Genomic DNA, 57671 nt, shown 5'->3' with positions numbered 1-57671 from the left:
CAAGACCAGCTCTTGGATCTGATGGCGGGCTCTAGCAAAGAGCTCCGGAGTCTTATCCGAAAGCGTTTACTTGATGCCGAAAAAGTGCTAACTGATGAAAGGTCTATCCCACTGCTAAGCGAGGCAACGGAATCTGAGGGCTTGCGATGCTTTATCGAAAGCTGTGCAGTTCCATGGTTTGCTCAAATACTTGATGATGCCTACAAATACCCCATGTCGACGCTGGGTAGAGCTAGGCAGCTGCTTAAAGAACATACTAAATTGCCCACGGGGAATACTGGGTCTTATCTGGAGACTTGGAAGACAGCAATAAAAAAAGAGATCCCTAAGGGTGTCAATGCCAGTGAGTTTCGTTTGATGCTTGCCAGGCTGGACCAACGTTCACAACGTAAGCATTCATCCATCGAGCAGGATCTCGTCAATCTACGCACTGAAATGCAGAGTGTCCTCTCCTCTTCACAGGAACTCGATGCTGCTGTTGATGCTATACGTGGGTTATACCTCGCTGGCATGGCTACGATGCGGTTGAGTGCTATGGCTGCTGAGATTATTCCAGAACAAAATATACTCTCGCTTCTTGCCAATAATCTGTCTGCAGATACGGACGAGCAAAAGGAGGGATATGTCCCTCATAAAAAAAAGCAAAACAGCTTATCCAAGTACAGGCACTACCTTACACCGAATTCGACCCTCTTAAAGGAGTACAACAATCTTTATTCTATGCTAGAGAATGTGGATGTAGCTAATTTCGACAAGTTGCGTGCGCATTTGAGCGAAGTTGACCCCCTTGGTTTATTGCAGTTCGTAGTCAACTATATGGAAGGGCTCTGGCACCTTCGGCATGGGCAAAATGAAATCGCCAAACAATACTTGCAGAAGGTTGTCGAAGAGGCTAATCATCGACAACTTGGCGAAATAGCTGCCTTCGCGGCAAGCCTCCTGATCGCGCAGCGACTCAGAGAATCTGCTCCTTTGAAGTTTGAGATGCTAAATCCCCTGATGCGTGTTCGCATTGACAACATTCCGCAGGTGACCGAGTTAATTCTAGTGGGTTTACCTACCCCCTTCTCTGATTGGTCGCCCCGCCCCGAGCCAAGCTTCTATGACTCTCACGTAATGGAGTGTGTGCGATTCTTCAACGATAGAATTGACGTAGTTGCTGCGGGCGCAATCTGCAATCCTCTGCAATACTTTGATAAAAGTTTGAGGGAGATGCTCAGCAAGTCACTTGAGTTTGGAGCTAGTCTGGCTAGGGCAAAACGGCAGCGCTCGGCCATTATCGGTACATCGATCAAGCCATATCAGGTACTCCGGAACCACTCGTACTACCGCTATGCGCTCTTCGGATCGAATTTAGCAAACCTGCCTGCTATGGATGACTATGCGAATTTAAAGCCTCGCGAACAGCGTTTTCTACTACGCTTTGTAGATCCTGAGCAGTACCAATTTGACCTACAGGCCCATAATCTATGCCCGCCACATGATAGTGGCGATTTAGGCTATGATGATTTCTATGCTGAGTTCCTTGGCCTCCCATCTAGCTTATCTCCGTCACAAGATAGTGTTCAGTTTGGCTACGACAAATTCTATGCCAAGTATCTTGGCAAAGAATGCCTCCGTGGTCTCATTGAGTTATCCAGAACCGAAGTAATCCCCCCCTCCAAATTTTCTATCCATGATCCTCGGCATTTATGTCTTGCTGCATTCCATGGATATATCATCTACCCGATCGACGAACACGAAATAGAGGCCTTTTTAGCGAACGATTCAATCTCCAAACGGATGGATGATTTCCGGGTGGCGGCAGCTAAATTCAACGCGGAACAGGAATTGTTAGCTCGGTACCGTAGCAGTTCTTCCACAATTGACATTGATGATGATGAGCCGTTCACGTTGGAGCAGTTCGAGCGCCGTGGCTTGGGAGATTCGGACATATCTAAAGCCGCACTCCAATATGAACGGGATCGCAAGTATTCCAAATTGGCTCGATTAGAACGCCTTAATCATTTTGCGCAAGAGTTTGGTTTCGCCAACATTGAGGAACTCAAGATCTTTCTCGATCGCTTGAACGATGAAGCGCAGGCGATTGGTTATGAGTCATACGCTACAATTTGCAACGCCACACGTTTTATGGATTACCTCGGCCGGAAGAACGTCGAGAAGGCAAACATGACCCCCGCGCTGGATGCGCTTCACCGTAATCGGGCGGTTCTCCAACAGCGGTCGGCCTTCATCATTGACCGTTTCTTAGCATGCCGCACCCTTGGCGTTCATGAGCCCTACTTCATAGACGTTAATGGCAAAGATGTGATGATCGAACTATTCGAAGGTCGCTTCGCAGGAACGGGTGAACGATGATGAGTTCTGCTATGGTTTTGCTGCTTGGTTTTTTTGTTCCGCCCGCGCTCTTGGCGGGTATGGGAGCGCTTGCCTTGTATTTCGTTAAGCGACACGAACTTCGGAAAGGCACATTGCCATCAGAATTTGACATCGACTTTCAGCGGCGAGTTGAACGACGTCGCTAAGTCGCCCAACTGAGGGGTGTCATTTGATCTGACCAAAATAACACTCATACTCAATGAAACTCTGGATTTTGAGCGATCTTCATATTGATATTTACCCATACGAAGCAGAAGTTGCTGATGCGGACTTGGTCATTCTTGCTGGCGATCTGGCCGAAGGCACCAGAGGGCTGAAGTGGCTGAAAGAAAATTTCAAATACATCCCAGTTCTGTACGTCCCTGGGAACCATGAATACTATGGGTCAAACTTAGCGACTATAGATTCAGAACTACAACAGCAGGCCAGACCACCGATTTATGTCTTACAACGCCAAAGTGTTGTAATCGGAGACGTCCGCTTTTTGGGGTGCACCCTCTGGACTGACTTTAGCTTGTTTGGTTTAGCTAAATGTGGAGCTGCAAAGCTGCTTGCACAACGAGCCATGGCAGATTTTCGCTATATTTCAAAGTCTACAGAATATGGAGTGCAGCTCTTCACTCCCAGTGATAGTGTGAAGGTGCACGAGTTAGATTATGCTTGGTTGCAGCAAGCACTAGCCGAACCGTTTGAAGGTAAAACAGTAGTAATCACGCATCATGCTCCTGCAGTAGGGAGCTTACACCCTCGATACCAGCACGACTTACTGTCTTCTGCATTTATCTCTGATCTCAGTGATTTAATGGGCTTATCCGTTCTGTGGGTTCATGGCCATACCCATCACAGCTTTGATTACATACTGAATGCGACTAGGATCGTATGCAATCCACGAGGGTATGCCTCTCACGAGGGAAGAGAAAACCCTCATTTCAACGATGCATTGGTGATCGAAATTTGAATCTAGCACTTAGTTCGCAACTACGATCCAAACCTCGAATGCAGTGAGACCAATCATGCCCCTTAAGGGCAATCCGAGTTGACTACTTGCCTTTCAGGCTTGCAGTTCGAGCAACTTAGCGAGCAAGCTCTGCTTGCCATCATCACTGAGCTTACTAATGGCCTTCAGCAAACTAGCTTCTAGTTCGGTCTCACAAAAGAAATACGCCACCGGCACTTCCAGCTCTTCAGCCATGCGTTTCATCGTGTCGTAATCTGGCGCATGCTTGCCTTTTTCGTACTGGTTCATTCGTGCGCTCGCACTGTTTTCATCCATACCCATCCTCACTCCCAGTTGCACTTGGGTTAAGCCTTTATTGAGTCTCGCTTCTTTGAGGCGAACTGGGAACGGCGATTGGATAGGCATTGCGAACGTCCGAGTTAGATGCAATACCTAAGATTTTCTTAGTTCCTTCACATAAGATATACTAAGGAATTCTTAGTTTTCAATGCCGTCATGAAAAATTTTTACCAAAACCACTTTAAAATCGAGACCTTGCAATACTTGCGCCGTGTTGGCAGTCTGACCAAAGCTGCGCGCCGCTTTGACGTTCACCCATCGACATTGGCCACGTGGCAGCGTATCGGGCTCGAAGAGTTTATGAAACGTGAACTGCAAAATACCAAAACGCTCGAACCACGAAAGTCCACACACGAGCTAGAACAGCGCATCCAGCGACTTGAGCAAGAGAATGCAGTGCTACGCCAAGCGGCTCGTTTGTTTTTTATGTGCTGACATCATGTGAATGTTAAATTTCATCCGCGTGTTATTTGGAAGCTTCACAATCCGCAAAATTTGAAAGCCACGCTCAAATGCGTGGCTTTTTTATGCAGTAACGGAAAAGAAACGATATTTGTTGACAAGGTTTGTTGGGAAGAATACTGTGCAGTATCGCTAAAGAAACGGCACAAGCATGCAACTGAAACACCTCGCCAACATCTCTGCTGGGCACCCCTTTCGGGGGAAGATTCCTGAGTCGCCAGGCTCTGGGATTGTAGCTGTGCAGATGAAAGATGCCTCGGCACTCGGCGGTGTGGCTTGGGCTGACTGTATTGAAACCGAGCCCACAGGCCGCCGTGATGATTGCCTGCAAGTTGGCGATATTCTGGTTGCCGCCCGTGGTAGCCGTAATTATGCGGTGTTGATTGATGACTCTCTCACCGCAACCGGTAAGCAGGCCATCGCTGCACCGCAGTTCTTCATTGTCCGCGCCACTGCCCCACAATTATTACCCGAATACCTGTGCTGGTTTCTCAATCAGCCGCCAAGTCAGCGCTATTTCGAGCTCAATGCTGAGGGTACCCTCACCAAAGCCATTAAACGCAATGCTTTGGAAGAGATACCCATTGCCATACCTGATCTAGCCCGCCAGCAGGCCATTATTGGCCTCGCCAATACCTTGCAGCAAGAGCTGCGCCTCATCGAACAACTGCGCCGAAATGGCGAGCACATGCTGGCCGCCATCGCGAATGAGCTAGCCGCCGACCTGCTCACCACGGCAACGCCCGCAATACAAACCATTAAAAATACGCCATCCAAGGAATAACCATGACCGACCAAATCAATCAGGACGACATCAACAAAGCGCTCTGGGCGGCCTGCGATACATTTCGCGGCACCATCAGCGCCGATACCTACAAAGACTTCGTGCTCACCATGCTGTTTCTGAAATACATTAGCGATGTATGGCAAGACCACTATGACGGGTATCAGGCCGAATACGGCGATGAGCCCGAGCTAATCGAAGAAATGCTGAAAAACGAGCGCTTCGTGCTGCCCCGCGAGGCCAGCTTCTACAAGCTGCACGAACGTCGCCACGAGCCGGGCAATGGCGAGCGCATTGATCAGGCGCTGCACGCGATTGAAGAAGCCAACGGCACCAAGCTCAAAGACGCGGGCAAAAGCGTGTTTCAGGACATCAGTTTCAACACCGACAAGCTGGGCGAAGAAAAGCAGAAAAACACCATCCTGCGCCACCTGCTGGAAGACTTTGCCAAGCCCGAACTCAACCTCAAGCCCAGCCGCGTCGGCACGCTCGACATCATCGGCAACGGCTATGAATTTTTGATCAAAAACTTCGCCGCCAGCGGTGGCCAGAAAGCCGGTGAATTCTATACCCCGCCCGAAGTTTCCGAGCTGATTGCCGAGCTGCTGGACCCGCAGCCGGGCGACAGCATTTGCGACCCAGCCTGCGGCTCGGCCTCGCTGTTGATGAAATGTGGCCGCAAAGTGGTCAGCAATCACGGCAGTAAAAACTATGCGCTGTACGGGCAGGAAGCCATCGGCTCGACCTGGTCGCTGGCCAAGATGAATATGTTTCTGCATGGCGAAGACAACCACAAAATCGAATGGGGCGACACCATCCGCAACCCCAAGCTGCTCGATAAAAACGGCGAGCTGATGCTGTTCGACATCGTCACCGCCAACCCGCCGTTTAGCCTGGAAAAATGGGGGCATGACGAAGCTGAAAACGACAAATACAGCCGCTTCCGCCGTGGCATTCCGCCCAAAACCAAGGGCGACTACGCCTTTATCCTGCACATGATCGAAACACTGAAACCCGGCAGCGGCCGCATGGGCGTGGTGGTGCCGCATGGCGTGCTGTTCCGTGGCAGCAGCGAAGGGGCAATTCGGCAAAAGCTAATTGAAGAAAACCTGCTCGACGCCGTCATCGGCCTACCGGAAAAACTCTTCTACGGCACCGGCATCCCAGCGGCGATCCTGATTTTCAGCAAGGAAAAATCCGACACCAACGTGCTGTTCATCGACGCCAGCCGCGAATGCAAAGCCGGTAAAAACCAAAACCAGCTGACAGACGACAACATCGCCAAGATCGTCAGCACCTACCGCGAAGGCGTGAACGTCGATAAATACGCCTATGTGGCGAGCTTTGACGAGATCAAAGACAACGACTTCAACCTGAACATCCCGCGCTACGTCGATACCTTTGAAGAAGAGGAAGAAATTGATCTGCTGGCAGTACGCGCCGAGCGCGAGCAGCTGAAAGTGAAGTTGAATGCGCTGGAAACCGAGATGGCGAAATATCTGCAGGAGCTGGGTTATGTTGCCTGAAACTTGGAAACTCAGTACGCTCGATGAAATTGCGAAAATTAGCTCTGGTGGTACACCTAGCAGGCAGACCCCTGAATATTGGGGCGGCGATGTACCTTGGGTCACAACGGCGGAGGTTCAATTTGGAACAATATTGGATACCGCAGAGAAAATTACCGTCGAGGGATTGAACAACTCATCCGCTAAATTATTTCCGGTCGATACCATTTTGATGGCGATGTATGGACAAGGAAAAACTCGCGGTCAAGTAGCAAAACTCGGCATCGAAGCATCCACAAATCAGGCGTGCGCTGCTATTTTGCTGAATGAAGGCCATCATGTTGAATACTATTTTCAGTTCTTAATGAGCCGATATGAGCACATTCGCGAAATGTCGAACAGTGGCGGTCAAGAAAATCTAAGTGGTGGGATTGTTAAATCAATTCAGGTTCCTGTTCCTCCTTTGCCTGAACAAAAGAAAATCGCCCAAATCCTCTCGACTTGGGATCAGGCCATCGCCACCACCGAGCGCCTACTCGACCTCGCCCGCCAGCAGAAAAAAGCCCTGATGCAACAGCTGCTCACCGGCAAAAAACGCTTTCCGGGGTTTGAGGGGGAGCGGAAAAAGTACACCCTCGGCGAGCTGGGGAATACGTTCAACGGTTTAACTGGCAAAACTAAAGACGATTTTGGTTTTGGGAAAAAATACATTCCATACATCAACATCTTTAAAAACAGCCGAATCGACGTGAGCGCGCTAGAACTTGTTGATGTGAAAGAAGGTGAGTCACAGTCGCTGTCTCAATATGGCGATATTTTCTTCACTACATCATCCGAAACGCCAGATGAAGTTGGCATGTCTTCGGTTCTGCTTGATCAGGTCGATGAGTTATACCTCAACTCATTTTGCTTTGGATATCGGCTATTTGGTTTTGATTCACTGTTGCCCGAATTCGCCCGTTATCTTCTTCGGAGTGAACATGTTCGCGGTGAAATTGCAGTTCTCGGTCAAGGGGCTACCCGCTACAACCTCTCGAAAAAGCAACTAATGAAACTGGAGCTTACGCTCCCGCCTGTTGATGAGCAGAAAAAAATAGCCTCGGTTCTTTCCGGTGCAGACCAAGAAATCGAAACCCTGCAATCCCAGCTCGACGGACTGAAACAGGAGAAAAAAGCCCTGATGCAGGAGCTGTTAACGGGTAAACGTAGAGTTTTGATCTAAGGGTGTGCTAACAATGAAATTAAGAATAAGTGAAATCACTTTGAGAAATTTTAAAGCATTTAAAAAAATCTCAATACATCCCAATCATGATTTCAATATAATTATTGGAGAAAATAGTACTGGAAAGTCTACTATTTTTGAAGCAATTCAACTCTGGGAAAAATGTTATAGAAATTATATTCTCTCTTCTCGAAAAGGATTTTATAAGTTAAGCCAATCAACGAGCAGGTATGTTAATTATCAAGATCTTGATTTTCTAAGAATCGCAAATGATGAAGATCTTTTTCATGACCCGAAAGATCCGGAGTTAGGTAAATGTGCCGAGCTAACCATAGCGCTGACTAATGATGCTGATGCACCTCAGACTTGGAGCCTAGGTTTTACAGTAACGTGCCCGACATCGATTGAAAATGCTTTTTATCGTGTTCAACCCATTGATTATGACCAATTTGTAGAGTTTGCTGCTTCATTTTGTCAGCCTGGCAAATTTCTTGACGAGGCTATATTCATATATCAAACGCGCCCAATTTCTGGGGTTTCTCAGTTTGAGCCATATTATAATGAAGCTCAAATTAAGAAGAAAATTAAAACGGGGCATTCTCATGAGGTGCTTCGAAATAAGATTATTTCAAAAAGGAACTCATTAGTCGACCTTGAGAGAAGATTATCTGAAATAATTGAAAAATCTGTAAAGTTTTCCATTCCGCCAGCTACTCGGCGCGAGAAAGATGAATTCATACAACTTGAAGTACGCATTGGTTCCGATGCTAAAGTATATGATTTACATCTACAAGGAAGTGGTTTCTTACAAATCGTGGAAATATTAGCCACCATTGAATATATTGACGCACCACTAAAAGTACTGTTGGTCGATGAACCGGACTCCCACATTCATTCCAAACTACAGAAAAATCTACTATCTCACCTGCGAAGAATTGATCACAATCAATTCTTTATTATCAGTCACAACGATCAATTCGTGACAAATGCAGGAAATGGTGAGATATTTTTCTTAAATGATGACGCTAAAACATCTGGTGAACTGAAACCTGTGGACTCTAGGAATTTTGATGTCATTAAAAAGGCATTAGGTGGAGTTATATTATCACTTGAGCGGTTGAATCAATCGGATAAGATTGTATTTATTGAAGGTGAGGATGATGCTGACTACCTTAACAATATCTTCGATAAAATAAAATGCATTGCCCACGTTAGCGGTTGTTTGTCAAAAGTTACATTTTTTCCTCTTAGAGGCAAAGATAATATTTTACAAAAAATCGAATACAACAAAAGGACATTATCAGCTTTACTGAGAGGGAAAAGACTGTATGCCATATTCGACAGAGACTTTTCTAATAACATTGTAGATGAGACCCTTAAACGGAATATCACTGGAAAAGGTTGCACTCCATACAGTCATGTTGGCTATTGCATAGAGTCTGTTGTATTTTCAGATACTGTGATTTTAAAAAAATATGTATGTACTTTGGTGCCGCACATTCCTCAGGCTACAATTAACTTGCGTATTGATGAATTGCTTGGCAATTTAGGGCGCGCAATTACAGATGTTAACGACCCTAAAAATATTGCTGTTCAGAGAAGATTTGATGGACAAAAAAATAACCGACCAGAGTTTGATGGGCTTAATTTTGCTGATGTTATGCGATCTTGGAACGATAATGGGGTATTCAGACCTGAGAGAGTAATGTCTAAACCAATAATTTGTGAGTTTATTCTTGATCTTGAAAACAAAATTGGCGTTTCATTGTTTTTGCGTACTTCAAATAATGAAGAAGAAATTAGTTCAAAGTTTTTTTTGAACTACATCAAATCAGTTCAAATGGCCGAAGATTTAATCCCTTCACTTGTTCAACTATTAGAAATGCTGGATGTGCGCATCATTCCGGGTGTTGAACAACCGCTTCAAGTGGAAAGGCAATGACTCAGCACACCCCAAAATTCCAGGAAGAATACAGCGCAAAAATTCCTGCGCTAACGCTACTGACCAATCTTGGCTGGACTTTCCTGCCACCCGAGCTGGCCTTGGCCAAACGCGGTGGCAAGCAGGATGAGGTGGTGTTGCGCGATGAGCTGCGCCAGGTTTTGCAAACTCGGCGTTTTCGCTTTGAGGGGCGTGAGCAGGCTTTGTCGGACAAGGCAGTGGACAAGCTAATCGCCGAAGTGTGTAGCCCGGCGCTGAATGAAGGCCTCGCGCTGGCCAATGAAAAACTCTACAACCATATGCTGTACGGCATTTCGGTGACCGAGTTTGTGGATGGCAAGAAAGCCAACCCGACCATTGCACTGATCGACTGGGAAACGCCAGAGAACAATAGCTTCCTGTTTACCGAGGAATACAGCGTAACGCGCACGGGCGGCATTGATAGCCGTCGCCCCGATATCGTGTGCTTTGTGAATGGCATTCCGCTGGTGGTGATCGAGGCCAAGCGCCCCGATGGTAATGCCAAAAAAGGCCCGACCATTTCAGAAGGAATATCTCAATCACTGCGGAACCAGCGCCACGATGAAATCCCGCGCCTGTTTGCCTATGCGCAGCTGATTTTATCTATCAATGGCACCGATGGCCGCTATGGTACTTGCGGCACGCCGGAGAAGTTTTTCGCTGCCTGGCGCGAAGAGGATATCTCTGATGCTGAGATGTATGCGATCAAGAATAAGACGCTGAGCCAGCTACAGGCAGATACCCTATTTAATCATCGTCCAGCCAAGGATTTGGCTTGGTTTCAATCGCTGCTCGCCGGTGGTGAGCTGGCGGTGACTGGGCAGGATAAATTGCTGATTAGCTTGCTCAAGCCTGCCCGCCTGATGGAAATGGTGCGGTATTTCACGCTGTACGATAAAAAGGTCGGCAAAATCGTCGCCCGCTATCAGCAGGTGTTTGGTATCAAGCGGCTAATCGCCCGCATCAATACCCGTCGCGCCGATGGAGGCCGCGAAGGCGGTGTGATCTGGCATACCACCGGCTCGGGCAAATCGTTCACGATGGTGTTTCTGAGCAAGGCGCTGATCCTGCATGATTCGCTCAAGCAATGCCGTATTGTGGTAGTGACCGACCGCGTTGACTTGGAAAGCCAGCTCTCCAAAACCTTTGCTTCTGGTGGCGAATTAGCGGGCAAGAAAGACAAAGAAGCCGCACTGGCCACCTCGGGCAAGCGGCTGGCCGAACAGATTAGCACCGGCACTGAGCGAATTATTTTCTCGCTGATTCACAAGTTCAATACTGCGACCAAGCTGCCAGAATGCGTGAACACCAGCCCCGACATCATCGTGCTTATCGATGAGGGCCACCGCAGCCAGGGTGGCGAGAGCAATATCCGCATGAAGCAGGCCATGCCCAATGCTGCCTTCGTGGCCTTTACTGGCACGCCGTTGCTGAAGGATGACAAAACCACCAGCAAATTCGGCCCGATTGTGCATGCCTACACCATGCAACGAGCCGTGGAGGACGAAGCCGTTACCCCGCTGCTGTACGAAGAGCGCATCCCCGATCTGGATATTAACGACCGAGCGATTGATGCAGGCTTCACCCGCATTACCACCAGCCTGACCGACGAGCAGAAAGCCGACCTGAAACGCAAATACGCCAAGCGCGGCGAGCTCTATCGCGCCGAAGATCGCATTCAGCTGATTGCCCGCGATATTGCCGAGCATTTTGATAAAAACATCACCGCAGGCCTGAAAGGCCAGCTGGCTTGCGATAGCAAAGCATCGGCCATCAAATACAAGAAATACCTCGATGAGGTTGGGCTATTTGAATCCGCCGTGGTCATCAGTGCACCGGATACCCGCGAGGGTAATTCGGAAGTGGATGAAGCGTCGATCCCCGAAGTAACACAATGGTGGAAAGACAATGTCGGCTCGCAAGACGAACAGGCCTACACCAAACAGGTGATCGAGCGTTTCGATAAAGATGAATCGCTGAAATTGCTGATTGTGGTGGATAAGCTGCTTACCGGCTTTGATGAACCGAAAAACACCGTGCTGTATATCGATAAGCCACTCAAAGAGCACAACCTGATTCAGGCCATTGCCCGCGTAAACCGGCTGCATCCTCTGAAAAAGTTCGGCTTGCTGATCGACTATCGCGGCATTCTGGCCGAGCTAGATACCACCATTGCCAAGTATCAGGACCTGGCCTCCCGCACTCAAGGCGGCTACGACATCAACGATATCGCTGGCCTCTACAACCCGATGAGTACCGAATACAAACGCCTGCCGCGCTTGTATAAGCAATTGTGGGCAATATTTGATGGCGTTAAAAACAAGAACGACATCGAACAACTGCGCCAGGTATTGATCCCGAAAACCGAAGAGCGCAACGGCGAACTGGTTGATATCAACCAGAAAGTGCGTGATGACTTTTACGAGGCGTTGAGCGAGTTTTCTGGCTGCCTGAAAGTTGCTCTGCAATCGGCTACTTTCTTTGAAGACACCAGTTTTAGCGATGCCGACCGTCAGCATTACAAAGAAACGGTGAAGCAGTTCTCCAGCTTGCGCCAACTGGTGAAGCAGGATTCAGGCGAAACCATCAACTACGACGACTATGCCGCGCAGGTGAAAAAACTGCTCGATAAGCATGTTGTCGGCGTTGAAGTGCGTGAGCCGGGTGGCACTTATGAAGTTGGTAAAATGGGCAGCAAACCCAAACTGGAAGACTGGTCGGAAGAGAAAACCCGCAACGAAACCGACATCATCAAAACCCGTGTGGCCAAGATGATTGAGCAGGAATTGCGTGATGACCCGTATGCGCAGGAGGCCTTCTCCAAGCTGCTGCGCGATGCGATTGCCGAGGCTGAAAAGCTATTCGATCACCCGCTCAAACAATACCTGCTGTTCCACGAATTTGAAGAGAAAGTGCAAAGTCGCCAGCTGGATGAATTGCCAGATGCTTTCAAAGGCAATCGCCATGCGCAAGCCTATTTCGGCATCTTTAAAAAGTCGCTGCCCGAGGTATTTGCCATCAGCGATCCACAGGTACTCGATAAATGGGTGGTACTGGCTTTTGATATCGACCAGCTGGTTGAGCAAGTCGTGGGCGAGCATTCGATCAATCCGCAAAACATCGAAGCCAACATCCGCAAGCAATTGCTGCCGCTCTTATTCAAAGAGTGCAAAGCCATTGGTGCAGGTATGGATCAGGCCAAGGCAATGGTGGAATGGGTGGTGCAGATTACCCGCGTTGGTTTGAATGCCGCTGGGGTGTAAGTTGAACGTCGCAATCAAACCAAAGCAAAAGCCGAGCAAAACTACGCTGTCGTTCAACTATTCCGACGAGCAGATTAGTTTTGAGCGGCTACCGCGCACAGAAGGCAATGGCAAAATCCTGATCAAAGTATTGCCAGATTGCCGTGTGCAAATCAGCGCACCTGAAACGGCCAGTGATGAGCAAGTGATTGCTGCTGCCAAACAACGTGCGCGCTGGATTTATCAGCAACTACGCGAGTTCCGATCCCGCCTAGAACACGTACGCCCACGGCAATACATCAGCGGCGAAAGCCACTACTACCTTGGCAAACAGTACGTCCTGAAAGTGATCGAAAACCCGACAGAAAAGCCATCAGTAAAACTATTGCGCGGAAAGATCGAAGTGACGGTACGGGAAAAGTCAGCAGAGAAAATCATCGCACTGCTTGCAGACTGGTACAAAGCGAGAGCGAAAGAAGTCTTTGCCCGTCGATTAGAGGCAATGCTAGAGCAAGCCCTATGGGTCAGCGAAAAGCCACCACTGCGCGTTCTGGTGATGCAAACTCAATGGGGAAGCTGCTCACCAGCAGGAAGATTGACGCTTAACCCTCACTTAGTTAAGGCACCAAGAGACTGTATTGATTACGTAATTCTGCACGAGCTATGTCACCTCGCTGAACACAACCACAGTGAACGCTTTTACCGACTAATGGGGCAGGTGATGCCGAATTGGGAAAAGATAAAAAGCCGATTGGATAGTTCGGCGAACATTTTGATATTTTAACTTCTTGCTAACTGCTGCTGTAATATCGTTTGCATGACAATAAAGGGTTGTTCGAAACTTGGAGCCCCCGTAAAGCAGGGGGATCTATTTACTGCTTTGGGTCGGTCTCGCCGCTCAATCCAATGCATAAATGCGAAGGCATGGGGCGCTGCATCAAATAAGAACGTATGGATAAATTCATAAGTGTCCCCAGTCTGTTCAAAACGCAATATCAAACACCTGTGAGAACCGCCGGATCATGCCCGGTGCGTCGTTGTCTGTAGAACCGAAAATACGTAAGAAGAACTCACGTAAATTGCCGACCTCGCCCAGTGGCTCGGTCCCTGCGGGCTGCCCGTTAAGTCGTACTTCAGCAATCACAGCTGGGGTACTGCTACCTATTCGCGTCCCCACCACCCAGCAGCCGTAGATCGCCGCAGCGCGCTCTGCCTCTCCTAAATACAGGACGGTTTTTTAGCTCCATCTGAATAGGGCGCAGCGCTCAGAAAACAACGAATCTTACGTTGCATACAATCCAGACATGATGAAATGCCTGAGAGCCAAAAAATACCGAATGTACTTGGGTTGGCATTGAGGCGAAATGAAAGATGATGTCAGGTTGAAGTGCCAGGCAGAGGATTTTTTTGCTTTGCTTTCTTGATGTTTTGGCGTCGGGTTTATGTCATGAGGCCCCTGCGCCTTTAGATTTCTCAACATAAGTGGCGTTTTTTTAAGAACAGTCTGCTTTTTGGTCAAGTACTGCGGATTCAGAAGACTTGTCGTTGATAAAACAGCTCCACGAATCGTTTCGAAGTGCAAAGGGTTTAACGGCCTAACTGCTGATGTGTGCGCAGTGTTAAAATGAGAAGAAATTACCCTATCCGCCATAGGCGATGTACTAAGAGAGAAGTTGCAATGAGTAAAGCCGCCGAGGCTCGTAAGAAGCTAATTCGAAGACATGTAGGGAAAGCGATAGCAGACTACGCAATGATCGAAGATGGCGACAAAGTGATGGCCTGCATTTCAGGGGGCAAAGATTCTTTTGTCATGCTAGATACGCTATTGCATTTACAGCGCGTAGCACCCGTCAAATTTGAAGTGGTCGCTGTCAACTTAGACCAGAAACAACCAGGTTTCCCTGAGCACGTATTACCTGAGTACTTTACCGAGAAAGGGATCGACTATTTCATTCTCGATAAAGATACATATTCAGTCGTGAAGGAAAAAGTGCCAGAAGGTAAAACTACCTGTGCTTTATGCTCACGACTTCGTCGAGGCACGCTTTATGGGTTTGCCGAAGAAATTGGAGCCACCAAGATCGCACTTGGGCATCATATGGATGACATTGTCGAGACCTTGTTCTTGAATATGTTCCACCAGGCCAAGCTAAAAGCTATGCCGCCCAAACTGCTGGCTGATGACAAACGTAATATTGTTATCCGTCCTTTGGCCTATTGTCGCGAGAAAGATATCGCTAAAGTGGCAGATGATCTGAACGTACCAATTATTCCTTGTAATCTTTGTGGGTCTCAAGAAAATCTACAAAGGAAAAAAATTAAGTCGATGATCGCTGAATGGGATACTACAAACCCAGGCTATATCGAGAACATATTTCATAGTCTTCAAAATGTCAGCCCATCTCAGCTTGCTGACACCAAGCTTTTTGATTTTGAAAAGCTGGCACTCGATCGTTCCGCCGAGAAGCAACAGCATGAGTACGGTGGTGTTGAAGTTTCTTCGTCATCATGTAGCAGCTCGCTTCCATTTGAGGGGCAACAGTCAAAAATTGTAAAGATTCATCATGTCAAGTTTGAGTCTCAGGAGGTCAAATGACCCTTAATTTGGCATATCAACCGCTTTCTTTTACATTTTTGACTGTTTTTGTTAAGGCTTTTTCCGATGTAAGGCTCTATTTAGCTGGTTTTCTTGCATCTGCCAAAAGGGTTTATTGCCTATACGGGAAGGACAGCTACACCATGCTGGATATTTTGCTCGGCCTGCAAAAATCGGCACCGATCAATTTTTCGATTGTGGCGGTGAATCTAGATCAGAAACAGCCCGGCTTTCCCGAGCATGTACTGCCTGAATATCTCAGCCAGCTGGGCGTGGAATACAAAATCGTTGAGGAAGACACCTATTCGATTGTGAAGCGGGTGATCGAGCCGGGCAAAACCACCTGTAGCCTGTGTTCACGCCTGCGCCGCGGCATTTTGTACCGCGTGGCCGACGAGCTGGGTGCGACCAAAATTGCCTTGGGTCACCACCGCGACGACATCTTGGCGACGCTGTTCCTGAATATGTTTTACGGTGGCAAGCTCAAAGGCATGCCACCAAAATTGGTGTCGGACGATGGCAAGCATATGGTGATCCGCCCGCTGGCCTATTGCAAAGAAAAAGACATCGAAAAATACGCCATCGCCAAAGAATTCCCGATTATTCCGTGCAACCTGTGCGGTAGTCAGCCGAATCTGCAGCGCCAAGTGGTGGGCGATATGTTGCGCGATTGGGATAAACGTTTTCCGGGCCGGCTGGAAAATATGTTCGCGGCCACCTGCAATGTGGTGCCTTCGCATCTGAACGACCCGAAAATCTACGATTTTGTGCACGCCAAAGCCGATGGCGTGGCGCGGGCTGATGGTGACAAAGCCTTTGATAAAGAAGAATTTGCCGATCCCGCACGGATTTCAATTCTGGCCAGCAAACCTGCGGCCAGCGCATGCGGGAGTGACGACTGATGCTGTTTCGCTCCAAACGGTTTTCCAAGGCCAATGATGATGACATCGTGATTGATGTGTCTGAAGAAGGCGGCGTGCGCAAACTGCATTTCGGTCAGGATGACACCCAGAGCGCCATGAAAATCAGCGCGCCCAATGAGTTGCTGCTGGCGTATTCGCGCTGCGTGTTTGCCAGCCTGCTGTTTGTGGAACCGCCCAAAGACATGTTGCTGATTGGCCTAGGTGGTGGTTCGATTGCCAAGTGGGTGCATGAATACCTGCCCAGCACGCACCTGACCTGCGTCGAGCTGCATCAGCAGGTGATCAATGTAGCGCGTAGCATGTTTTATCTGCCGCCCGATGATGAGCGCCTGAGTGTATTGGCCGCCGATGGCGCGGCTCATGTTTATGGCATGGCCGATGATTCGGTCGATTGCATTGTGATGGACGCGTATTCGTCCACTGGCATCGCCGCGCCGCTGGCGAATGCCGATTTTTTCCAGGCTTGCCGCGATAAGCTCACCGACAACGGCGTGCTGGCCGTGAATCTGTGGAGTATCGACCGCAAATTCGAGCAATATTGTGCCCAGATTGGCGAGCTTTTTGATGGCCGCCTGCTGTGCTTGCCCGCGCGGCAAAAGGGCAATGTGATTGCGTTTGCCTTTAAGCGTGGTCAAAACAGCCCACAGTGGGAGCGTTTGGCCGAACGGGCGAAAAAGCTGGAAAGTCAGTATGGGCTCGAATTTGGTGAGTTCGTCAGTGATCTGGCGCGGATGAATCCGCATAATGATCGCCGGCTGTTCATCTAGGCCGCCGCTTGCCCGCATGGCTAATAGCGCAAACGCAGGAAATGGTTTGCAAGATGGCCGGGATGTGAAAAAATTAAGGTAATCAACGAAATTCTGAAATAGGTAGTTTTATGCTCGACCGTGATGGCTATCGGCCAAACGTCGGCATCATCATCCTCAATCGCCAGAACCAAGTGTTTTGGGGAAAACGGGTGCGCGAGCACTCCTGGCAATTTCCGCAGGGCGGCATCAAGCAGGGGGAAACTCCTGAACAAGCCATGTATCGTGAACTGGCCGAAGAAGTTGGCCTGTTGCCCGAGCATGTCGAGATCGTCGGCCGCACGCGGGATTGGGTGAAATATGATGTGCCGACCAACTGGGTGCGCCGTGAGTGGCGTGGTACCTACAAAGGTCAAAAGCAAATCTGGTTTCTGCTGCGCTTGGTGGGCAGAGATTCGGATGTCTGCCTGCGCAAGACCGCACACCCCGAGTTTGATGCTTGGCGCTGGAATGAATACTGGTCACCGCTGGAGGCCGTGATTGATTTCAAGCGGGGGGTGTATGAAGCTGCGTTGGGGGAGCTGGCGCATTACATTGGCCAGACTCTGACGCCGCCCAATCTGGGTAGTCATATCAGCAATTAAACACAATAACGGGTGGCCACGGTCGCCCGTTTTTTCTGCCGGTCATTCATGGATTTAGTCGCCCGTCAGGTCAGCGAGGCTTTGTGGCGCTCGCTGGCCTTTTTCAATGTTTTCCGCTTGCTGACCATTATCGGCTTGTTGGCAGGGATGTTTTTCTTTGCCCGCACGCCGGTCAATGAGCTGGCCAATCCCGTTGATGCCGCCATGCTCTTGGGCGGCTACACCATTTTTGCCTTGTTGTTTACCGCCGGGATTGCCAAGCGCTGGCCCAGTTTTGATCTGCAGCTCTCTTGTCAGGTCACTGTCGATGTCCTGATTATTGTGAGCCTGATGCATCTGGGTGGCGGGGTAAAGAGCGGGCTGGGGATTTTGCTGCTGCCTTATCTCGCTGCCGCCGGCCTGATTGCGCGTGGGCGAATGACGCTGTTTCATGCCTCGGTCGCCAGTATTGCGTTGCTGCTCCAGATGTTGTGGGCCAATCTGACCCAAAGCGGTGAAGACTGGGCCTCAATGCCGACCGCGCTCTTGTGTGTGGCCTCCTTTGCCGTGGCGTGGCTGGCGTTTCGCTTATCGCGCTACGCCGAAGAAAATCGCGCCTTGGCTGAGCAGCGCAGCGTGGATTTGGCCAATCTCGCTCAGGTGAATGAGCGGATTTTGCAGGATGTATCCGATGGCGTGTTTGTGGTGGATGAGCATGAAACCATTCGCCAATATAACGAGCAGGCCGTGCGGCTCACCGGCTTGCGACCGGCGCTGGGCTCATCACTGGCGGCGGATGTGCCGGAGCTCGCCGGCCCCTTGCTGCGCTGGCGGGCCCAACCCGGGGTGTCGGCCGAGCTGGTACAAACAGCCGATGGCCGCAATACCTTGCGGGCGCGTTTTGTACCGCTGAACGAGGGCGGTAATGGCAGTGTGCTGATTTATCTGGAAGATATGGCCCGGCTGCGCCGCGAAGCCCAGCAGCTCAAACTCGCTGCCCTAGGGCGGCTCACCGCGAATTTGGCTCATGAAATCCGCAACCCGCTGGGCGCGATTACCCATGCTGCGCAGTTGATGCAGGAAGAGGCGGATAATCCGCTGTTGCAAAAACTGACCCGCATTATCAATGACAATAGCCAGCGGCTAGAGCGGATGGTGAAAGATGTGCTGGAGCTCAATCGCCGTGATCGGGTCAAGCGGCAAGATATCAAGCTCGCTGAATGGCTAGCCACCTTCAACGAAGAGTTCATCTTGCAAGAAGCCGGCGTGCAGGCTTTGCAGATTGAGTGCGAGCCGCAAGTGCTGGTGCGCTTTGATTCTGGGCACTTGCAGCAAGTACTCTGGAATCTGGCCCGCAATGGTTGGCGTTACTGTACGCAGCAGCCGGGTAGTCTAAAGTTGCTGGTAACTCGGCAGCATGAATTCTGGGTGCTGGATGTGCTTAATGATGGGCCACCGGTGCCACCAGATGCCCAGTCGCAATTATTTGAGCCTTTTTTTACTACCGAAAGTAAAGGCACGGGCTTGGGGCTGTATATTGCGCGCGAAATTTGCGCCGCGAATGGTGCCTTGCTTGAATATCTGTCGCCTCCGCAGGGGGGGGCGTGTTTCCGCATTGTCTTTGGATATACCGATGGCCAGAAAATCTAAAAGCTTGCCCCGTGTCTTGGTGGTGGATGATGAAGTTGATCTGGCAGATCTACTGGAACTCACGCTGCTGAAAATGGGGCTGGATGTCGTCAAAGCCAATGGCGTGCAAGTGGCCAAAGGGCTATTGGATAGCCAGCGCTTTGATCTGTGTCTTTCGGATATGCGCATGCAGGACGGCGAAGGGCTGGAGCTGGTGCAGCATATTCAAGCGCGCAAGCTCGATGTCCCCATTGCCATCCTCACCGCCTATGGCAGTACCAATAATGCGATTGCCGCCTTGAAGGCCGGCGCTTTTGATTATCTGGCCAAGCCGGTGGCGCTGGAGCAGCTGCGCACCCTAGTTAAATCAGCCTTAAAGCTTGATGCGCCAGAGCCCGCGGTGAGCTTGCCTAGTGGTGATAATCCACTGCTTGGGCAATCTCCAGCGATGCTGTATGTGCAAGGGCTGATTGAAAAGCTCGCCCGCAATCAGGCGCCAGTGTACATCACCGGTGAATCAGGCTCGGGGAAAGAGCGGGCGGCGCGGCTGATTCATGCCAAATCCAGCCGCAGCGAGCAGCCCTTTGTGGCCGTGAATTGTGGCGCGATTCCGGAAACTCTAATGGAAAGCGAGTTTTTCGGCTACCGCAAAGGCGCGTTTACCGGCGCCAACGAAGACCGGGCGGGGTTTTTTCAGGCCGCCCATGGCGGGACTTTATTTCTGGATGAAGTGGCCGATCTGCCGCTGGCGATGCAGGTAAAACTGTTACGCGCGATTCAGGAGCGCAAGGTGCGGCAGGTGGGCGGTGTGGCGGAAGTCGATGTCGATGTCCGGATTATCTCGGCCACCCACCAGAATTTAGCCAAATGCGTCGAGGCCGGTAAGTTTCGGCAGGATTTGTATTACCGTCTGAATGTGATTGAGCTCAAAATGCCGCCGCTGCGCGAAATGGGCGACGATATCTTGCTGATTGCGCGAGCGGTGCTGGCCAAGCTGGCCCAGCGGCACAATATGGATGCGCCGCAATTGCAGCCCGATGCCCTACAGGCGCTGCGCCGCTATGATTTTCCCGGTAATGTGCGCGAGCTGGAAAACCTGCTGGAGCGCGCGCTGGCGCTCAGCGATGGCGAGCACATTACCGCCGAAGATTTACATCTTTCTGATCCCGTTGCTACCGAGGCCGCCGCACAGGCCGCCGATCTGGGGGAAACCTATCCGCTGCAGGATTATCTGGATCGGGTGGAAAAAGCGGCGCTGCTGGCGGCGCTGGCGAAAACCAATTTCAACCGCACCCAGGCTGCCAAATTATTGGGGATTACATTTCGCAGCATGCGCTACCGGCTGGATCGGCTGGGCATTGCGCAGGAGTGTGATGAATAAGACGATGCGTACCACTTGTCTACTGCGATCAACCGCTGGCGGTAGTTTGTAAGACTGGTTACTTATCCTGCGCAATCAATGCGGTATGATCCGCGCCTTTTGTAAGCTTTTGCGCGGATTAGTCATGTTGAAGTCGGTACGGTGGTGGGTGTTGGGCGGGATGTTGTCGGTATGGATGAGCGGAGCATCGGCCGCGCCGACCCTGACCGTGGGCTTGATCGCCCATGGTGAGGCAGCCGAAGCGGTGGCGGCTTGGCAGCCAGTGCTGGATGACCTGGCCAAAGCCACCGGCCGGCCCGTGAAAGCGGTGGCCGCGAAAAACTACAGCGAAATTCTGGATGGCCTGAAGTCTGGGCAGATTCAAGTAGCGCGGCTCGGGAATAAAGTGGCGCTTGAAGCGGTTGAAACTGCGAATGTCGATGTATTTGGCCAACTGGTGCTGGCCGGTGGTATCGATAAATACTCCTCGGTGCTGATCACCCGTAAAGACAGCGGCATTAAGGATTTGCAACAGGTCCTCTCGAGCAAAGGCCGCTATCGCTACGGCAGTGGCGATCGCAAATCGACCTCCGGTTTTCTGTTGCCGCAGTACTATGCCTTTCTGAAAAACAATATCGTGGTGGAGCAGCACTTCAAAGCGGTGCGCTATGGTAATCATCAGGATAATTTCCTGGCTGTCGCGCGCGGTGAAGTCGATGTCGCGGCCAACAATACCGATGATCTGGTCAAATTTGCGCGCAAATTCCCGCAAGAGTCGGCCAAAATCAAAGTGATCTGGCAATCGGATGCATTTAACTTTGACCCGCTGGTGATGCGTCGCACCTTACCGGCTGAGCTCAAACAAGCCATTAGCAGCTTCTTTTTGCAATACGCCACCAATCCACAATACCCGAATGCCAAAGCCAATCTGGCCGCCGCCGATAGCCTGGCCGGCTTTAAGCCACTGGCCAACCGCGATTTGAAGCGCATTGCCGAAGTTGAGCTGTTTTACGCGCAATTTAGCACCACGCTGAATACTGCTTTGAGCCAAGCGCAAAAAGAAGTGCAGGAAAAAGCCTTTTACCGCCGGCATGAGCAATTAATCGCCCTCTTGGGGGGTGCGCGCTAAGCCGTGGCAGAGTAGGATGACTGGCGAATCATTGTGTGGCCATCCTGTTATGCCGATTTCTTATCTGATCGATGCCCAAGGCTGGTGCGCCGGCGCGCGCCGGGTGCCTAGCCCGAATTGCGACGCGCGCAGCCAGTCGGTGGATATGATTGTGATCCACAATATCCACCTACCACCGCAACCGCCGGGTACGTGCGAATTTGCCGGTGATGATATCGAGCGCCTGTTTACCAATAGCCTCAATCCCTTGGCTCACCCTGCTTATCCCGAGCTGGCACTGTTGCGGGTTTCGGCGCATTTTCTGATCCGCAGAGATGGTGAGCTGATCCAGTTTGTGTCTTGCGCTGAGCGCGCCTGGCACGCCGGCATATCCAGCTGGGCAGGGCGGGAGCGCTGTAATGATTTTTCGGTGGGTATAGAGCTGGAAGGCTCGGATTATGTGGCTTTCGAGCTAATACAGTACGGGGTATTGCAGCGGTTGGTCGATGCCTTGCAGCTGCGCTATCCGATTGCGCATCTGGTGGGTCACCAAGACATCGCACCGGCGCGCAAGACCGACCCAGGCCCCTATTTTGACTGGCTACAATTGCAGGCTCAGCGGATGAAATTACGCCCGGCTGGCAACGAATGAAATAGCGCGCTGCTTTGGTGCATTGCCGCAACGAATGCCGCCAAATCATGCATTTAGCCGCCCACAGGCATATAATCCGCTTCCCGCTTTGGACGATTGAATCATCATGTCTCACCCAGATAGCCGTGATCCTAAAAAGCTAGCTGGCCTTGTGGTCGGCGCCATCGGTGTGGTGTATGGCGATATTGGCACTAGCCCGCTCTACACGCTAAAAGAATGCTTTAACGGCCACGTTCCTCTCGCGCTGAATGCGTTTAATGTACTGGGTATTTTGTCCCTGATTTTCTGGGGCCTGATGCTGGTCGTGACCTTGAAATACGTCAGCATCATTTTGCAGGCCGACAATCGCGGCGAGGGAGGTATTCTAGCGCTGATGGCCTTGGCCTTGCGCGCGGCGGGGGACCGCAAAACCACCGCGTTCAGATTAGCCGTACTCGGTATTTTCGGCGCCGCGCTGTTTTCCGGCGAGAGCATTATTACCCCCGCGATTTCGGTACTGTCCGCCCTCGAGGGGATTAGCCTCGTTTCCCATACTCTAGAACCCTACATTCTACCGGTGGCGATTGCGATTATGATTGGGCTGTTCGCCATGCAGTCACGCGGCACGGCTCTGGTGGGTAAGCTATTCGGCCCGATTATGCTGACCTGGTTTGGCGTGCTGGCCCTGCTGGGGGTGATTAATATCGTGCAGGCACCGCAAGTGCTGGCCGCGGTGAATCCTTGGTATGCCGTACAGTTTTTTCTAGCCCATCCGTGGGTGGCCTTCGTGCTGCTGGGGGCCGTTGTCTTGTGTCTGACCGGGGTTGAAGCACTGTATGCCGATATGGGGCACTTTGGCCGGCCGGCGATCCGCTATGCCTGGTGTTTGCTGGTGCTGCCGGCCTTGGTGTTGAATTATTTTGGTCAGGGCGCTCTCCTGATCTCTAACCCCGAAGCAATCAAGAATCCGTTCTACCTGCTTGCACCAAGTTGGGCCCAATTGCCGCTGGTGGTCTTGGCGACCATGGCGACTGTCATTGCCTCACAAGCGGTGATTTCCGGGGCCTTCTCGGTGGCTAATCAGGCGGTACAACTGGGGTTCTGCCCGCGGATGGATATTCAGCATACTTCCGAGCGGGAAATGGGGCAGATCTATATCCCCGGGGTGAACTGGTTCTTGTTGGTGTCTGTCATTATTCTGATTTTGAGTTTCCGCACTTCTAGTAATCTCGCTGCCGCCTATGGTTTTGCGGTGACCTGCACCATGGTCATGACGACCTTGCTCGCGTTTTATGTGGCTGGGCATTATCTACAAGGGCAGAAAAAGTATCTGTACTGGGCTGTTTTATCTTTCTTGCTGCTTATTGATCTTGCGTTCTTCTCGGCCAATATCCTGAAGCTGCATGAGGGCGGCTGGTTCCCACTGATGCTGGGCTTGATCGCCTTTACGCTGATGATGACTTGGAAACAAGGCCGCAAGCTGCTGTCGGCCAAACTGCGTGAGGGCGAAATGCCCTTGCCCGGCTTTGTCGAAAGCTTGGAAGCCTGCCCGCCACAGCGTGTAGAAGGCTTGTCGATCTTTATGACTGCTAGCTCCGATTCGGTGCCGCATGCCCTGCTGCATAATCTAAAGCACAACAAAGTGCTGCATGAGCAGGTGGTGTTTCTGACGATTCAGACCGACGATATTCCCTTTGTGCCCAGTCGTGAGCGGGTGGTGGTACGCAAACTGGGGCAAACTTTCTATCAGGTGATCGCGACGTTTGGTTTTAAAGAAGAGCCGAATGTGCCGCTGGTATTGCAGCAGGTAACACAGCTGCAGCCGGAGCTCGTGTTTGATGATATGAACACGTCGTTCTTCCTGTCGCGCGAGACGATTGTGGAGGCCAAATACCCGTCAATGAGTTGGTGGCGCCGGCGTTTGTTTAGTTTGATGAGCCGCAACGCCACGCGGGTGACCAACTTCTTCAAAATCCCACCGAATCGTGTCGTGGAGATGGGGATGCAGGTCGAGTTGTAATAAGTCTTTGAATTTAAATAGTGAAGAAGCAGTCGGCGTGATGTCGACTGCTTTTTTTACGGCCATCTGAGCCAGATTTCAAGGCCAGCGGCATGGCAAAAATACACCAAATGGCTGTGATTTTGTGCCGCGAGCCAAGTTGAGCTGCCGCATACACTGCGAGGCATCTGTCCAGCACCGCTGGATTTTTCAAAGTGTAGTGGAGGCAATCAGCATGAAAATCAAAACAACTGCTCTCGTTATTTCCCTGGCGCTGGCTGCCGGTTTTGCGCAAGCCGACGTGACTATCTCTGGTGACATGACCGGTGGGGTCAAACTGGATGATCGTGGTAGCGATAATAAAGACGGCGTGTATCTGGACGGCACTCTGTCGTTTGACGGTACGCACAAAATTGATGCGATTCCATCGTCGATCATCTGGCGCTTGTCGGCTGGCGTAAACAACAGCAGCGGCGGCAGCAAACTGGATGACTGGGTAAGCGTGAAAGACGCTTATGTCGGTCTGCAGGGTGATTTCGGTACTGCGCGTATGGGCCGCTTGATGACACCAAGCTATGACGCACAAGATGCGCTGTTTACTGATACCGGTCTGAGCTGGTTGGCGGGTGACTATGGCCTGGGCCAAGCTACGCGGATTAACAATATCGTGCGCTATGACACCCCTGAACTGAAAGGCTTCTCGGCAGGTGCGGCGTTTGGCTTTAAAGACTACAACGACGACGGTAACGGCTCAGGTAAAACCTATGACGTGGCTGCCAAGTACAAACTGGCTGGCTTGCAACTGGACGGTACTTACCAGAAACGTGATGGTGTTACGGATGATTTGACCGTGGGTAGCGCTACTGCGACCCAAACATTCGATACCGAGACTTACTACGCTGGTGCACGCTATGAGCTGCAAAATGGCCTGGGCTTCACCGCGGGTTACAAACACAATATGTTTGACCCAGGTAATGCCAAGATGGAACAAGGCCAATGGTTGGCTCAAGCGAGCTACAAACAAGATAAACACGCGGTTTATCTGAGCTACGCCAAACTGGACGATGTATCACTGAATGGCGCTAAACAAGGTGATTCAGGTGCCCAGGCGTACGTAGCCCGTTACAACTACTCGCTGAACAAAAACAACCTCGCTTTTGTGGAAGGTCGTTATGTGGAAAATGAAGCGAACTCTGCCATTGGCGCGGCCGACAATGCCTTTGACTACAGCGGCAAAGCCGGTCAAAACACTTCACGCGTGATGGTGGGTCTGAAGTCATTCTTCTAAGCTTGCCGGCTTAGACTGCAGACGCAAAAAAGGGGGCTTGGCCCCCTTTTTTATCGCATCAGCCGAGCATTGAGTTGAGTCAGTTGATGTAGATGACGAATCTGATGCTGCGCGGCAGGATGACGCTGTCGGCCAGGGCTCAGCCAGACCGTGTGCATACCCAAGCGACGAGCCATCTGCAGATTATCGATACTGTCTTCGACCATAATGCAATCGCGTAGCGGCACAGCAAAATGTCGACTCATCTGCAAAAACGCCAGGCGTTGAGGTTTGGGTCGTAAGCCTACCGTATCAATCCCGGCAATGCCGGTAAATAGATCGGCGATACCCAACTGCCCGAGCATCCAGCGGCCATACTCGGCCGGACCATTGGTAAACAGGTATTTATCACCAGCCAGCTGTAATAAGGTAGAGCGTAGGCGGGGCATTGGGTGCAGCGCCATCCCTAACTCAGCAAAGGGGTGACAGGCTCGCAGAAAAGTGTGCGGATTAAGCTCGGGATGGTGACGACGCAAACCCAGTAGAGTCGCACCGTAACGTTGCCAATAGCTCACCCTGAGATGGTTCGCTGTGTGGTGGTCGACCGCCAATTGCTGTTGCAGCCACTCCGTCATCGCCCGGTCAATCACCGGGAAGGCATGGCGGCTGGCGATGTGGAGGGTATTGTCGAGATCAAAAATCCAGTGCAAAGGGCGCATTGAGCAGAAAAAAGGCTGGCACACGGCCAGCCATTGTACGCATTTGTGCGGCGCTTAGCCGTAGATGTAATGGGTCATCTGCCCAATGACGAATTCTTGATCGGCAATTTTCTCGCGAACTAGATCGCCAATCGACAAAATCCCCATTACCCGATCGCCATCCAGTACGGGCAAGTGGCGGATGCGTTTTTCGGTCATCAGCCCCAGGCAATCATCCACATTGGCATTCAGCGGCACGCACAATAGTTTGTGCGTCATGATTTCCGAAATCGGGGTGCCGGCGGAAGTTTTGCCCATCAGCACTACTTTGCGTGCATAGTCGCGTTCGGAAAAAATCCCGACCAGTTTTGCGCCATCCATCACCAAAATGGCGCCAATATTGTGTTCGGCCATTACCTGCAAAGCCTGATACACCGTGGCGTTGGGTGAGACAGAGATCAGTTGTTCACCGCTTTTTTGATCCAGTAATTGTCGTGCTGTTTTCATTGGTGGCTCCCGTGCGTTTGGGTATTACCAATGTAGTTGGCTGCCTTGAATAGGCAAGAAAAAAGGCCGGCGCAGCGGGGCTGGCCGACCTTGTTGCAGTGCTGCGATTTGTTACTTCGCGCGGATCATCGTACCCACACCTTGCTCGGTCAGTACTTCCAGCAGCAGGGCGTGTTTGACCCGGCCATCAATGATGTGGACCGAATTCACACCGCTCTTGGCGGCATCGAGCGCCGAGCCGATTTTCGGCAGCATGCCGCCTGAAATTGTGCCATCCGCAAACAGCTCATCAATGCGACGTGCTGTCAGCTTGGTGAGTAAGGTGCCTTCTTTATCCAAGACGCCCGGGGTGTTGGTCATCAGGATGAGTTTTTCGGCTTTCAGCACTTCTGCCAGCTTGCCGGCCACCAAATCGGCATTGATATTCAGGCTTTCACCGCTGCTATCGACGCCGATCGGGGCAATGACCGGAATAAAATCGGCGGCATCCAAATGCTGCACGATGGCTGGGTCGATTTTCTCAATTTCACCCACTTGGCCGATGTCGACGGTTTCTTCGCCGGCTTCGTTTTTCAGCATCATTTTGCGCGCGCGGATGAAGTGGCTGTCTTGCCCGGTGAGACCAATGGCCTTGCCGCCGTGTTTATTGATCAGTGAAACGATCTCTTTATTCACATGGCCGCCCAATACCATCTCGACCACATCCATGGTTTCCGCATCGGTGACGCGCATCCCTTGGATGAATTCGCCTTTTTTGCCAATTCGGTCGAGCAGGTCATTAATCTGCGGGCCGCCGCCATGCACCACCACCGGATTCATGCCCACCAGTTTGAGCAGCACAACATCCGAAGCAAAACCTTCTTTCAGCTCTTCGTCGATCATCGCGTTGCCACCGTATTTAATCACGATGGTTTTATCGAAAAAGCGCTGAATATACGGCAGGGCTTCAGAGAGAATTTCGGCTTTGGTTTGGGCGGTAATGTCGCTCATGGCTCGCTCCGGCGGCAGATGAAAGAGTGCGGCGATTGTACCGCAGAACACCGGGCGCATTAGCCGTTTTTGCGCAATTTGCAGTGCATTTTTATACGCTGATTGGCGTGCTGAGCATGCTTGACGTTGACATAGTCGAAGCACATAATAAATGAACGTTCATTTATTTATTGCCGGTTATGAACTGCCCGCTCAAACGCTGGACTCGCCGTAAAAAAGCCCGCCCGCAGGAAATCCTTGTGGCGGCTTTGTCTTTATTTGTCGAGAAAGGCTATGCCGCCACCAAAATCGAAGACATTGCCCGCGCCGCCGGCGTCACGCGGGGCACGCCCTATCTGTATTTCGCCAATAAAGAAGAAATTTTCAAATCGGTCATCCGCGAATTGCTGCTGCCGCAAATTTCGCAAGGGGATGAAATCGTCAATCACTGGCAAGGCTCGATTCGCGATTTGTTTGTTGAGTTGATGCATTTCTGGTGGACGCAACTGGGCGCCGAGCAATTATCGGCCATGCCCAAGCTGATGCTGGCCGAAGGCGGTAATTTCCCCGATGTGCTGGCCCTGTACCGTGAAGGCTATGTGCAGCCGGGCAATGCGCTGATCCGCCGGGTGTTGCAGCTTGGGATCGAGCGGGGCGAGTTTGCCGCGGTTGATCTGGATTACGCGCCGCATATTATTAGTTCGCCGGTGATTATGGCGATGATCTCGCAGCATTCGCTGCACTGTTTACCTGAACAATTCGATCCGAAACGTTATTTGCAAACGATTCTGGATATTCTGTTAACTGGACTGCTGCAACGCAAAGGCTAACCATGAACCGCCCTCTACTCGCTGTGCTGTTTGGCGCACTTACCTTATCGCTGGCTGGCTGCCAGAAGCCGGTGGAAACCAAGCCGGAAATTCGCCCCGTGCGCACGCTCACGGTTAGTGCCAAAGAGGCGCATTCGGTGGGGGAGGTGTATAGCGGTGAAGTCAAAGCCCGGCATACCGTACCGATGGGCTTTCGGATTGGCGGCAAGCTCAATAGCCGGCCGGTGAATGTCGGCGATAGCGTGAAAGCCGGCCAGGTGCTGGCTAGCCTCGATCCGGGCGATGTGCGGCTTTCGGCCGATGCGGCACGGGCGCAACTGGAATCGGCGAAGGCGCAGCTCGCGCAAGCCGAGCTCGATTACAGCCGGGCCAAAGATCTATTGGCGCAAAAATTCGTCAGCCAAGCCGAAGTGGATAAACGCCAAACCTTGCTGACCGCCGCGCGCCAGCAATTTGAGCAAGCCCGCTCGCAAGCGCAGTTGGCGCAAAACCAGAGCAGCTACGCGCAGCTATTGGCCGATGTTTCAGGCGTGGTGACCGCCACACAGGCTGAGCCCGGCGCCGTGGTGTCCGCTGGCCAGCCGGTGGTGTTGCTGGCCAAAGATGGTGAGCGCGAAGCGGTCATTGATGTGCCGGAAGGCAAGGTAAAAGCCTGGAAAGTTGGGCAAAGCGTGAATGTCAGCTTGTGGGCGAATGAGCAGCTTAATCTGACCGGCACGATCCGCGAAGTAGCGCCGGCGGCCGATGCCTTAACCCGCACCTATCGGGTGAAAGTGACTTTACCGGCGAACGAGCAAATCAAGCTGGGTATGACGCTACAAGTCAATCAGCAAAATGCTTCCCAGCCTATACCTAGTATCTCACTGCCGTTAACTGCCGTGTTTGGCCGTGAACAGCAGCAGCGCGTCTGGTTGGTGAGCGCGGAGAAAGAGGGTACGGCCACCGTGAAAAGTACCCCGGTCAAAGTGCTGGAAATGGCCGGTGAAAGTGCGCAGGTGAGCGGTATTCAGCCCGGTGCGGTGGTGGTGACTGCCGGCGCGCATCTGCTACGCGAAGGGCAAGCCGTCCGCGTGCTCGCCACGCCAGCCAAGGAGGCGCGCCATGACTAAGCCTGAAGCCGCGCAAGGCTTTAATCTATCCGCCTGGGCCCTCAAGCATCAGTCGCTGGTGCTGTATCTGATGGCGGTGCTGTCGTTGGCCGGGATTCTGGCCTACACCCAGCTGGGGCAAAAAGAAGACCCGGAATTCACCTTCAAGGCCATGGTGGTGCGCGCCTTCTGGCCGGGCGCCTCGGCCTCGGAAGTGGAGCGGCAGGTGACGGACCGGCTGGAAGAATCACTACAGGGCATTGGCTACATCGATTACACCAAGAGCTATTCGCGCGCCGGCGAGGCATTGATCACCATCATGCTGTACGAGAAAGTGCGCGGCAAAGAGGTGAACGATGCCTGGTATCAGGTGCGTAAGCGGGTGAACGACATCAAGGGCAATTTACCGCAAGGGGTGGTGGGGCCGTTTTTTAATGATGAATTCGGTGAAACCTATGGCAGCTTGTATGCCTTTACCGCCGATGGGTTTACGCCGGCCGAGCTGAAAAAATACGTCGAAAAGGTGCGCACCGAAATCTTGCGCATTCATGATGTGAATAAGGTGGTGCTGATCGGCACGCAAGACGAAAAAATCTATGTGCAGTACAACAGCAGCAAACTCGCCACGCTGGGGGTAACGCCATTTCAGATTAATCAGGTCTTGGCGGCCACCAATACCGTGAGTGCCGCGGGCACGGTGGAAGGGCGCGAAGAGCGGGTGTTTGTGCGGGTGTCGGGTGGGTTTGATGCCGTAGACACCATCAAAAACACACCAATCACCCTGAACGAGCGCACCTTTAAAGTGGGCGATGTGGCGCAGGTCTTCCGCGCCAGTATCAATCCGGCCACCACCAAAATGCGCTTTGCCGGTCAGGATGCGATTGGGCTGGGTATTTCGATGAAAGCCGGCGGCAATGTGTTGGCGATGGGCGAGCAAATCGACGCAACGCTGGCCAAAGTGCGGCAGGATTTACCGGTCGGCATCGAGTTTCACGCGGTGTCGGATCAACCGGCGGTGGTGAAGCACGCAGTGAAAATCTTTATGCATTCGCTGCTGGAAGCGGTGGTGATTGTACTGGCAGTGAGTTTTCTCTCGCTGGGCTGGCGCACCGGGATTGTGGTGGCGTTATCGATTCCGCTGGTGTTGGCGCTGACTTTCCTGTGCATGAAAGTCTTTAATCTTGAACTGCAACGCATTTCGCTGGGCGCGCTAGTGATCGCACTGGGCTTATTGGTGGATGACGCGATTATTGCCGTGGAGATGATGGCGCTCAAGCTCGAAGAGGGCTGGGATAAATTCCGCGCCGCCACATTTGCCTATACCTCCACCGCCTTCCCGATGTTGACCGGTACGCTGATTACCGCGGCGGGGTTTCTGCCGGTAGGCCTTGCTAAATCTAACGCGGGTGAATATACCTTCTCGATTTTTGCCGTGGTGGGGCTGGCGCTGATTATTTCCTGGGTGGTGGCGGTGCTGTTTACGCCGTATCTGGGTTATCACCTTTTGCCGGAGCATCCGCATGGACAGCACGAAGCCGGCGCGCCAAATCCGCACAATGGCAAGTTCTACCAGCGTTTTCGCGCCGCGGTGACGTGGTGCCTCACTTATCGCAAAACCACCTTGGCACTCACCCTTGGGGCATTTGTGCTGTCGGTCGGGCTGTTTGCCGTGGCGGTACCCAAGCAGTTTTTCCCGGCCTCCAGCCGGCCAGAACTGATGGTCGATTTATGGCTGCCCTACACGGCGTCATTTGCCGCGACCGAACATGAAGTGAAAAAAATCGAGGCGGTATTGCTGAAAGACCCCGATGTCGCTTCGGTCACCAGCTATGTGGGGGTGGGCTCGCCGCGCTATTACATGCCGCTGGATGAGCAAATGCCGAATATTAATTTTGGCCAGCTCACGGTTATGACCAAAGACGAGCATGTGCGCGAAAACGTACTGAAACGGATTAACGCCCTATTTGCGAATGATTACCCGAATGTCCGTGGCCGCGTCACGCGGCTGGAAAACGGCCCACCAGTGGGGTATCCGGTGCAGTTTCGGATTATTGGTGCGGATGAAGCGCTGCTCAAACGCACCGCCGAAGAAGTCGCCGCCGTGATGCGCGCGCACCCTAATCTGCGGCAGGTGCATACCGACTGGGGCGAGCAGGTGAAAGTGGTTCGGCTCAATATCGACCAAGACAAGTTGCGCCAGTTAGGCCTCACCAGCCAGCAATTAGCGCAAACGCTGCAAATGGCCATCTCCGGCGTGACTGCAACCCAATTGCGCGAAGACAACCTGCTGATCGATGTGGTGAGCCGGCTGGAAGACGCCGAGCGCACCCAGCTCGATTTCCTGCAAAACCTGCCGATTGCCTTGCCGAGCGGGCGCAGCGTGCCTCTGTCGCAACTGGCCAAACTGTCGCTGGAAAACGAAGAGAGCATTATCTGGCGCCGCAATCGCGTCCCGGCGCTCACGGTGCGGGCAGATGTGATGGGCGCGCAGGCGCCAGATATTTCAATGGCCTTGCTGCCCAAAATGCAGGCGATTGAAGCGAAATTACCAGTGGGTTACCACATCGAAGCGGGCGGCACGCTGGAGGCCTCGAAAATCTCGCAAGATTCGATCGCGGCGGTGATGCCACTGATGCTGATCGTGGTGATGACACTGCTGATGCTGCAGCTGCAGAGTATTCAGCGCATGGTCATGGTCTTACTCACCGCGCCGTTGGGCATGATCGGCGTTACGCTGGCTTTGCTGATCTTCCGTGCGCCATTCGGCTTTGTGGCCACGTTGGGGGTGATTGCGCTGTCGGGGATGATTATGCGCAATTCTGTGATTCTGATGGATCAGATCGAGCAGGATATTGCCGCCGGCTCTACGCCTTGGGATGCGGTGATTGATTCGGCCGTGCGGCGCTTTCGCCCGATTATGCTGACCGCTTTGGCCGCGATTTTGGCGATGATCCCGCTCACCCGCGATACCTTCTGGGGGCCGATGGCGATTGCCATTATGGGCGGGCTGTTTGTCGCCACCGTCCTGACTTTGCTGGTGCTGCCGGCCTTGTATGCCGCCTGGTTCCGTTTACAACCGCCATCGGCGTCAACCTGAAACGCCGCCGCTGCGTTAAGTGCTATCTGATAAGGAAGACTTGTAATGATGAAATTCAAACCCCTGCTCCTCGCCATGGGGCTGCTTTCGCTCCATACCAGTGCGTGGTCGACTGATTTGCTGCAGGCTTGGCAATCGGCGGCGCAATTTGATGCGCGTATTTCGGCCGCCCGCAATGCGCAAATTGCCGGCCAGGAAAAAGCCAATCAAGGTCAGGCGCTGTTATTGCCTAAAGTGACACTGAGCGGTAATACCGCCTATGCGCATAGCGAATATCAGCCGGGCCGTTCTGTGCCGACTGCGCCGCATACCGATAATGACGGCCAGACTTATGGCTATAGCATTAGCGCCGCCCAGCCGATTTATCGTGCCGATGCCTTTGCTTCGGCTGAGCAATTAAAACAACAAACCGCACTGGCCGATGTGCAATATCGCGCCGCCGAGCAGGATTTGATTTTGCGGGTCTCGAAAGCGTATTTCGAATTATTGGCCGCCCAAGAAAAAGTAACCCTCGCGCAGGCGCAAAAACAGGCGGTCAGCGAGCAATTGGCGCTGGCCAAAAAATCATTTGAAGTCGGTGTGGCCACTATTACCGATACCGATGAAGCGCAAGCGAGCTATGACAGCATTCTGGCCGCAGAAATTGCGGCTAAAAATGATCTGGATGTCAAAGCCAGTGCTTTTAGCCTGCTCACCGGTTTACCCGCAGATCACCTGGCACGGATTGGCGATCAGCATCAACCGGCGGCGCCTGAGCCAAATGATTTGAGTGTGTGGCTGAATAAAGCCAAAACCAATAGCCTCAATACCCAAGGCCAGCAAATTGCGCTGGAAATTGCCGAGCGGGAAATCGATAAATATAAAGCGCTGAGCGCACCAACCCTGGATCTGGTGGCCAGCTATGGTAATGATTGGACGGGCTCGGGTTTATCGCGCTCGGGGGCGACTGATCAAACCAGCAGCGGCGCGATTAAACTGCAATTGTCGATTCCATTGTTCACCGGCGGTGACCGCTCATCTCGCTTGCGTGAAGCGGCGGCCAAGAAAGACGAACAAAAAGATAATTTGCTGGCCACTCAGCGTGATGCCGAACAAGCCACCAAACAATCCTTTTTGGGGGTTAATGCCGGGGCCGCGCAAATTCGCGCCTTGCAGCAGGTATTGAAATCCAGCGAAAGTTTGCTGGCTTCCAGTAAATTAGGCCGGGAAGTGGGCGTGCGCACCACAATTGATGTGCTGAATGCCGAACAAAAATATTATGCCACCCGCTATGATCTGGTGGTGGCGCGTTACAGCTACCTTTATGCCAGATTACTACTGGCCGCGGCCGCTGGTGAATTAAGCGAAAAAGACCTGATCGGCGTGAATGAATGGCTGGTAAAAAATTAATATTTTAATTCGCTTAACTTGAATTATTGAAAACCGCACCGCATAATCTGAAAGGTCAGCTGTATAAAACTGTCTTTCTGGAGCAAAACATGGATTTGTCGAACCTCGATTATCAGCAATTGGTAGAACTGCGCGGTCAAGTTGAAGTTGAACTGGTACGTCGTAAAGAGCAAGAAAAAGCGCGCATTCTGAGCCAATTGCAAAGCGCTGCCGCGGCAAGTGGTTTCACCGTTGCCGAATTGATCGGTGAAGTTGCCGGCAAAAAAGGCGCCAAAAAAGCCGTTAAAGCTCAATACGCTAACCCAGCTGATCCAAGCCAAACTTGGACTGGCCGTGGCCGTAAACCACAGTGGGTACACGACCTACTGGCTAACGGTGGCTCACTGGATAGCATCCGCATCTAATCATCTAATTGTCTGTTCACAGGCAATGCTGAAAAGGGCAGCTTAGGCTGCCCTTTTTGTTCTGGCGCGTTAAGATAGGGCTGCCAGCCCTCTGTCTTTGGAATTGATCGAGTTTTATTCATGTCGCATCCCCTCACTGCCCAATTAAATCCCCAGCAAGCCGCCGCCGTGGCTTTGCCGGCTGAACACGCTCTGATTCTCGCCGGGGCCGGTAGTGGGAAAACCCGGGTGCTGACCACCCGCATTGCCTGGTTATTATCCACCGGACAAATCAGCCCATCCGGCTTATTGGCGGTGACCTTTACCAATAAATCGGCCAAGGAAATGCTGGCGCGGATTACTACTATGTTGCCGCTCAATCCGCGTGGTTTATGGGTGGGGACATTTCACGGCCTGTGCAATCGCATGCTGCGTTTACATCATCGCGATGCCGGTTTACCGCAAGCCTTTGCGATTTTGGATACTCAGGAGCAATTGGCCGCGATTAAGCGGGTATTGAAGCTGTTTAATCTGGATGACGATAAATACCCACCCAAAACCATCCAACATTACATCAATGGCCATAAAGAAAACGGCCGCCGCGCTGCCGAGGTGGATGCCTGGGATGATTACTCGCGGCATTTGCGGCTGGTGTACGAAGAATACGAAAAGCAATGCAATCGCGAAGGCGTGGCCGATTTTGCCGAATTGCTGCTGCGCTGTTATGAATTGCTGAGCCACAATGCCGGTATTCGCGCGCATTATCAGCAGCGCTTTGCACATATTCTGGTCGATGAGTTTCAAGATACCAATCGCTTGCAATACGCTTGGCTCAAATTGTTGGCTGGCGATACCGGGGCGATTTTTGCCGTGGGCGATGATGATCAATCGATCTATGCTTTCCGCGGGGCTAATGTTGGCAATATGCAGGATTTCCAGCGCGATTTTGCGGTGAAACATGTGATCCGGCTGGAGCAAAATTATCGTAGTCACGGCAATATTCTGGACGCCGCCAATGCGGTGATTGCCAATAATCGGCAGCGATTAGGTAAACAGCTCTGGACCGATGCCAGCAGTGGCGAGCCGCTGCGGGTATTTGAAGGTGCCAGCGATTTTGAAGAAGCACAATTTATCGTTGAAGAAGCGCAAACGCTGATTCGCGAAGGCATGCCGGCCTCAGAAGTGGCGATTTTATATCGCAGCAATGCCCAATCCCGCATTATCGAGCACGCGCTGTTTTCGGCTGGTGTGCCGTATCGGGTGTATGGCGGCTTGCGCTTTTTCGAGCGGCAGGAAATCAAGCACGCGCTGGCCTATTTACGGCTGATTGCCAACCCATCGGATGATAATGCGCTGTTGCGGGTGATTAATTTCCCAGCACGGGGCATTGGAGCCCGCACGGTCGAAAATATCCAGGAAAAAGCCCGGCTGGAAGGCTGCACGCTGTGGCAGGCCGCCTGTAATCTGGGTGGGCGTAGCGCGGCGGCGGTGGGTAAATTTATTCATCTGGTGGAAGCCATGCGCAATCAGATGGATGGCCTGCCGATGGCTGAGCTGGTGGATATGATGCTCGATCTATCGGGCTTGCTCAGCCATTACCGCAATGAAAAAGACGCCGAAGAGCGGGTGTCCAACTTGGAAGAGTTGATTAACGCTGCCGCCAGTTTCGAGCCGGAAGAAGAAAACGTGCTGATCGCCTTTCTGGCTCATGCCAGCCTTGAGGCGGGCGATCATCAGGCCAATGCCTATGAAGAAGCACTGCAGCTGATGACAGTGCATGCGGCCAAAGGGCTGGAATTTAAAGCGGTGTTTCTCTCTGGCTTGGAAGAAGGCCTCTTTCCGCACGACAACAGCGCCAATGATCCGCAGGGCCTGGAAGAAGAACGGCGGCTGATGTACGTGGCCATTACCCGCGCGCGCGAGCGCCTTTACCTCACGTTGGCGCAAAGCCGCATGCTGCATGGGCAAACGCGCTACGGGGTGGCCAGCCGTTTTCTGGATGAAATACCGGGTGGCTTGCTCAAATATCTGAATCGCGGTTATGCCCCCAGTGGTTACAGCGCGCCGGCCAGCTATAGTGCACAGTATCCGGCCCCGAGTCACAAAGCCACGCCCGAGCATGGGCTGGCGATTGGCAAGCAGGTGGAGCATCCGAAATTTGGCCGCGGCGTGATCACCGATCACGAAGGCGGCGCCAACGGCAATGTGCAGGTCAATTTCGAGCAGCATGGCAGTAAATGGCTGGCCGTGGGCTATGCCAAGTTGAAACTACTGGATTGATCTCCTCTTGGGGTATTGGTCGCTAGCTTAGATTTAATAAGGTATCGCAGGCGATACCGTTTGGGGTATGTATGCCAGCCAAGGTAAGGGCTTATTCCTTTGTCGATCGGGCGCCGATTGCCGCGGCCGATGAGCCGGTGAGCCTAGATGATCTGTCCGCTTTCCGGATTCTAGTCATCGACCACATCCCGGAAATGCGCGCCACGCTGAGCATGACGCTGAATCAGTTTGGCGCGCAAGCGCTGGAATACGCCAGCCGCAGTGGCGAGGCGCTGGGTATGCTACGGCGCACGCCTTATGACATCATTCTCTGTGCTTACGATCTGGGCACGGGGTTTGATGGCTTGTATCTGTTTGAAGAAGCGCGCCGGCATGGGCTGCTCAAAGCCAGCTGCGTGTTTGTGATGCTCACTGGCGAGCGGCAGAGCAGCAAGGTGATCGGCGCGGCTGAGCTGGCGCCCGATGCGATTGTGCTCAAGCCTTTTACGGGCGACACCCTCTTTGCCCGCGTGCAGCGGGCCTTGCGCAAAAAACAGCGCTTCAAACCGATTGACGCCGCGATTATCGCGCATGATTTTCTGCGCGCCATCAGCTTATGCGAGCGCGAGATCAGCGAAGGCGGCGATGACACGCTGGATTTCGTGCGCATGAAGGTGCATTTGCTGCTGCGCATTGCCGATTGGCACGCCACTCGCGATTTGTGCCGCAGCCTGCTGGCGCGTAGCGATCTGGCCTGGGCCAAAATGGCGCTGGGTAAGGCGCTGTTTCAGCTGCGCGAATACGATGAGGCGCAGCAAATTTTCCGCCAAGTGATGACCGAGCATGAGCTGGTACTGGAAGCCTACGACTGGCTCGCCCGTGTGCAGCAGGCGCAGCATCAGGTGGCCGCGGCCAAGCTCACCCTGTCGCAGGCGGTGCATAAATCACCGTATGTGGTGAACCGTATGCGCGAATTGGGCGAGGTGGCGCTGGCCGCTGGGGATGTGGCCCTTGCGGAGCAATCGCTGACCGAAACAGTGCGGCTGGCGCGGTTTTCTTTCTGGCCACAGGTCAGTGATTACAGCCAGCTGGCCGAATTGCAAATCGCCCGCGGCGATGTGGGCGCTGCACGTAAAACCGCCGCCACCATCAAGCGCGATTTCCGGCAAGGCCCCGAGGCGGTGCTGGCCGAAGTGCTGGAAGCCGATGTGCTGTTAAAGCTTGGGGATCGCAGCAAGGCCGCGGTGCAGCTTGATCAGGCCTTGCACACTGCCAGCCTGCTGATCGAGCCGCCCAGCGCGGCGGTGGCCTTGGGCTTGGCCAAAAGCTGTTTGGCGCAAAACCGGCATGAACAAGCCCGCCAGCTCACGCTGTCGGTGCTGAAAAACCGCCATGATGATCCGCAGCTGGCCGCCAAAGTAACGCGCATGTATCAGCAGCAGGGGCGAGAAGAAGAAGCGCTGCAAATGATCGAAGAAACTGCCGCCAATATTGTCGAAATCAATAATGAGGCGGTCTTGCTGGCCAAACAGGGTAATCTGCAAGCGGCCGCCGAGCGCTTTTTGGCGGCCGTCAAAGACATGCCGGCCAATTTGCAGGTCTTGCTCAACACCATCAATGCGCTGCTCGCTTATGTAAACCAGCATGGCTGGCACGATAGCTATATGCAGCGGGCGAAAGAGCTGCTCACCCGCGTTAGCACGCTCGACCCGGCCAATGGCAAAGGCCTGCAGATGGCCGAGATTTTCCGCAAAACCCAGCGCCGTTTTGGCATCAAAGGCTAAACCGGCGCGGGTGCTTTATGGCGCCGGGCTTGGGCTGGCTTGCAGCGCACGCTGGATCAAATCGGCGAGCTGCTGATAGCCAAACTCCTGCAGCGGCTGGCCGTTCACAAAATAGCTCGGGGTTTTGTTGATGTCCAGCGTGCGGGCATCGGCAATGTCTTGTGCTACGATGGCCTGTATACCCGGCGATTGCAGATCTTGCTGCAGCTGCGCCATATCCAGATTGAGCGTGGCCAGTTGCTGCAAGGCCAGCTGCAGATCCGCCTGATGATTGATCGCCCACTGCGCTTGCGTGGCCAGCAGTTTTTCCAGCGCGGGCCAGTATTGGCCCTGCTTGCGGGCTGCTTCCAGCGCAGCAACGACTTGCTCGGAGCCTGGGTGTAGGGGGGCATAACGCACCACAAGGCGAATTTGCTCAGGGTGTTTGGCCATTATCTCTTTCACAAAGGGATAAAACGCCGCACACGCTTCGCAGGCCGGGTCGAGAAACTCAACAATCGTGACTTTGGCATTTTGCGCGCCGTAAATCGGCGAATGCATGCGTTGCAGCGCCTGGGGCTGGCTGGCGATCTGCGCCACCTGCTCGGCCTGGCGGTTTTGTTTCACGTACAAAGCCGCCACGATAAATAAAGCCAGCAGGCCAAGAGCGGCACTAAGAAAAATCAGTTTGTGTTTCATGAGCGATGAGGGATCCGTACAGCGATTAACAACAGGCAGATCAGGGCAAAGCCCAATACCGACAGCAGCGGAATAGTCAGCCAGCCAAACCAGCTGATACTCACTTCCGCGCAGCTACTGCCTTGGGCGCAGGGGCTGGCGCTGGGGCTAATCAGGCCCAGCTGCAGCAACCAGTGAAAAATCGCCGTGCCCAAGCCCACCACACTCAGCGGCAGGGCATAGCGCACCACACCCCGATCCAGCGGAAATAGCGCCGGCGCCAGAATCAACACCAGTGGAAACATCGCAATGCGCTGATACCAGCACAAGGTACACGGCGGCACCGCCAATACTTCGCTAAAAAACAGTGCCCCAAGCGTACTGGCCGCGGCGATTAGCCAGGCAAAGAAGATCAAAAACCAGGTGCTGTTCCGTTCATCGGAATGGGGGTGTTGCGGCAAGATAAACCCTTAGCCCAGCGGGCAGCCAAAATACGATAGACCGTGGATTGTCATTTGGGTTCAGGGAAAAAAGGAGGTAGTTTTACCTGCAGTGACTCTGGGGTTAATGCGCAGAGATAATGCCAGATGTGTAAAAGCGATTAAACGTGGTTTTGGGTAATTGCTTTGATTGGCTGGGCATCACGCAGTTATGTGAACTGTCCAATGCTTTTCGTTTGATGCGGGTGTCTGTTGCAGCCAAATAAATAGAATGTTCCTCGATGGAATGCCCTCTTACTAATCACCGTGCCTGGTATTTGTAGAATGAGCTGCATCCGTCTGTTGCATTCAGGACAGGTTTGATTTTCTGGGTCTTGTACCCAAGCAGGACTTGTGCCGATTCGTGCTTGATCTATCGGTTCGAACTCATAACTTTCTCGCCCGATGCAGAGTAGATAAGAAAGTAATTCAGACGGGTATTTGGGACAAATCTCTGAGAGCGCCAAGTGTAACTTTTCATTGTGGATTAGGTAGCGTTCTGGTGAAAACACATTACGCTCTTTCTGGGCGTTTTTTGTTTTGTGTCGCGGAATACTCACCGGTCGGTATACTCGACCCAAGAGAGTGGGCTCTGTGACCGTCGAGTCCACAAAATGAAAATGAACATCCGTATCTGCTGTGATCTCTACAACTCGCCCTGCCCATGGAAAATTAGCTAGCTCTGGAACAGGGACAAGGCATCTGGTTTCACTGCTTAACTCGTTACTGTGCGCCAAAACAAAACCATTCGAAGGCACAGTACCAACTTGTTCTATCTGTTCGTAAATTGAGTTCAGTTGCTTTGATGAGGCTGCTGAAGCAGCGCTTTCTATATAGCGCCGTTTACGATTGAATCTCACCACTGCAATTGCCAATGGAATTGCTATGGCAACGATGGCAAGTAGTGTGAGGCTTTTAAAAAGTGACATGAAATTAGCAAAGTAGAAATAAGCTTTAATTTTGTTGCATGCTGATTGCACCATGTGTAGGGATTTGTATCCTACGGGTAGCGTTGTGACAGTTCAATCTTGCTAACCGCGTTGAGCAAGCATGGATACGGTCACGGCATAATGTTTATCGAATGCCTTACGTGTAATCAATGTGGGCTTAGTCCATCCGCCAGCGAGAGCCGATAGGCGCGCCAAGCCGGGATGGCGCTGATGATCAGCCCCACGGCCAATGTCAGCCCCAGCATCAGCCATTCCAGCAGGCTTGGGGCGGCAATACCGATGTTAAGGCTATATACCTGCCGCAGTATTGGCCTGCAAGCAAATAACAGCGCGTAGAGCAGCCCCATACCCAAGGCAATACCACTGATCAGCAGCAAGGCGGTTTCACCCATCACCAAGGCAAAAATCTGCCAGGTGCGTGCGCCCACCGAGCGCAAAATCGCCATTTCGCGCCGCCGCTCATTCAGGCCGGTAAGCAAGGCCGTGAGCATGCCCAACAGGCCAATCACCAGCACAAAGGCCGCCACAAATTGCAGCGCTTGCTCGGCAATGTGCATCAGTTGCCACAGCTCGGACAGCGCCACGCCAGGCAGGATGGCCATTAGTGTTTCATCCGGATATTGATTCACGCTGCGTTGATAGCCAAATAAACCGGTGCGTGATTTCAGGCCGACATAAAAGGCGGTAATCGAGCTGGGTGGCGGGATGGCGCGGCTTTCATCGGCCGCTAGCACCCCTGAGCTGGCCAGCAATGAGGCGCTGCCTGATTCCCAGCCCTCGTGAATGGCGGTAAGGCCATCCAGCGACACATGCACGGTGTCATCCACTGGCGTGCCAGTCGGGGTCAGAATGCCCACGATGGTAAACGGCTGATCGCTATGCTCGGACAGCGCACCCTCGCCGCTGCCATGGGTGAGGACGATTTTTTGCCCTAGCTGATAACCCAGTTTGCGCGCTACCTGCGCGCCCAGCACGGCATCATGGGTACGGCTAAACACTTGGCCACTGGCCAGTTGTAGCGGCCGGTTGTCGGCATAGCGCAAATGGCGGAAATAATCGGGTGTGGTGCCCAGCACGGCAAAGCCATGGTGGCTATCGCCCAGCGACACCGGCACCGTCCAGGCTACGCGGCGATCTTTGGCCAGCGCCTGATAGCTATCCCAGCCGATATTATTGGTGGCGCTGCCCACGCGGAACACGCTGTACAGCAGCAATTGCACCGAGCCCGTGCGGGCGCCGACGATCAGATCGGTGCCGCTCACGGTGTTGGCAAAGCTTTGCCGCGCTTCGGTGCGCAACCGTTCCACCCCCACCAGCAATAGCACCGACAGGGCGATGGTCAGCAGGGTGAGGCACACGGTGAGCCGGCGGTGCAGCAGCGAGCGCAAAGCGATTTTCAGCATACGGTCTCCGCTGCAGCTTGGTTGATGGAGGGTAGACTGAGCTGACGATCAAAATGATGCGCCAGCTGCGGATCATGGCTCACCAGCAAAATCGCGGTCTGTTGGGCATTGGCGCAATCGAACAGCAACTCGATAAAGGCATCGCGCCGCTCGGCATCCAGCGCCGAAGTGGGTTCGTCGGCAATCAAGAGCTCAGGCGCACCAATCAGGGCGCGAGCCAAGGCCACCCGCTGTTGCTGGCCCACCGAGAGTGCCGCCACGGGGCGGGTGAGGTAAGCGGCTAAATCCAGCCGCGCCAGCAGCTCGCGCGCTTGCGCCTCGGGGCTACCCGCCAGCGTGGTGGCACGCTGCCGCCGTAGGCGAGAAAACTGGCAACTCAGCAGTACATTATCCAGTACCGACAAATACGGCAGCAGATTAAATTGCTGAAACACATAGCCCAGATGATCCGCACGCAGATGATCGCGCTGGGGGCCGCTTAGCGTAGTGAGGTCGTGCCTCAGCAGGCGAATCAGCCCGCTTTGCGGGCGCTGAATGCCGGTGAGCAAGGCCAGTAGCGTGCTTTTGCCGCTGCCGCTGGGGCCATGCAGAAACAGCCGCTCGCCGGCGGCCAGATTAAATTGTGCAAGCTGCAGCGTGGGTCGGGCTGCGCCCGGCCAGCTGAAGGTGACATCGGCCAGTTCAAGCAGCACGACCCTTTCCTTGTTCACAGCAGCGGCGGAGGGCGCCGCTTATTTCAGTTTGATACTGTCGCCTTTTTTCAGTGACAGCTGCTTTTGCCCCTGCGCGGTGGCCAGATTCACGGTCAGCTTTTTCAGGCCGGCGGCGTTTTTCCACAGCGGCAGGGCGATGCTGGCCGGGGCGCTGGCGCAATCAAAGCGGTATTCGGCCTCGATATCGCTGTGCGCGCCTTTGTTAAAAGTGGGTAGAGTCACTTGGGCCGGCGCGGCTTTACATTGCGCGGCGGCATCCGGCACAAACAACTCGGCGGGGTTATTCAGCAGGGTTTTCACCGCCGCAAATTTGGCTTTTTCGGCCTCGCTTTTCGGGGCGTGTTCAAAGCCCAGCAAATTATCGGCCGGGCTTTCCAGCGTGATCAGCACTTGGCGCCCGTCAATCGCGACATCCAGCTCGGCCACACCGTGCACATGCGCGGCATGCTCATGCGCTGAGGCGAAGAGGGGTATGGTCAGCAGAGCAATAGCAATACTTGATTTCATGGGTATACCTCAGTGGGGTGTTAAAGCGGATAGTGACTCGTGCGCTGCTTATTTGCTGGCCGCGGCGGGTTTGACATAGGGGCGCACTTCGGCGGCCGCCAGTTGGTAGCCCACCGGCACATCGGCTGCGCCATCGGCCAGCGCCAGATTGGCTTTGGCCGCTTTGATTTGCAGCTTGCCCGCCACCGTCACTGGCGCATACAGCTCGGTCTGCTCAAAGCCTTTCGGGTATTGCACCACGATCATCTGATTGGGCGGTGGTGCGGGCACGTGAATGCAGGCGCCAATCACCGGCACCAGCAAAAATTCGGTGATTTTTTTGCCGCTGAGTTTCAGGGGCAGCAAATAGCCATCGATCTGGATGTCCTGATTATTCAGAGTGGTGATCATCTCGCCGGTGCGTTTTTTCTCGAATTGCTCGATCTCGGCGATCAGTTTGTTCAGATCGGCGAAGTCTTCTTTGAGTAATTTGATGTCGTTGGCGGTGAGATCGGCGGCTTTGAGCTTGCCTTTGTCGAGCATGCTTTTCACTTCGCGCTGCTGCACGGCGCGCATCAGGCGCATTTTTTGCGCTTGATCCATCTTGGCAATGCTGGCGCGCAGCGCCGGCGCATCGGGTTGGAGGTCAGCCCATTTCACAGGCTTGCTGTCGGCGAGGGAGAATTGGCAGCACAGCGCAAACACAAGGCCGCAGGCAAAACGGAACAGGGAAGGCATGATGAATTACCACAAAAAAGGTGACTTATTGTAACTGAGTTGCATCTGAGTGGGGAGTATGCCGCACGTTGATGAAAAATTGGTGACAAAAAATCCCTGCCTTACTGCACGGGTTTGAATTGCGGCTGCAAATTGCTGAGGATGGGGTCAAGTCGCTGGGCGGCTGCGGCATGCTCCGGCTGCAAGTACAAATACACAGCCAGCGGGGCAAATTGGCTGATTCTCCAGCTGCGCTGCAGGCTGGAGAGCTCACGCTGCAGCGGTACGGCGGAGCTGGTGACGCAGATCTGGCTGCGGGCCGCACGTACCATCGCCAGACAAGATTGCAGGCTATCCACCGGCCACAGCGTAGCCTGGCCGCGTAAGATTTGCTCCAGCTCGCGTGAGCCACGCGGGTAGCTTACGCTCAGGCCATGTAAATCCTGCCAGCTGTTGATGCGCTGTTGTTGGCTGAAGGCGTAATAATGGCTGATAGCCAGCGGGGCTTGGAGGCGCAGCAGCTGAGGGTGGCGCAGGCCAAATGCCAGCGTGCGGGCCGGGTCGCCGGCAAACTGGCCGTTTTGTAATTCCAGCTCGGCGCGCTGGGCGGGGCGATAAGTCAGCGTGTAGCTCAGGCCCGCTTTGCCAAAGAGTAAATCCAGCCGCTGGCGTAAGATCCGCTCGGAGGGGCTGCCGGGCTCAATGCTGCTGACCAGTGGCAGAGATTCGGCCGCCGCCAGTGTAGAAAGCAAACCAAGGACTAAGCTAAGGAATACGCGCATGCCCCAGTATAGGCGGTGAATATGCGCGGTTCCGTGCATCTGCTTAGCCCGCCAATTGCCGGCGGAACACCCAGCGCTCGGCCGTGCTGGCCTCGGGCGCCAGTGCATAGCCTTCCAGATCAAACTGCCGCAGGGCGCTGGCCTCGGTGATGCCACGTTCGGCCGCGTAGCGCACCATCAGCCCGCGCGCGCGTTTGGCGTAAAAGCTGATGACTTTGTATTGCCCGCCTTTAAAGTCTTCAAATACCGGCGTAATCAGCTGCGCTTGCAGCTGTTTGGGTTTGATCGCCTTGAAGTATTCATCGCTGGCCAGATTCACCACGGTGTCTTGCTCCAGGGCATTGACCGCTTCGGTGAGCTGCAGGCCCCAGAATTCATACAGATTTTTGCCTGCAGGGTTGGCAAGGCGCGTACCCATCTCAAGGCGATAGGGCTGCATTAAATCCAGCGGGCGCAACAGGCCATACAGGCCCGATAAAATCCGCAGGTGTTGGCTGAGATAGCCGAGCTGCGCCGCTGACATGGCCTGAGCATTTAGCCCTTCGTACACATCGCCCAGAAAAGCCAGCACGGCCTGTTTGGCATTGGCGGGGGTGAAGTCGGGCTGCCAGCTTTGATAGCGGGTGTAATTTAGCTGGGCCAGTTCATCGGATAAATGCATCAGCTCGGCGATTTGCGCCGGGCTATAGTCGCGCAGTACGGCAATCAGCTGCGCCGCTTGTGCCAGATAGGCCGGCTGCGTGTATTCGCTGATCTGCGGCGGGGTGGTGTAATCCAGCGTTTTGGCTGGCGAAATCAACATCAGCATGGGGTTTGATGGGTATATGAATAAAGGCCAGATTTAGGCTGGCCTTGAGGTTGATACATGGGCTAGGTATGTGCAGACTTAATTGACATCCACCCCGGCATCGCGCAGCTTGGCGGCCAGTTCCATCGCAGTTTTAACCTGCATTTTTTCCAAAATGCGCGCGCGGTGTACCTCAACAGTTTTCATCGAGATCGACAAATCATCGGCAATTTGTTTGTTCAGGCGGCCGGTGAGGATGAGCTTCATCACTTCGTTTTCGCGTGGGGTGAGGCAAGCCAGACGCTCGCCCACCGCAGTGCGGTTTTCCCATTCGCTGCGATGCAGCTGATCCATCGACAGGCAGCCTTCCACCAGATCGACAATATCATTATCCGAGAACGGCTTTTCGATGAAATCGGCCGCGCCCTGTTTCAGCGCCGCCACGGCCATTGGCACATCGCCATGGCCCGTCAGAAACACTACCGGCGGGCAGTAGGCAAATTCTTGCAGCTTGCCAAATAGCTCCATGCCGCCCATCCCGGGCATGCGCACATCCAGAATCAGGCAGCCGAATAAATCCGGGTTGTAGCTGGTGAGTAATTCTTCGGCGCTGGCAAACAGTTGCACCGAATGATTGCGGGTGGAAAACAGCCAGGAGAGGGCGTCGCGGATCGCGTCGTCGTCATCAACAATGGCAATGTGGCGATTCTGGCTCATGGCGCAAACTCCAGTTTTTGGCGTCGCCGGCACGGGCAGCCAGCCAGTGGGGACGCATAAATGACATATAGCCAGTATTGTGCATGATTCGCCTGCCTGTTGGGCAATTGGTGGTGAAAAATCGCTGCGGATTGCGACAAGGCAGGTTTGGGTGGCCTAAGGCTCGTAGGCTTCGTTTTCGAGCACCAGGGGCAGCGTAAAGCGGAAAATCGTGCCGCCGGCGGGGTTGGCTTCCACCCACAGACGGCCCTGATGGTGCTCGATAATCGAGCGGCAGATATTCAGCCCCATGCCCATACCGCTGCCCTTAGTGGTGTAGAAGGGCTTGAAGAGCTGCTCCATCTGCTCATCGCTGATGCCGGTACCGCGATCAATAATGCTGACTGCCAGCATCTCGTCCTGTTTGCGCAAGATGATCTTGAGCGCCCGATCTTTCACTGGCGTAGCGGCCATCGCCTCAATGGCGTTTTTGCTCAGATTAAACATGACTTGTTCCAGCATCACGGCATCGGCGTAAATTGCCGGCAGCTCTGGATCGCGCTCGACTTGCAGTTTGACTTGGGCTTTTTTGATTTCCGCACCTAGTAAGGTGAGCACGGTTTCTAAGAGTTCGCTCACTTCGCAGCGAGTGCGGTGCGGGGCGCGGCGCTGCACGAATTCGCGAATCCCGCGGATGATTTGCCCGGCGCGTTTAGCTTGCGCGGCCATTTTTTCAATCGCCTGATCCAGTTGCGCCACATTGGGCTCGGCTTGTGACAGTACATTGCGGCAGCCAGTGGCATAGCTGGCAATGGCGGCCAGCGGCTGGTTGAGCTCGTGCGCGAGGCTGGAGGCCATTTCGCCCATGCTGATCAAGCGGGTGGTTTGCTGGAGTTGCTCGTTTTGCTGGCGCTCTTGTTCCTGCGCGGTTTTGAGTACCGTGACATCGGTGGCGATTTCCAGCCACACTTCTGAGCCATCTACCCACACGCTGCTGCGGCTTTTTACCTGATACCAGCGCTGGTGAAAATCATCAAACCATTCGCCATCGACGGGCAGGCGTTTATGCCGGCTAACCACCGGAATATTGCAATAACGGCCGTGTTTTTCGGGGATGTCAAAAGCGCGATCGAACTGCCGGTTGGACAGCAGTAGCTCGCCTGAATTGGCATCGGACACCGATACCGCGGCATCTAGGCCATTAAGCACGGCCACAAAACGCTCATGCGATGCTTGCAGCGCCTCGCGCTCGCGCTGTAGCTCGGTAATGTCGTAAATTGCGCTAATCCAGCCGGTGTGCACGCCTTCACCATCAATCAGCTTGGTGGCATACAGCCGCACATCAAAGCGCTCGCCATTGCTGCGCATAAAGCGCATCTGGTAGCCGGTGCTATCGGCACGGCCGCTGAGAATCGCACGGTAAATGGCCATGCATTCCTCGATGTCTTCCGGCGGCCAGTAGGGCATGGGGTGCGAAGCGCCCAAGAGTTTTTCCTGCGAATAGCCCACCATCTCGCAAAACGCACGGTTCACATAGAAGAGCCGACCTTCCAGATCCATGGCCCGAATGCCGGTGACCAGCGAGTTCTCCATCGATTCGCGCAGGGCTTGCTCCTGGCGCAACTGGGCTTCGGTGCGCTGGCGCTCTTTGATATGCCGGCGCAGCGCCCAGGTGGAGGCCAGCATCAGCAATGACAGCGCCCCCACCACCAGCGTGAGCGCGGTTTGCCAGTTATCACGTTTTTGCGCATACACATGCGCGGTGAGCTTAAGCTGATTGGGCCCCCAGGCCAGATCAATGCTGCTATTGAGGTGGCTGGCGTCATGCGAGCGATCAAAGCGGCCAGCTAATAGTTTTTCTTGCTGCCATAAGCTGATTTGATAGCGCTGGGCAATCCACCATGGCACTTGTTGTTGCAACATGGTGCGTAAATTCAGCTGGGCAATCAGCACATGGCGCCCATTGAAATTCAGCGTAATCGGCACCGCGATGGCCAGCACCGGCATATCTTCGGCCACCATAATGATTTTGCTGTAGGCGCTGGGCGCGCCGGCCAGCACTGCATCGCGAATCGCGATCAGCTCCGGGTGGCGATAGTCGGGCAGCTCGGCCACTTTGATTTCGGGCTCGCGCCAGCGCTGGCGGCCGGTTTCATCCACATATTCCAGTGCGATGATTTCAGGGGATTCTTGTAAGAGACTCAGCGTGCGGGCGGTGAATTCGGCCGAGGCCAGACCATCGGTGGCCATGCTGGCGGCCACGGTGCGCAGCTGGTGGGTGAAATTATCCACCCGGGTGGTGAGCGCCTGCTTTTGCCACAACAGATCCTGCGTCAGGCTGTTATTGCGCGCTGAGCGATCACTGTAGGCGGTAAAGATCAGGAAAATGGCCAGCGCAAGGCTGAAGAGCGCGGCGGCAAACGAGGGGAGTGTTAGCAGCCAGCGCGATTCAATGGTCTTGTGGGTGCCAAAGCGCGGGCTAGGCACTCGGCTTCACCTCATTGCGCAAAGGCTGGCCATTGGCTTGGTCGGTGATATTTTGCAAGGTGGTTTCTGCGATGTTTTTCAGCGCCACATCGGTTAGATAACCCTGATGCGAGGTGATAAGCACATTCGGAAAGGTGGTCAGCCGCGCCAGAATATCGTCTTTAAGCACGCTATCGGAGTGATCTTCAAAAAACACGCCTTCCTCATGCTCGTAGACATCCAGCCCCAAGCCGCCAATCTGGCCGCTTTTGAGCGCGGCGAGGGCGGCGCGGGTGTCGATCAGGCCACCGCGTGAGGTATTCAGAATAATCACGCCCGCTTTCATGTGCGATAGCGTCTCGGCATTGATTAAATGCTGTGTGCTGGCCATCAGCGGGGTGTGCAGCGACAAAATATCGCTGCCGGCCATGACTTCTTCGAGCGTCATAAAGGTGCAATCGACATCGCACGCTTTGGGTGGGTAGGGATCATAGGCCAATACCTTGCAGCCAAAGCCGCGGGCGATGCGGGCGGTGGCCAGGCCGATTTTGCCTGCACCCAAAATCCCGAAGGTTTTGCCGTGCAGATTAAAACCCTCCAGCCCTTCAAGCTGGAAATTACCTTCGCGCACCCGATTGTAGGCGCGGTGAATTTTGCGGCTGAGCGTTAGCAGCAGTGCAAAAACATGCTCGGCCACCGCCTCGGGCGAGTAGGCAGGCACACGCGTGACCGGAATGCCCAATTGCTGGGCCGCCACGAGGTCAACGCCGTTAAACCCGGCGCAGCGCAGCGCCACATGACGCACGCCGTATTTAGCGAGCTTGGCGAGTGTGGGGGCATCGAGGCGGTCATTCACAAACGGGCAGACCACCTCAAAACCATCCGCCAGCGGGGCCGTGTGGATGCCCAGCCGTTCCTCGAAAAACACCAGCTCATGCTGGTGGGCGGCATTGGCCGCTTCCAGGGTCTGGCGATCGAATCGTTTGCTGTCAAACACGGCGACCCGCATGGGGTTTACTCCTTAAAATTATGCGAAATGGTGGCGTCCAGATCGTGGCCCTGATAATGCAAGCCGCTGATCTTTTCGTCTAGTACCTTGCCTAGTGCGGCCGGGGCGTCTTCCGGATAGCGCACGCAGGCCAGCGCATTGCGCTCGCCGGCACCGGTTTCCAGGCGGATATCCAGCGGCGCAGGGGCGCCGAGTTGTTCGGTCAGCAGGCGGTGGACATCTTCTGCGGTGGTACTGACGGGCAGGTTACTGATTAACAACTGCATGGTGCTACCTCCGGTTAGTGAGAACGACGGGCCTGCCGACGCAATTCATCCAGCCGCCGGGCTGGGTTTTGGCCGGCAAGATATTCAGGGGCGATGGTTTCCAGTGCGCTGGGCTGCCAGCCCAAAATCGCCGCAAACCCTGCCGGATCAACATTATCCACTTGCAATGAATCTAAATTATCGTGGCTGACTGGGGGCTTGGGCAGCACACTCATCAAGGTGGCTTGCAGGCGCGCCGCCCAGTTTGGCAGCCCCACCACGCAGCGGGGGTGGCCGCTAAGGCGGCCGCTCAGCTGCACCAGCTCGCGCAGGGTATAGACTTTGGGCCCGACCAAACTCAGCGTTTGCCCAATCAGATCGCGTCGGCTGACCGCCACAGCAAATGCTTCGGCCACATCGCCCACCCACACCGGCTGAAAGCGGGTGTCTGCGCCACCAATTGGCACCACCGGCGCAAACGCCTGCAGGCTGGCAAACAGATTCAAAAAGCTATCCTGCGCGCCAAACACCACCGAAGGGCGGAAGATCGTCCACGCCAGCTCGCTGGCTCGCACTTTGGCCTCGGCCTCGGCCTTGCTGCGCTGATAGTGTGAAGGGCCGTTCACATCGGCGCCCAGCGCGCTCATGTGCAAATAGCGCTGCACGCCCGCGCTTTTGCAGGCGGCGATAATCTTTTCGGTAAGGAGTATATGGCTGTGAGCAAAGTCTGCTGCGCTTCCCTGCAATATACCCACCAGATTAATTACCACATCCTGCCCATGGCAGAGCTGAGCCAGCGTGGCCGGATCATGCACATTGGCATTCACCACTTCGCAGCCTGGCAACACCAACAGATCGGCCTTGATGGCTTCGCGGTGGCGGGTCGGAACGGTGAGGCGATGGCCAGCCCGGGCGAGCTTGGCCGCAATCTGGCGACCGATAAACCCAGAGCCGCCAATCAACAGAATGGAAAGTGCCATTATTCAGAAACCTCCTGCGCGGAATTTTTGCCGGGAATCGCGGGCAGCCGTTTCAAGAGTTGGGTCGTGCTACCCGGGAAATAATGCGCATAATGCGTCGCATTGGTCAGCACCGCTTTGACATAATCGCGGGTTTCGTTAAACGGGATCGTCTCAATATAGATCGCTGCTTCCAATTCGCGCGCATCTCGCCATTTGCCCGCATTGCCGGGGCCCGCATTGTAGCCGGCGGTAGCCAGCACCGGGTTGCCGCCAAACCGCTCGGTCCAGTAGGCCAGATAGTAGCTGCCCAATTGCGGATTGATCTCGGGGTCGCTCATATCGCTGAGTTTGAAATCGCTGAGATTCATTTTCTTGGCCACCCACTGCGCGGTAGCGGGCATCAGCTGCATTAGCCCGGTGGCGCCGGCGCTAGAGCGGATGTCGGCGATAAAGCGGCTTTCCTGGCGAATCAGCCCAAAGACCCAGGCCGGATCCAGACCATTGGCTTTGGCCGCACTCTCGACCGAAGCCCGATACGGTAGTGGGAAGCGCAAGCTGAAATCATTGAGCGTTTTCGGGCGCATGGCCGCGAAAATACTGCGGTCGTACATCTGATTGCGGCTGGCCAGCTCGGCGGCGGCGAGCAATTGCTGATCGCTCAGCCCCCGCATGGCGGCGTTCCATTCACGATTGGCCTCGATGCGCCAGCCCTGATCATTCAGCAGCAGCGCGCGGCGCACGCCCGGTACTTGATTGATCGCGGCCAGATCGTCTTTGCTGGCTTTGTAGCTCGGCACTGGCGCGCTGAGGATGCTGCCCAGCTCTTCGCGGGCCAGCAGGCCGTAAAAATCGATTTCCTGGCTTAATTCCGTCCACAGCGCATTGGCGGTGGCAGCTTTGTTTTGCGCCAGCAGCGCGCGGGCTTTCCAATAGCGCCAGGCGCTGTCTTGTTGCTCATCAGCGGGTAGGGCGTTGATGCGTTGCTCAACGGTTTTCCAGTCGCCACTACGCAGCGCGGCGCGGATGGTCCAGGCGCGATCATCGCTACTTAAATCTTGTAAATGCCCGCGGCCGATCCATTGTGAGGCTTCGGGCAGATTGCGCCGGGCGGCGATTTGCCCCAGCTGCTGCCAACCAAATTGCAGCTCGGTGGCCGGCAGAGTGCTATCGCTTAGCAAACGGGCCGCTTGGGCCGGATTATTGCGAGCGATTTTCTCAACTGCAAACAGCCATAGCTCACGACCTGCGCGGCTGCTGGTGTCGATTTCATCCACCCAGCGCTCGGGTGCGGTGTTGACGGTATTGAGATTGGCGGTGAGAACCGGCGTGCTTTTTTTGCCTTTCTTCACCATCACTGGTGGGCGTGGCACCAGATACTCGGGGCTGCCCACGCGGGCCGCTAGCTGCCGGGCGAGGTCGAGCTGATTGTTACTCAGCGCCTGCCGAATGCGCCACCAGATGTCTTCTTCTTTAAGCAGGCCTTGGCTAAATAGCGCTTCAAAGTAGGGGGTGCAGGCACTGGCTTGGGGTTTGGCGCTAAACCACAGCTGGCGATGATTGGCCAAGGCGCTGAAATCATTGCGCTTGAGCATGGCTTGCTGTTTCAAGCAGATCTGCTCGGCGTTCGGGCTCTCAAGCCGGCTGTAATACACCTCGTATTGCGCCCAATCTTGGCGGCGGGCCAGCTCTTTAAGCCAGTCGGCCAGAAAACGCTCGGCCAGAGGGCTGGGGGCGTAGCGGCTGAGAAACTGGCCGGCATCGCCATCGCTGGTTTGATTAATCTGGGTTGTGAGGTAGTAATAGCGCGGATACATTTCCAGCGGGTCGCCCACGCTTTGCTCGCTCAGCTGGGCGAGCGCAACCATATCGCGCGCGCGCGCGGCTTCGCGCAGCTCGTCAAGGTTCATGCGGGCTTGGGCGCTGGCGGCCAGCAGGCAGCTCAGCATAATCAGGGTGGCTTTTTTTAACATGGACAGCAGCAATTTACAGTGGCGGGACGGCAGCGCTAAGGATAAACGAGGGCTGCAGGCTTGTCTTGCATCAATGGGGTGGTTTTGTTCAGTTTTGTGTAGGTAATTTGTGGCATCTGGCGCTGCCGAATGTTGCACTCAGCCCTGCTTGCCGCCGTGGCGTGGCACGGGGAGGGCAAAACCAAGTAGAATTAGCGAGTTTAGAAAATTGTAGCCGCGCTTTTGGCGCCCAAAGAACACATGCTGACTTTTCAGGAAATCTTGTTAAAGCTCCAGAATTACTGGAGTGACCACGGTTGTGCCCTGCTGCAACCCTACGATATCGAAGTGGGGGCGGGCACCTTCCACACGGCGACTTTCCTGCGATCACTGGGCCCCGAGCCATGGAATGCCGCCTACGTTCAGCCTTGCCGCCGCCCGAAAGACGGCCGCTATGGCGAGAACCCCAACCGCTGCCAGCATTATTACCAATACCAAGTGGTGCTCAAGCCGTCGCCAGACAATATCCAAGAGCTGTATCTGGGCTCGCTGGAATACCTGGGGATTGATACCAAAGTCCACGATGTCCGCTTTGTGGAAGACGACTGGGAAAGCCCAACGCTGGGTGCCTGGGGTCTGGGCTGGGAAGTGTGGCTCAATGGGATGGAAGTGACGCAATTTACCTACTTCCAGCAAGTGGGCGGTCTGGATTGCAAGCCGGTATTGGGCGAGATTACCTACGGGGTTGAGCGTCTGGCGATGTATCTGCAAGGCGTGGATAACATCTACGACATCGTTTGGACCGAATACCCGAACGGCCAGAAAGTCACCTACGGCGACATCTATCATCAGAACGAAGTTGAGCAATCGATTTACAACTTCGAGCAATCGAATGTGCCGTTCCTGTTTGATCAATTCAATCAGTTTGAAGCCGAAGCCAAGCGCCTGATCGAAGGCGGTCTTGCGCTGCCAGGCTTTGAAATGGTGATGAAATGCTCACACATGTTCAATCTGCTGGATGCGCGTGGCGCGATTTCAGTGACTGAGCGTGCGGCCTACATCGCCCGCGTGCGCAATCTGGCGCGACTGGTGGCGCAGGCTTATTACGATTCGCGCGAAGCCTTGGGCTTCCCGATGTGCCAGCCGGTAGATAAGGCAGCCAAATAAACGAAGGAGCCGCACATGCAACGTCTGTTATTGGGTGTACTGGTAGTGACTGTGGCAGCGTGCGGCAAATACGAGGACAAGGTGAGCGGCCCGGTGCCGGTGCCGGATCAAAAAGCCGACTGGCGCAGCTACGGCAAAATGCCGGACTTCGAAACCTTGGTGGATGTTAATTCGATCCAGCATGACGCCGGTTATGCCGAGCAGAATTACACCTTTGTCTGGATGGTGCAGCGCTTTAACGAAGACCAGATTGATGGCACTTCCAAGGGCAAGTACCGCTACAAATACACCCGGCAGGCCATAGATTGCCCCTCTGGCAAGATGGCCGGCGTGGCAGTGTCGATGAATGATGCGGATGATCTGGAAGTCGCCCGCTACGATGTGCCGGGCTTTCAGTGGGAGTTTGCGCCCCAGCAGCCGGGTACTTTCGGGGCGGATTTCGTGGCCCAAGTGTGCAAAATGATGGCCGAAAAAGATCAGGCCAAGCAAGCTGAAGAATAACTGAGGATGCTGCCAACGCAGCAAAAGCATATGAATCCAACCTTACTGATCGAACTGTTTACAGAAGAACTCCCTCCCAAAGCGCTGCCCAAGCTGGGCGCTGCGTTTGCCGAAAGCATTGCGGCGGAGCTCGTGAAACTGGGCTTTGCCCCTGCCAGCAGCGAAGTGAATACCTTTGCCAGCCCACGCCGTCTGGCGGTCACTGTGGCGGATGTTGCGGCGGTGCAGCCTGAGCAGGCCATCGAAAAACGCGGCCCCGCAGTGAGCGCGGGTTTTAAAGATGGCCAGCCTAGCCCCGCCTTGCTGGGTTTTGCCCGCTCGTGCGGTCTGAGTGCCGAGCAGCTGGATCAGCTGGGCACTGTGCACGATGGCAAGCAGGATGTGTATGTATTCCGTTCGGTGAAGGCGGGCGAGCCGCTGGCGACGGTGCTGGCCGACATCGTGGCGGCAGCGGTGAAAAAACTGCCGGCGCCCAAAATGATGCGCTGGGCCGATCGCGATGGCCAGTTTATCCGTCCGGTGCATGGCCTGATCATGTTGCACGGCGAACACGTGGTGCCTGGTCAGGTGCTGCATTTAAGCTCAGGTCAGACTACCCGCGGGCATCGTTTCCTGTCGCAAGGTGAGCTCACGATTGCCAATGCGGCCGGCTATGCGCGCCAAATGTATGAAGAAGGCAAAGTGGTGGCCAGCTTCGCCGCCCGCAAAGCCCTGATCAGCGAAAAACTGCAGGAAGCCGCCGCTGCGCTCAATGCCCGCATTGCTGCCGATGAAGCGCTGTTTGACGAAGTCACCGCGCTGGTGGAATGGCCAGTGGTACTCAAAGGCGAGTTTGAAGCCGAATTTCTGCAAGTGCCGCAGGAATGTCTGATCCTCACCATGCAGCAAAATCAGAAATACTTCCCGCTGCTGGATGGTAACGGCAAGCTGATGAATCAGTTCTTGCTGGTGTCCAATCTGCAAACCAGCGACAGCAGCCACATCATTAATGGCAACGAGCGCGTGCTGCGCGCGCGTCTGTCGGATGCCAAATTCTTCTTCGAGCAAGATAAAAAAGCCCCGCTCGACAGCCGGGTGCCGAAGCTCGCTAATGTGGTGTATCACAACAAGATCGGCTCGCAGCTGGAACGCGTACAGCGCTTGCAAGCAGTTGCCGGCGCCATTGCTGGTTTGCTTGGGGCTGATGTGACCAAAGCCGAGCGCGCGGCCTATCTGGCCAAGGCCGATTTGCTGACCGATATGGTGGGTGAATTCCCTGAGCTGCAAGGCATTATGGGTCAGTACTATGCTAAGCACGACGGCGAAGATACCGAGGTGGCGTATGCCGTTGAAGCCCATTACAAGCCTAAGTTTGCGGGCGATACACTGCCTGAAGGTGCGACTGCGCAAGCGGTTTCACTGGCGGATAAGCTCGAAACGCTGGTCGGTATTTACGGGATTGGCCTGATTCCAACTGGCGACAAAGATCCGTTCGGCCTGCGCCGTGCCGCGCTGGGCGTATTGCGGATTGCACTGCAATCACCGCTGGATCTGCGCGAATTGCTGCGCACTACGGCGGCGCAATTCCCGGCCGGCCTGATTGCCGAAGGTACGGTGGAAGGCCTGTATGGCTTTATGCTCGATCGCCTGAAAAACCTGCTGGCAGCGGATTATCCGGCTGCAGATATTGATGCTGTGCTGGCGCTGAAACCTAGCCGCATCGATGATTTGCTGGTCCGTCTGGCGGCTGTGGCCGAATTTAAGGCCTTGCCCGAATCTGCCGCACTGGCGGCCGCGAATAAGCGGATTCGCAATATCCTGAAAAAAGTCGAAGGCGAAGTGCCAGCCCTGAACGCGGCCTTGCTGCAAGAAACCGCCGAGCAAGAGTTGTTTGCCGCGCTGCAAGCCTTGCAAGCGCCCGTGGCGGCGGCGCTGGCGGGCAATGACTTCACCAGCGCGCTCAAGCAACTGGCCGCACTGAAAGCCCCCGTAGATGCCTTTTTCGATGGTGTGATGGTCATGGCCGACGATCTGGCGGTGCGTGGCAATCGTCTGGCGCTGTTGAGCGCGCTGGCCGAAGTAATGAATCGCGTGGCCGAGCTGTCGCTGCTGGCCGACTAAACCCCGGGCGGGCTTGCCCGCCCTTGCCGAGGAAGATGGATGCCTGCCATGAAGCCCGAAGCCAGCAAGCTGTTGATTCTTGATCGTGATGGGGTGATTAACGAAGACCGGCCGGACTTCATCAAATCGCCGGAAGAATGGCTGCCGATTCCGGGCAGCCTGGAAGCGATTGGCGAATTAACCCGCGCCGGCTGGACCATCGTGGTGGCCACCAACCAAAGCTGTATCGGCCGCGGCATTATCGATATTGATATGCTCAATCGCATTCACGCCAAAATGCACCGCGCGGTGGTGAATGCCGGTGGGCATATCGATGCGATCTTCTTTTGCCCGCATGCGCCCGATGCCGGCTGTGATTGCCGCAAACCTGCGCCCGGCATGGTGCAGGATATCGCGCGCCGCTTTCGGGTGGATGTGGATGAATGCCTGATGGTGGGCGATTCGCTGCGCGATTTGCAGGCGGTGAGTCGTGCTGGCGGGCAGGCGCTGCTGGTGCGCACTGGCAATGGCCGTAAAACCGAAGCGGCTGGCGATTTGCCGGCTGGCACGCGTGTGTATGATGATCTGGCCGCCGTATGCGCCAGTTTGCTGGAAAACCCCAATTAACCACCTTGTTGCCCGTTCATGATCTGGTTTCGTTCTGCCCTGTATAGCCTTGGCCTGCTGGTATTAACCCCGCTGTTTACCTTGATCGCCATTCTGGTCTTGCCGCTGCCGGCGGTGACCCGCAATACCATTGTGGCCTGGTGGGCGCGGCTGATGTTTATCTGGCTGCGCATCACCTGCGGGCTGACTTTCAAGGTGGAAGGTGCCGAAAATATCCCGCATGGCCCGGCCATGATTATGTGCAAACACCAATCCG

Annotated in this window: 49 protein-coding genes and 1 pseudogene (2 of these 50 cut by a window edge); 31 read left to right on the top strand and 19 right to left on the bottom strand. The window is 54.1% G+C overall.

What is annotated here, in order from left to right:
- Together QV747_RS10285 and QV747_RS10280 are read left to right on the top strand one after the other, a co-directional pair.
- Nucleotides 1–2358: the 3' portion of a hypothetical protein gene (locus QV747_RS10285; RefSeq protein WP_273429736.1), read on the top strand. The gene continues 174 nt to the left of window position 1, outside the view; the window shows 2358 of its 2532 coding nt (coding positions 175–2532); the start codon falls outside the window, past its left edge; the stop codon is at nucleotides 2356–2358.
- A 220-nt stretch (nucleotides 2359–2578) separates the two neighbouring features.
- On the top strand, nucleotides 2579–3337 hold the full coding sequence (locus tag QV747_RS10280) for a metallophosphoesterase (protein ID WP_273429737.1): 759 nt from the start codon (nucleotides 2579–2581) through the stop codon (nucleotides 3335–3337).
- A 93-nt stretch (nucleotides 3338–3430) separates the two neighbouring features.
- Here QV747_RS10280 and QV747_RS10275 read toward each other — a convergent pair whose 3' ends face one another.
- Nucleotides 3431–3742 carry a helix-turn-helix domain-containing protein gene (locus tag QV747_RS10275; RefSeq protein ID WP_273429738.1) on the bottom strand — a complete coding sequence of 104 codons (312 nt, stop codon included), beginning with the start codon at nucleotides 3740–3742 and terminating at the stop codon, nucleotides 3431–3433.
- Between the two features lie 90 nt (nucleotides 3743–3832).
- On the opposite strand from QV747_RS10275, the gene QV747_RS10270 reads away from it, so the two are divergent.
- The 17 genes and pseudogenes from QV747_RS10270 (at nucleotide 3833) to QV747_RS10190 (ending at nucleotide 25757) form a co-directional block, all read left to right on the top strand.
- On the top strand, nucleotides 3833–4111 hold the full coding sequence (locus QV747_RS10270) for a hypothetical protein (RefSeq protein ID WP_179355276.1): 279 nt from the start codon (nucleotides 3833–3835) through the stop codon (nucleotides 4109–4111).
- 178 nt (nucleotides 4112–4289) lie between these two features.
- Nucleotides 4290–4922: a hypothetical protein gene (locus QV747_RS10265; RefSeq protein WP_273429739.1), complete on the top strand. Its 633-nt coding sequence runs from the start codon at nucleotides 4290–4292 to the stop codon at nucleotides 4920–4922.
- Between the two features lie 2 nt (nucleotides 4923–4924).
- Nucleotides 4925–6448 (top strand): type I restriction-modification system subunit M, encoded by a 1524-nt coding sequence (locus QV747_RS10260; protein WP_273429740.1) that lies wholly within the window; start codon nucleotides 4925–4927, stop codon nucleotides 6446–6448.
- Nucleotides 6438–7649, top strand: coding sequence for a restriction endonuclease subunit S (locus tag QV747_RS10255; protein ID WP_273429741.1), 1212 nt, complete (start codon nucleotides 6438–6440; stop codon nucleotides 7647–7649). Before QV747_RS10260 ends, QV747_RS10255 begins: the two co-directional genes overlap by 11 nt.
- Before the next feature lie 13 nt (nucleotides 7650–7662).
- A complete protein-coding gene (locus QV747_RS10250) occupies nucleotides 7663–9591 on the top strand; it encodes an ATP-dependent endonuclease (RefSeq protein WP_273429742.1) in 1929 nt (642 codons plus the stop codon).
- Nucleotides 9588–12875, top strand: a complete 3288-nt coding sequence (locus tag QV747_RS10245) for a type I restriction endonuclease subunit R (RefSeq protein ID WP_273429743.1) — start codon at nucleotides 9588–9590, stop codon at nucleotides 12873–12875. Before QV747_RS10250 ends, QV747_RS10245 begins: the two co-directional genes overlap by 4 nt.
- Before the next feature lies 1 nt (nucleotide 12876).
- Nucleotides 12877–13638: a M48 family metallopeptidase gene (locus tag QV747_RS10240; RefSeq protein WP_273429744.1), complete on the top strand. Its 762-nt coding sequence runs from the start codon at nucleotides 12877–12879 to the stop codon at nucleotides 13636–13638.
- An 894-nt stretch (nucleotides 13639–14532) separates the two neighbouring features.
- Nucleotides 14533–15450: a tRNA 2-thiocytidine(32) synthetase TtcA gene (gene ttcA / locus QV747_RS10235; protein ID WP_273429745.1), complete on the top strand. Its 918-nt coding sequence runs from the start codon at nucleotides 14533–14535 to the stop codon at nucleotides 15448–15450.
- Nucleotides 15451–15554: 104 nt separating this feature from the next.
- Nucleotides 15555–16352, top strand: a pseudogene (gene ttcA / locus QV747_RS10230) (tRNA 2-thiocytidine(32) synthetase TtcA); the annotation flags it as partial.
- On the top strand, nucleotides 16352–17140 hold the full coding sequence (locus QV747_RS10225; RefSeq protein ID WP_273429746.1) for a fused MFS/spermidine synthase: 789 nt from the start codon (nucleotides 16352–16354) through the stop codon (nucleotides 17138–17140). The pseudogene ttcA (QV747_RS10230) and the gene QV747_RS10225, both read left to right, overlap by 1 nt.
- A 110-nt stretch (nucleotides 17141–17250) precedes the next feature.
- Nucleotides 17251–17763: an RNA pyrophosphohydrolase gene (locus QV747_RS10220; protein WP_028450054.1), complete on the top strand. Its 513-nt coding sequence runs from the start codon at nucleotides 17251–17253 to the stop codon at nucleotides 17761–17763.
- A 48-nt stretch (nucleotides 17764–17811) separates the two neighbouring features.
- A complete protein-coding gene (locus tag QV747_RS10215) occupies nucleotides 17812–19392 on the top strand; it encodes a PAS domain-containing sensor histidine kinase (protein ID WP_273429747.1) in 1581 nt (526 codons plus the stop codon).
- The gene (locus tag QV747_RS10210; protein WP_273429748.1) at nucleotides 19376–20752 is read left to right on the top strand and encodes a sigma-54 dependent transcriptional regulator; all 1377 of its coding nucleotides are present in this window, start codon (nucleotides 19376–19378) and stop codon (nucleotides 20750–20752) included. The genes QV747_RS10215 and QV747_RS10210 overlap by 17 nt, the downstream gene beginning before the upstream one ends.
- Before the next feature lie 124 nt (nucleotides 20753–20876).
- Nucleotides 20877–21860 (top strand): phosphate/phosphite/phosphonate ABC transporter substrate-binding protein, encoded by a 984-nt coding sequence (gene phnD / locus QV747_RS10205; protein ID WP_273429750.1) that lies wholly within the window; start codon nucleotides 20877–20879, stop codon nucleotides 21858–21860.
- A 49-nt stretch (nucleotides 21861–21909) separates the two neighbouring features.
- A complete protein-coding gene (gene ampD / locus QV747_RS10200) occupies nucleotides 21910–22491 on the top strand; it encodes a 1,6-anhydro-N-acetylmuramyl-L-alanine amidase AmpD (RefSeq protein WP_273429751.1) in 582 nt (193 codons plus the stop codon).
- Nucleotides 22492–22597: 106 nt separating this feature from the next.
- Nucleotides 22598–24490: a potassium transporter Kup gene (locus tag QV747_RS10195; protein WP_273429752.1), complete on the top strand. Its 1893-nt coding sequence runs from the start codon at nucleotides 22598–22600 to the stop codon at nucleotides 24488–24490.
- A 214-nt stretch (nucleotides 24491–24704) separates the two neighbouring features.
- On the top strand, nucleotides 24705–25757 hold the full coding sequence (locus QV747_RS10190; protein WP_273429753.1) for a porin: 1053 nt from the start codon (nucleotides 24705–24707) through the stop codon (nucleotides 25755–25757).
- 50 nt (nucleotides 25758–25807) lie between these two features.
- Here the strand turns inward: QV747_RS10190 and QV747_RS10185 are convergent, their stop codons facing one another.
- The 3 genes from QV747_RS10185 to argB all read right to left on the bottom strand — a co-directional run bounded on the left by QV747_RS10185 (nucleotide 25808) and on the right by argB (nucleotide 27931).
- Nucleotides 25808–26455, bottom strand: a complete 648-nt coding sequence (locus QV747_RS10185) for a pyrimidine 5'-nucleotidase (protein WP_273429754.1) — start codon at nucleotides 26453–26455, stop codon at nucleotides 25808–25810.
- Between the two features lie 54 nt (nucleotides 26456–26509).
- Nucleotides 26510–26941, bottom strand: coding sequence for a CBS domain-containing protein (locus tag QV747_RS10180; RefSeq protein WP_028450047.1), 432 nt, complete (start codon nucleotides 26939–26941; stop codon nucleotides 26510–26512).
- 111 nt (nucleotides 26942–27052) lie between these two features.
- The gene (argB, locus tag QV747_RS10175; RefSeq protein WP_028450046.1) at nucleotides 27053–27931 is read right to left on the bottom strand and encodes an acetylglutamate kinase; all 879 of its coding nucleotides are present in this window, start codon (nucleotides 27929–27931) and stop codon (nucleotides 27053–27055) included.
- Nucleotides 27932–28110: 179 nt separating this feature from the next.
- Between argB and QV747_RS10170 the strand changes: the two genes are divergently transcribed.
- From QV747_RS10170 to QV747_RS10140, 7 genes are all read left to right on the top strand, one after another.
- The gene (locus tag QV747_RS10170; protein WP_273429757.1) at nucleotides 28111–28740 is read left to right on the top strand and encodes a TetR/AcrR family transcriptional regulator; all 630 of its coding nucleotides are present in this window, start codon (nucleotides 28111–28113) and stop codon (nucleotides 28738–28740) included.
- A gap of 2 nt (nucleotides 28741–28742) precedes the next feature.
- A complete protein-coding gene (locus tag QV747_RS10165; protein ID WP_273429759.1) occupies nucleotides 28743–29849 on the top strand; it encodes an efflux RND transporter periplasmic adaptor subunit in 1107 nt (368 codons plus the stop codon).
- A complete protein-coding gene (locus QV747_RS10160; RefSeq protein WP_273429761.1) occupies nucleotides 29842–32925 on the top strand; it encodes an efflux RND transporter permease subunit in 3084 nt (1027 codons plus the stop codon). Before QV747_RS10165 ends, QV747_RS10160 begins: the two co-directional genes overlap by 8 nt.
- Nucleotides 32926–32970: 45 nt before the next feature.
- Nucleotides 32971–34314, top strand: a complete 1344-nt coding sequence (locus QV747_RS10155; RefSeq protein ID WP_273429763.1) for a TolC family outer membrane protein — start codon at nucleotides 32971–32973, stop codon at nucleotides 34312–34314.
- Nucleotides 34315–34403: 89 nt separating this feature from the next.
- Entirely contained in the window at nucleotides 34404–34718 is a 315-nt protein-coding gene (locus tag QV747_RS10150) for an H-NS family nucleoid-associated regulatory protein (RefSeq protein WP_028450042.1), read from the top strand.
- Nucleotides 34719–34838: 120 nt separating this feature from the next.
- Nucleotides 34839–36977, top strand: coding sequence for a UvrD-helicase domain-containing protein (locus QV747_RS10145; protein WP_273429766.1), 2139 nt, complete (start codon nucleotides 34839–34841; stop codon nucleotides 36975–36977).
- A gap of 71 nt (nucleotides 36978–37048) precedes the next feature.
- Nucleotides 37049–38740: a tetratricopeptide repeat protein gene (locus QV747_RS10140; protein ID WP_051258940.1), complete on the top strand. Its 1692-nt coding sequence runs from the start codon at nucleotides 37049–37051 to the stop codon at nucleotides 38738–38740.
- Nucleotides 38741–38755: 15 nt separating this feature from the next.
- Here the strand turns inward: QV747_RS10140 and QV747_RS10135 are convergent, their stop codons facing one another.
- The 15 genes from QV747_RS10135 to QV747_RS10065 all read right to left on the bottom strand — a co-directional run bounded on the left by QV747_RS10135 (nucleotide 38756) and on the right by QV747_RS10065 (nucleotide 53062).
- Nucleotides 38756–39418: a thioredoxin domain-containing protein gene (locus tag QV747_RS10135; protein WP_273429767.1), complete on the bottom strand. Its 663-nt coding sequence runs from the start codon at nucleotides 39416–39418 to the stop codon at nucleotides 38756–38758.
- On the bottom strand, nucleotides 39415–39858 hold the full coding sequence (locus QV747_RS10130) for a disulfide bond formation protein B (protein ID WP_273429769.1): 444 nt from the start codon (nucleotides 39856–39858) through the stop codon (nucleotides 39415–39417). Before QV747_RS10130 ends, QV747_RS10135 begins: the two co-directional genes overlap by 4 nt.
- A gap of 188 nt (nucleotides 39859–40046) precedes the next feature.
- Complete coding sequence (locus tag QV747_RS10125) at nucleotides 40047–40805, bottom strand: hypothetical protein (RefSeq protein WP_273429771.1); 759 nt, start codon at nucleotides 40803–40805, stop codon at nucleotides 40047–40049.
- A gap of 167 nt (nucleotides 40806–40972) precedes the next feature.
- Nucleotides 40973–42229, bottom strand: a complete 1257-nt coding sequence (locus tag QV747_RS10120) for an ABC transporter permease (RefSeq protein ID WP_273429773.1) — start codon at nucleotides 42227–42229, stop codon at nucleotides 40973–40975.
- Nucleotides 42223–42921 carry an ABC transporter ATP-binding protein gene (locus tag QV747_RS10115; RefSeq protein ID WP_273429775.1) on the bottom strand — a complete coding sequence of 233 codons (699 nt, stop codon included), beginning with the start codon at nucleotides 42919–42921 and terminating at the stop codon, nucleotides 42223–42225. The genes QV747_RS10120 and QV747_RS10115 overlap by 7 nt, the downstream gene beginning before the upstream one ends.
- Nucleotides 42922–42960: 39 nt before the next feature.
- Nucleotides 42961–43449, bottom strand: a complete 489-nt coding sequence (locus tag QV747_RS10110; RefSeq protein WP_273429777.1) for a DUF2796 domain-containing protein — start codon at nucleotides 43447–43449, stop codon at nucleotides 42961–42963.
- Nucleotides 43450–43497: 48 nt separating this feature from the next.
- A complete protein-coding gene (locus tag QV747_RS10105; RefSeq protein WP_273429779.1) occupies nucleotides 43498–44166 on the bottom strand; it encodes a DUF3299 domain-containing protein in 669 nt (222 codons plus the stop codon).
- A 101-nt stretch (nucleotides 44167–44267) separates the two neighbouring features.
- A complete protein-coding gene (locus QV747_RS10100) occupies nucleotides 44268–44966 on the bottom strand; it encodes a hypothetical protein (RefSeq protein WP_273429781.1) in 699 nt (232 codons plus the stop codon).
- 4 nt (nucleotides 44967–44970) lie between these two features.
- A complete protein-coding gene (gene yaaA, locus QV747_RS10095) occupies nucleotides 44971–45735 on the bottom strand; it encodes a peroxide stress protein YaaA (RefSeq protein WP_273429782.1) in 765 nt (254 codons plus the stop codon).
- 78 nt (nucleotides 45736–45813) lie between these two features.
- Complete coding sequence (locus QV747_RS10090; protein ID WP_028450033.1) at nucleotides 45814–46431, bottom strand: response regulator transcription factor; 618 nt, start codon at nucleotides 46429–46431, stop codon at nucleotides 45814–45816.
- A 156-nt stretch (nucleotides 46432–46587) separates the two neighbouring features.
- A complete protein-coding gene (locus QV747_RS10085) occupies nucleotides 46588–48897 on the bottom strand; it encodes an ATP-binding protein (RefSeq protein WP_051258935.1) in 2310 nt (769 codons plus the stop codon).
- Nucleotides 48890–49885 carry a 2-hydroxyacid dehydrogenase gene (locus QV747_RS10080; RefSeq protein WP_047392676.1) on the bottom strand — a complete coding sequence of 332 codons (996 nt, stop codon included), beginning with the start codon at nucleotides 49883–49885 and terminating at the stop codon, nucleotides 48890–48892. Before QV747_RS10080 ends, QV747_RS10085 begins: the two co-directional genes overlap by 8 nt.
- A 5-nt stretch (nucleotides 49886–49890) precedes the next feature.
- Nucleotides 49891–50151 carry a hypothetical protein gene (locus tag QV747_RS10075; protein WP_028450027.1) on the bottom strand — a complete coding sequence of 87 codons (261 nt, stop codon included), beginning with the start codon at nucleotides 50149–50151 and terminating at the stop codon, nucleotides 49891–49893.
- A gap of 14 nt (nucleotides 50152–50165) precedes the next feature.
- Nucleotides 50166–51110, bottom strand: a complete 945-nt coding sequence (locus QV747_RS10070; protein WP_273429788.1) for a complex I NDUFA9 subunit family protein — start codon at nucleotides 51108–51110, stop codon at nucleotides 50166–50168.
- On the bottom strand, nucleotides 51110–53062 hold the full coding sequence (locus QV747_RS10065) for a lytic transglycosylase domain-containing protein (protein ID WP_273429790.1): 1953 nt from the start codon (nucleotides 53060–53062) through the stop codon (nucleotides 51110–51112). The genes QV747_RS10070 and QV747_RS10065 overlap by 1 nt, the downstream gene beginning before the upstream one ends.
- Before the next feature lie 240 nt (nucleotides 53063–53302).
- Between QV747_RS10065 and glyQ the strand changes: the two genes are divergently transcribed.
- The 5 genes in view from glyQ to QV747_RS10040 are tightly spaced (at most 48 nt apart) and all read left to right on the top strand, a layout consistent with a single transcriptional unit that may run on beyond the window.
- Complete coding sequence (gene glyQ / locus QV747_RS10060) at nucleotides 53303–54208, top strand: glycine--tRNA ligase subunit alpha (RefSeq protein WP_273429792.1); 906 nt, start codon at nucleotides 53303–53305, stop codon at nucleotides 54206–54208.
- 15 nt (nucleotides 54209–54223) lie between these two features.
- Nucleotides 54224–54709, top strand: a complete 486-nt coding sequence (locus QV747_RS10055) for a surface-adhesin E family protein (protein WP_273429794.1) — start codon at nucleotides 54224–54226, stop codon at nucleotides 54707–54709.
- A 30-nt stretch (nucleotides 54710–54739) separates the two neighbouring features.
- The gene (glyS, locus tag QV747_RS10050) at nucleotides 54740–56809 is read left to right on the top strand and encodes a glycine--tRNA ligase subunit beta (RefSeq protein WP_273429796.1); all 2070 of its coding nucleotides are present in this window, start codon (nucleotides 54740–54742) and stop codon (nucleotides 56807–56809) included.
- A gap of 48 nt (nucleotides 56810–56857) precedes the next feature.
- On the top strand, nucleotides 56858–57415 hold the full coding sequence (gene gmhB / locus QV747_RS10045) for a D-glycero-beta-D-manno-heptose 1,7-bisphosphate 7-phosphatase (protein ID WP_028450022.1): 558 nt from the start codon (nucleotides 56858–56860) through the stop codon (nucleotides 57413–57415).
- Nucleotides 57416–57433: 18 nt separating this feature from the next.
- Nucleotides 57434–57671, top strand: partial view of a 1-acyl-sn-glycerol-3-phosphate acyltransferase gene (locus QV747_RS10040; protein WP_273429798.1) — the 5' portion only. The gene runs 506 nt beyond the window's last position; only the first 238 of its 744 coding nucleotides appear in the window; it begins with the start codon at nucleotides 57434–57436; its stop codon lies off the right edge, out of view.

Source organism: uncultured Chitinibacter sp., from assembly GCF_945957625.1.
Lineage (GTDB): Bacteria > Pseudomonadota > Gammaproteobacteria > Burkholderiales > Chitinibacteraceae > Chitinibacter > Chitinibacter tainanensis.
The sequence above is the reverse complement of the archived record's forward strand: the minus strand, read 5'-3'. Positions and strand labels throughout refer to the sequence as shown.

What these genes read in the sequence shown, in the direction of transcription:
- QV747_RS10280 (WP_273429737.1), top strand. Translation starts at nt 2,579, where the DNA reads ATGAAACTCTGGATTTTGAGCGATCTTCATATTGATATTTACCCATAC.
- QV747_RS10275 (WP_273429738.1), bottom strand. Translation starts at nt 3,742, where the DNA reads ATGCCTATCCAATCGCCGTTCCCAGTTCGCCTCAAAGAAGCGAGACTC.
- QV747_RS10270 (WP_179355276.1), top strand. Translation starts at nt 3,833, where the DNA reads ATGAAAAATTTTTACCAAAACCACTTTAAAATCGAGACCTTGCAATAC.
- QV747_RS10265 (WP_273429739.1), top strand. Translation starts at nt 4,290, where the DNA reads ATGCAACTGAAACACCTCGCCAACATCTCTGCTGGGCACCCCTTTCGG.
- QV747_RS10260 (WP_273429740.1), top strand. Translation starts at nt 4,925, where the DNA reads ATGACCGACCAAATCAATCAGGACGACATCAACAAAGCGCTCTGGGCG.
- QV747_RS10255 (WP_273429741.1), top strand. Translation starts at nt 6,438, where the DNA reads ATGTTGCCTGAAACTTGGAAACTCAGTACGCTCGATGAAATTGCGAAA.
- QV747_RS10250 (WP_273429742.1), top strand. Translation starts at nt 7,663, where the DNA reads ATGAAATTAAGAATAAGTGAAATCACTTTGAGAAATTTTAAAGCATTT.
- QV747_RS10245 (WP_273429743.1), top strand. Translation starts at nt 9,588, where the DNA reads ATGACTCAGCACACCCCAAAATTCCAGGAAGAATACAGCGCAAAAATT.
- ttcA (WP_273429745.1), top strand. Translation starts at nt 14,533, where the DNA reads ATGAGTAAAGCCGCCGAGGCTCGTAAGAAGCTAATTCGAAGACATGTA.
- QV747_RS10225 (WP_273429746.1), top strand. Translation starts at nt 16,352, where the DNA reads ATGCTGTTTCGCTCCAAACGGTTTTCCAAGGCCAATGATGATGACATC.
- QV747_RS10220 (WP_028450054.1), top strand. Translation starts at nt 17,251, where the DNA reads ATGCTCGACCGTGATGGCTATCGGCCAAACGTCGGCATCATCATCCTC.
- QV747_RS10215 (WP_273429747.1), top strand. Translation starts at nt 17,812, where the DNA reads ATGGATTTAGTCGCCCGTCAGGTCAGCGAGGCTTTGTGGCGCTCGCTG.
- QV747_RS10210 (WP_273429748.1), top strand. Translation starts at nt 19,376, where the DNA reads ATGGCCAGAAAATCTAAAAGCTTGCCCCGTGTCTTGGTGGTGGATGAT.
- phnD (WP_273429750.1), top strand. Translation starts at nt 20,877, where the DNA reads ATGTTGAAGTCGGTACGGTGGTGGGTGTTGGGCGGGATGTTGTCGGTA.
- ampD (WP_273429751.1), top strand. Translation starts at nt 21,910, where the DNA reads ATGCCGATTTCTTATCTGATCGATGCCCAAGGCTGGTGCGCCGGCGCG.
- QV747_RS10195 (WP_273429752.1), top strand. Translation starts at nt 22,598, where the DNA reads ATGTCTCACCCAGATAGCCGTGATCCTAAAAAGCTAGCTGGCCTTGTG.
- QV747_RS10190 (WP_273429753.1), top strand. Translation starts at nt 24,705, where the DNA reads ATGAAAATCAAAACAACTGCTCTCGTTATTTCCCTGGCGCTGGCTGCC.
- QV747_RS10185 (WP_273429754.1), bottom strand. Translation starts at nt 26,455, where the DNA reads ATGCGCCCTTTGCACTGGATTTTTGATCTCGACAATACCCTCCACATC.
- QV747_RS10180 (WP_028450047.1), bottom strand. Translation starts at nt 26,941, where the DNA reads ATGAAAACAGCACGACAATTACTGGATCAAAAAAGCGGTGAACAACTG.
- argB (WP_028450046.1), bottom strand. Translation starts at nt 27,931, where the DNA reads ATGAGCGACATTACCGCCCAAACCAAAGCCGAAATTCTCTCTGAAGCC.
- QV747_RS10170 (WP_273429757.1), top strand. Translation starts at nt 28,111, where the DNA reads ATGAACTGCCCGCTCAAACGCTGGACTCGCCGTAAAAAAGCCCGCCCG.
- QV747_RS10165 (WP_273429759.1), top strand. Translation starts at nt 28,743, where the DNA reads ATGAACCGCCCTCTACTCGCTGTGCTGTTTGGCGCACTTACCTTATCG.
- QV747_RS10160 (WP_273429761.1), top strand. Translation starts at nt 29,842, where the DNA reads ATGACTAAGCCTGAAGCCGCGCAAGGCTTTAATCTATCCGCCTGGGCC.
- QV747_RS10155 (WP_273429763.1), top strand. Translation starts at nt 32,971, where the DNA reads ATGATGAAATTCAAACCCCTGCTCCTCGCCATGGGGCTGCTTTCGCTC.
- QV747_RS10150 (WP_028450042.1), top strand. Translation starts at nt 34,404, where the DNA reads ATGGATTTGTCGAACCTCGATTATCAGCAATTGGTAGAACTGCGCGGT.
- QV747_RS10145 (WP_273429766.1), top strand. Translation starts at nt 34,839, where the DNA reads ATGTCGCATCCCCTCACTGCCCAATTAAATCCCCAGCAAGCCGCCGCC.
- QV747_RS10140 (WP_051258940.1), top strand. Translation starts at nt 37,049, where the DNA reads ATGCCAGCCAAGGTAAGGGCTTATTCCTTTGTCGATCGGGCGCCGATT.
- QV747_RS10135 (WP_273429767.1), bottom strand. Translation starts at nt 39,418, where the DNA reads ATGAAACACAAACTGATTTTTCTTAGTGCCGCTCTTGGCCTGCTGGCT.
- QV747_RS10125 (WP_273429771.1), bottom strand. Translation starts at nt 40,805, where the DNA reads ATGTCACTTTTTAAAAGCCTCACACTACTTGCCATCGTTGCCATAGCA.
- QV747_RS10120 (WP_273429773.1), bottom strand. Translation starts at nt 42,229, where the DNA reads ATGCTGAAAATCGCTTTGCGCTCGCTGCTGCACCGCCGGCTCACCGTG.
- QV747_RS10110 (WP_273429777.1), bottom strand. Translation starts at nt 43,449, where the DNA reads ATGAAATCAAGTATTGCTATTGCTCTGCTGACCATACCCCTCTTCGCC.
- QV747_RS10105 (WP_273429779.1), bottom strand. Translation starts at nt 44,166, where the DNA reads ATGCCTTCCCTGTTCCGTTTTGCCTGCGGCCTTGTGTTTGCGCTGTGC.
- QV747_RS10100 (WP_273429781.1), bottom strand. Translation starts at nt 44,966, where the DNA reads ATGCACGGAACCGCGCATATTCACCGCCTATACTGGGGCATGCGCGTA.
- yaaA (WP_273429782.1), bottom strand. Translation starts at nt 45,735, where the DNA reads ATGCTGATGTTGATTTCGCCAGCCAAAACGCTGGATTACACCACCCCG.
- QV747_RS10090 (WP_028450033.1), bottom strand. Translation starts at nt 46,431, where the DNA reads ATGAGCCAGAATCGCCACATTGCCATTGTTGATGACGACGACGCGATC.
- QV747_RS10080 (WP_047392676.1), bottom strand. Translation starts at nt 49,885, where the DNA reads ATGCGGGTCGCCGTGTTTGACAGCAAACGATTCGATCGCCAGACCCTG.
- QV747_RS10075 (WP_028450027.1), bottom strand. Translation starts at nt 50,151, where the DNA reads ATGCAGTTGTTAATCAGTAACCTGCCCGTCAGTACCACCGCAGAAGAT.
- QV747_RS10070 (WP_273429788.1), bottom strand. Translation starts at nt 51,110, where the DNA reads ATGGCACTTTCCATTCTGTTGATTGGCGGCTCTGGGTTTATCGGTCGC.
- QV747_RS10065 (WP_273429790.1), bottom strand. Translation starts at nt 53,062, where the DNA reads ATGTTAAAAAAAGCCACCCTGATTATGCTGAGCTGCCTGCTGGCCGCC.
- glyQ (WP_273429792.1), top strand. Translation starts at nt 53,303, where the DNA reads ATGCTGACTTTTCAGGAAATCTTGTTAAAGCTCCAGAATTACTGGAGT.
- QV747_RS10055 (WP_273429794.1), top strand. Translation starts at nt 54,224, where the DNA reads ATGCAACGTCTGTTATTGGGTGTACTGGTAGTGACTGTGGCAGCGTGC.
- glyS (WP_273429796.1), top strand. Translation starts at nt 54,740, where the DNA reads ATGAATCCAACCTTACTGATCGAACTGTTTACAGAAGAACTCCCTCCC.
- gmhB (WP_028450022.1), top strand. Translation starts at nt 56,858, where the DNA reads ATGAAGCCCGAAGCCAGCAAGCTGTTGATTCTTGATCGTGATGGGGTG.